Source organism: Marinomonas sp. TW1, assembly GCF_001625355.1.
Lineage (GTDB): Bacteria > Pseudomonadota > Gammaproteobacteria > Pseudomonadales > Marinomonadaceae > Marinomonas.
Window position 1 is genome coordinate 1 of the sequence record NZ_JSEE01000020.1, and the last position, 56,433, is coordinate 56,433.

The 56,433-nt window shown below is 44.0% G+C and carries 62 protein-coding genes (1 of these 62 only partly in view); 47 read left to right on the forward strand and 15 right to left on the reverse strand.

The features are described from left to right. A partial coding sequence (locus OA79_RS18135) for an IS3 family transposase (RefSeq protein WP_156486281.1) occupies positions 1-87 on the forward strand: 87 nt, incomplete at its 5' end. A gap of 100 nt (positions 88-187) precedes the next feature. Here OA79_RS18135 and OA79_RS16275 read toward each other — a convergent pair. Next, complete coding sequence (locus OA79_RS16275) at positions 188-2,989, reverse strand: bifunctional aconitate hydratase 2/2-methylisocitrate dehydratase (protein WP_082825510.1); 2,802 nt, start codon at positions 2,987-2,989, stop codon at positions 188-190. A 199-nt stretch (positions 2,990-3,188) separates the two neighbouring features. Continuing rightward, a complete protein-coding gene (locus OA79_RS16280) occupies positions 3,189-4,919 on the reverse strand; it encodes a formylglycine-generating enzyme family protein (RefSeq protein WP_063334274.1) in 1,731 nt (576 codons plus the stop codon). An 88-nt stretch (positions 4,920-5,007) separates the two neighbouring features. Here OA79_RS16280 and OA79_RS16285 point away from each other — a divergent pair, with 88 nt between their 5' ends. Together OA79_RS16285 and OA79_RS16290 are read left to right on the forward strand one after the other, a co-directional pair. Then, the gene (locus OA79_RS16285; RefSeq protein ID WP_063334275.1) at positions 5,008-5,619 is read left to right on the forward strand and encodes a tRNA-(ms[2]io[6]A)-hydroxylase; all 612 of its coding nucleotides are present in this window, start codon (positions 5,008-5,010) and stop codon (positions 5,617-5,619) included. A gap of 93 nt (positions 5,620-5,712) precedes the next feature. After that, positions 5,713-6,024 (forward strand): hypothetical protein, encoded by a 312-nt coding sequence (locus OA79_RS16290; RefSeq protein WP_063334276.1) that lies wholly within the window; start codon positions 5,713-5,715, stop codon positions 6,022-6,024. 57 nt (positions 6,025-6,081) lie between these two features. On the opposite strand, the gene OA79_RS16295 is transcribed toward OA79_RS16290, so the two are convergent. The 4 genes from OA79_RS16295 to queC form a co-directional block, all read right to left on the reverse strand. Further along, on the reverse strand, positions 6,082-6,861 hold the full coding sequence (locus OA79_RS16295) for a UDP-2,3-diacylglucosamine diphosphatase (RefSeq protein WP_063334277.1): 780 nt from the start codon (positions 6,859-6,861) through the stop codon (positions 6,082-6,084). Next, a complete protein-coding gene (locus OA79_RS16300) occupies positions 6,861-7,364 on the reverse strand; it encodes a peptidylprolyl isomerase (RefSeq protein ID WP_063334278.1) in 504 nt (167 codons plus the stop codon). The genes OA79_RS16295 and OA79_RS16300 overlap by 1 nt, the downstream gene beginning before the upstream one ends. Before the next feature lie 39 nt (positions 7,365-7,403). Beyond that, positions 7,404-8,054, reverse strand: a complete 651-nt coding sequence (gene queE / locus OA79_RS16305) for a 7-carboxy-7-deazaguanine synthase (RefSeq protein ID WP_063334279.1) — start codon at positions 8,052-8,054, stop codon at positions 7,404-7,406. A gap of 95 nt (positions 8,055-8,149) precedes the next feature. Further along, complete coding sequence (gene queC / locus OA79_RS16310; protein ID WP_063334280.1) at positions 8,150-8,812, reverse strand: 7-cyano-7-deazaguanine synthase QueC; 663 nt, start codon at positions 8,810-8,812, stop codon at positions 8,150-8,152. A gap of 183 nt (positions 8,813-8,995) precedes the next feature. Between queC and OA79_RS16315 the strand changes: the two genes are divergently transcribed. The 5 genes from OA79_RS16315 (at position 8,996) to cysS (ending at position 14,191) form a co-directional block, all read left to right on the forward strand. Next, on the forward strand, positions 8,996-9,952 hold the full coding sequence (locus tag OA79_RS16315) for a bifunctional helix-turn-helix transcriptional regulator/GNAT family N-acetyltransferase (RefSeq protein ID WP_063334281.1): 957 nt from the start codon (positions 8,996-8,998) through the stop codon (positions 9,950-9,952). Beyond that, a complete protein-coding gene (locus OA79_RS16320; RefSeq protein ID WP_063334282.1) occupies positions 9,949-10,680 on the forward strand; it encodes an AzlC family ABC transporter permease in 732 nt (243 codons plus the stop codon). Before OA79_RS16315 ends, OA79_RS16320 begins: the two co-directional genes overlap by 4 nt. Then, the gene (locus OA79_RS16325) at positions 10,677-11,000 is read left to right on the forward strand and encodes an AzlD domain-containing protein (RefSeq protein WP_063334283.1); all 324 of its coding nucleotides are present in this window, start codon (positions 10,677-10,679) and stop codon (positions 10,998-11,000) included. Before OA79_RS16320 ends, OA79_RS16325 begins: the two co-directional genes overlap by 4 nt. A 129-nt stretch (positions 11,001-11,129) precedes the next feature. Then, entirely contained in the window at positions 11,130-12,803 is a 1,674-nt protein-coding gene (locus OA79_RS16330; protein ID WP_063334284.1) for a glutamine--tRNA ligase/YqeY domain fusion protein, read from the forward strand. A 5-nt stretch (positions 12,804-12,808) separates the two neighbouring features. Beyond that, positions 12,809-14,191, forward strand: a complete 1,383-nt coding sequence (cysS, locus tag OA79_RS16335) for a cysteine--tRNA ligase (RefSeq protein ID WP_063334337.1) — start codon at positions 12,809-12,811, stop codon at positions 14,189-14,191. Positions 14,192-14,265: 74 nt separating this feature from the next. Here the strand turns inward: cysS and OA79_RS16340 are convergent, their stop codons facing one another. After that, positions 14,266-14,697, reverse strand: a complete 432-nt coding sequence (locus OA79_RS16340) for a universal stress protein (RefSeq protein ID WP_063334285.1) — start codon at positions 14,695-14,697, stop codon at positions 14,266-14,268. Positions 14,698-14,760: 63 nt separating this feature from the next. Between OA79_RS16340 and OA79_RS16345 the strand changes: the two genes are divergently transcribed. After that, positions 14,761-15,243 carry a hypothetical protein gene (locus tag OA79_RS16345; protein WP_063334286.1) on the forward strand — a complete coding sequence of 161 codons (483 nt, stop codon included), beginning with the start codon at positions 14,761-14,763 and terminating at the stop codon, positions 15,241-15,243. 46 nt (positions 15,244-15,289) lie between these two features. On the opposite strand, the gene OA79_RS16350 is transcribed toward OA79_RS16345, so the two are convergent. Next, positions 15,290-16,054, reverse strand: coding sequence for a hypothetical protein (locus OA79_RS16350; protein WP_063334287.1), 765 nt, complete (start codon positions 16,052-16,054; stop codon positions 15,290-15,292). A gap of 188 nt (positions 16,055-16,242) precedes the next feature. On the opposite strand from OA79_RS16350, the gene topA reads away from it, so the two are divergent. The 3 genes from topA to OA79_RS16365 are packed head-to-tail and all read left to right on the forward strand — an operon-like array spanning position 16,243 to position 19,599. Next, entirely contained in the window at positions 16,243-18,870 is a 2,628-nt protein-coding gene (gene topA / locus OA79_RS16355) for a type I DNA topoisomerase (RefSeq protein ID WP_063334288.1), read from the forward strand. Then, entirely contained in the window at positions 18,867-19,334 is a 468-nt protein-coding gene (locus tag OA79_RS16360) for a DUF6586 family protein (protein WP_063334289.1), read from the forward strand. The genes topA and OA79_RS16360 overlap by 4 nt, the downstream gene beginning before the upstream one ends. 1 nt (position 19,335) lies before the next feature. Further along, positions 19,336-19,599: a hypothetical protein gene (locus tag OA79_RS16365; protein WP_063334290.1), complete on the forward strand. Its 264-nt coding sequence runs from the start codon at positions 19,336-19,338 to the stop codon at positions 19,597-19,599. Positions 19,600-19,663: 64 nt separating this feature from the next. On the opposite strand, the gene lexA is transcribed toward OA79_RS16365, so the two are convergent. Continuing rightward, the gene (gene lexA, locus OA79_RS16370) at positions 19,664-20,287 is read right to left on the reverse strand and encodes a transcriptional repressor LexA (RefSeq protein ID WP_063334291.1); all 624 of its coding nucleotides are present in this window, start codon (positions 20,285-20,287) and stop codon (positions 19,664-19,666) included. Positions 20,288-20,357: 70 nt separating this feature from the next. Between lexA and dinG the strand changes: the two genes are divergently transcribed. The 9 genes from dinG to OA79_RS16415 all read left to right on the forward strand — a co-directional run bounded on the left by dinG (position 20,358) and on the right by OA79_RS16415 (position 29,866). Next, positions 20,358-22,481, forward strand: a complete 2,124-nt coding sequence (dinG, locus tag OA79_RS16375) for an ATP-dependent DNA helicase DinG (protein WP_063334292.1) — start codon at positions 20,358-20,360, stop codon at positions 22,479-22,481. A 135-nt stretch (positions 22,482-22,616) separates the two neighbouring features. Further along, positions 22,617-23,948 carry a DEAD/DEAH box helicase gene (locus tag OA79_RS16380; RefSeq protein WP_063334293.1) on the forward strand — a complete coding sequence of 444 codons (1,332 nt, stop codon included), beginning with the start codon at positions 22,617-22,619 and terminating at the stop codon, positions 23,946-23,948. Between the two features lie 23 nt (positions 23,949-23,971). Beyond that, a complete protein-coding gene (locus OA79_RS16385) occupies positions 23,972-25,393 on the forward strand; it encodes a protein adenylyltransferase SelO (RefSeq protein ID WP_063334294.1) in 1,422 nt (473 codons plus the stop codon). Between the two features lie 28 nt (positions 25,394-25,421). Beyond that, positions 25,422-26,453, forward strand: coding sequence for an NAD(P)H-dependent glycerol-3-phosphate dehydrogenase (locus OA79_RS16390; RefSeq protein WP_063334295.1), 1,032 nt, complete (start codon positions 25,422-25,424; stop codon positions 26,451-26,453). Next, positions 26,446-26,730: a DUF4389 domain-containing protein gene (locus OA79_RS16395; RefSeq protein WP_063334296.1), complete on the forward strand. Its 285-nt coding sequence runs from the start codon at positions 26,446-26,448 to the stop codon at positions 26,728-26,730. Before OA79_RS16390 ends, OA79_RS16395 begins: the two co-directional genes overlap by 8 nt. Beyond that, a complete protein-coding gene (sixA, locus tag OA79_RS16400) occupies positions 26,717-27,196 on the forward strand; it encodes a phosphohistidine phosphatase SixA (protein WP_231908898.1) in 480 nt (159 codons plus the stop codon). The genes OA79_RS16395 and sixA overlap by 14 nt, the downstream gene beginning before the upstream one ends. Before the next feature lie 34 nt (positions 27,197-27,230). Continuing rightward, the gene (locus OA79_RS16405) at positions 27,231-28,094 is read left to right on the forward strand and encodes an alpha/beta fold hydrolase (protein WP_063334297.1); all 864 of its coding nucleotides are present in this window, start codon (positions 27,231-27,233) and stop codon (positions 28,092-28,094) included. 36 nt (positions 28,095-28,130) lie between these two features. Further along, positions 28,131-28,925: a DUF4892 domain-containing protein gene (locus tag OA79_RS16410; protein ID WP_063334298.1), complete on the forward strand. Its 795-nt coding sequence runs from the start codon at positions 28,131-28,133 to the stop codon at positions 28,923-28,925. 14 nt (positions 28,926-28,939) lie between these two features. After that, the gene (locus OA79_RS16415; protein ID WP_063334299.1) at positions 28,940-29,866 is read left to right on the forward strand and encodes a patatin-like phospholipase family protein; all 927 of its coding nucleotides are present in this window, start codon (positions 28,940-28,942) and stop codon (positions 29,864-29,866) included. Here OA79_RS16415 and OA79_RS16420 read toward each other — a convergent pair. Next, positions 29,829-30,461 carry a Maf family protein gene (locus tag OA79_RS16420; protein WP_063334300.1) on the reverse strand — a complete coding sequence of 211 codons (633 nt, stop codon included), beginning with the start codon at positions 30,459-30,461 and terminating at the stop codon, positions 29,829-29,831. The two genes, OA79_RS16415 and OA79_RS16420, sit on opposite strands and share 38 nt — an antisense overlap. A gap of 117 nt (positions 30,462-30,578) precedes the next feature. Between OA79_RS16420 and OA79_RS16425 the strand changes: the two genes are divergently transcribed. The 7 genes from OA79_RS16425 to fabF all read left to right on the forward strand — a co-directional run bounded on the left by OA79_RS16425 (position 30,579) and on the right by fabF (position 35,677). Continuing rightward, entirely contained in the window at positions 30,579-31,121 is a 543-nt protein-coding gene (locus OA79_RS16425) for a YceD family protein (RefSeq protein ID WP_231908899.1), read from the forward strand. A 17-nt stretch (positions 31,122-31,138) separates the two neighbouring features. After that, positions 31,139-31,318: a 50S ribosomal protein L32 gene (gene rpmF, locus OA79_RS16430; RefSeq protein WP_013796371.1), complete on the forward strand. Its 180-nt coding sequence runs from the start codon at positions 31,139-31,141 to the stop codon at positions 31,316-31,318. An 11-nt stretch (positions 31,319-31,329) separates the two neighbouring features. Continuing rightward, complete coding sequence (locus OA79_RS16435; protein ID WP_063334302.1) at positions 31,330-32,274, forward strand: fatty acid synthesis protein; 945 nt, start codon at positions 31,330-31,332, stop codon at positions 32,272-32,274. Continuing rightward, a complete protein-coding gene (fabD, locus tag OA79_RS16440; protein WP_063334303.1) occupies positions 32,274-33,197 on the forward strand; it encodes an ACP S-malonyltransferase in 924 nt (307 codons plus the stop codon). The genes OA79_RS16435 and fabD overlap by 1 nt, the downstream gene beginning before the upstream one ends. A gap of 36 nt (positions 33,198-33,233) precedes the next feature. Beyond that, positions 33,234-33,968 (forward strand): 3-oxoacyl-ACP reductase FabG, encoded by a 735-nt coding sequence (fabG, locus tag OA79_RS16445; protein WP_063334304.1) that lies wholly within the window; start codon positions 33,234-33,236, stop codon positions 33,966-33,968. Positions 33,969-34,098: 130 nt separating this feature from the next. Beyond that, positions 34,099-34,332, forward strand: a complete 234-nt coding sequence (gene acpP, locus OA79_RS16450; protein WP_013796367.1) for an acyl carrier protein — start codon at positions 34,099-34,101, stop codon at positions 34,330-34,332. A 106-nt stretch (positions 34,333-34,438) separates the two neighbouring features. After that, positions 34,439-35,677 (forward strand): beta-ketoacyl-ACP synthase II, encoded by a 1,239-nt coding sequence (fabF, locus tag OA79_RS16455; protein ID WP_063334305.1) that lies wholly within the window; start codon positions 34,439-34,441, stop codon positions 35,675-35,677. A gap of 35 nt (positions 35,678-35,712) precedes the next feature. Here fabF and OA79_RS16460 read toward each other — a convergent pair whose 3' ends face one another. After that, positions 35,713-36,120 (reverse strand): PA2817 family protein, encoded by a 408-nt coding sequence (locus tag OA79_RS16460; RefSeq protein ID WP_063334306.1) that lies wholly within the window; start codon positions 36,118-36,120, stop codon positions 35,713-35,715. Between the two features lie 60 nt (positions 36,121-36,180). Between OA79_RS16460 and OA79_RS16465 the strand changes: the two genes are divergently transcribed. The 3 genes from OA79_RS16465 to queF are packed head-to-tail and all read left to right on the forward strand — an operon-like array spanning position 36,181 to position 38,700. Continuing rightward, positions 36,181-37,095, forward strand: a complete 915-nt coding sequence (locus OA79_RS16465) for an ABC transporter ATP-binding protein (protein ID WP_063334307.1) — start codon at positions 36,181-36,183, stop codon at positions 37,093-37,095. Between the two features lie 4 nt (positions 37,096-37,099). Next, complete coding sequence (locus tag OA79_RS16470) at positions 37,100-37,873, forward strand: ABC transporter permease (RefSeq protein WP_013796363.1); 774 nt, start codon at positions 37,100-37,102, stop codon at positions 37,871-37,873. A gap of 8 nt (positions 37,874-37,881) precedes the next feature. Then, on the forward strand, positions 37,882-38,700 hold the full coding sequence (gene queF / locus OA79_RS16475; protein WP_063334308.1) for an NADPH-dependent 7-cyano-7-deazaguanine reductase QueF: 819 nt from the start codon (positions 37,882-37,884) through the stop codon (positions 38,698-38,700). 60 nt (positions 38,701-38,760) lie between these two features. Here queF and OA79_RS16480 read toward each other — a convergent pair whose 3' ends face one another. Further along, positions 38,761-39,654, reverse strand: coding sequence for an AEC family transporter (locus OA79_RS16480; protein ID WP_063334309.1), 894 nt, complete (start codon positions 39,652-39,654; stop codon positions 38,761-38,763). Positions 39,655-39,701: 47 nt separating this feature from the next. On the opposite strand from OA79_RS16480, the gene OA79_RS16485 reads away from it, so the two are divergent. Continuing rightward, entirely contained in the window at positions 39,702-40,682 is a 981-nt protein-coding gene (locus OA79_RS16485; protein ID WP_063334310.1) for an aldo/keto reductase, read from the forward strand. 57 nt (positions 40,683-40,739) lie between these two features. Here OA79_RS16485 and bcp read toward each other — a convergent pair whose 3' ends face one another. After that, the gene (gene bcp / locus OA79_RS16490; RefSeq protein ID WP_063334311.1) at positions 40,740-41,189 is read right to left on the reverse strand and encodes a thioredoxin-dependent thiol peroxidase; all 450 of its coding nucleotides are present in this window, start codon (positions 41,187-41,189) and stop codon (positions 40,740-40,742) included. Between the two features lie 183 nt (positions 41,190-41,372). Between bcp and dapA the strand changes: the two genes are divergently transcribed. The 6 genes from dapA (at position 41,373) to OA79_RS16520 (ending at position 47,394) form a co-directional block, all read left to right on the forward strand. After that, positions 41,373-42,254, forward strand: a complete 882-nt coding sequence (dapA, locus tag OA79_RS16495) for a 4-hydroxy-tetrahydrodipicolinate synthase (protein WP_063334312.1) — start codon at positions 41,373-41,375, stop codon at positions 42,252-42,254. Continuing rightward, positions 42,251-43,333 carry a hypothetical protein gene (locus OA79_RS16500; protein ID WP_063334313.1) on the forward strand — a complete coding sequence of 361 codons (1,083 nt, stop codon included), beginning with the start codon at positions 42,251-42,253 and terminating at the stop codon, positions 43,331-43,333. The genes dapA and OA79_RS16500 overlap by 4 nt, the downstream gene beginning before the upstream one ends. Positions 43,334-43,372: 39 nt before the next feature. Further along, entirely contained in the window at positions 43,373-44,089 is a 717-nt protein-coding gene (gene purC, locus OA79_RS16505) for a phosphoribosylaminoimidazolesuccinocarboxamide synthase (protein ID WP_063334314.1), read from the forward strand. 63 nt (positions 44,090-44,152) lie between these two features. Then, positions 44,153-45,397 (forward strand): lipoprotein-releasing ABC transporter permease subunit, encoded by a 1,245-nt coding sequence (locus OA79_RS16510; protein ID WP_063334315.1) that lies wholly within the window; start codon positions 44,153-44,155, stop codon positions 45,395-45,397. Next, on the forward strand, positions 45,390-46,082 hold the full coding sequence (locus OA79_RS16515; RefSeq protein ID WP_063334316.1) for an ABC transporter ATP-binding protein: 693 nt from the start codon (positions 45,390-45,392) through the stop codon (positions 46,080-46,082). The genes OA79_RS16510 and OA79_RS16515 overlap by 8 nt, the downstream gene beginning before the upstream one ends. A 328-nt stretch (positions 46,083-46,410) precedes the next feature. Beyond that, positions 46,411-47,394, forward strand: a complete 984-nt coding sequence (locus OA79_RS16520; RefSeq protein ID WP_063334317.1) for a sugar phosphate isomerase/epimerase family protein — start codon at positions 46,411-46,413, stop codon at positions 47,392-47,394. Between the two features lie 159 nt (positions 47,395-47,553). On the opposite strand, the gene OA79_RS16525 is transcribed toward OA79_RS16520, so the two are convergent. Next, complete coding sequence (locus tag OA79_RS16525; RefSeq protein WP_063334318.1) at positions 47,554-48,063, reverse strand: DUF2062 domain-containing protein; 510 nt, start codon at positions 48,061-48,063, stop codon at positions 47,554-47,556. 43 nt (positions 48,064-48,106) lie between these two features. On the opposite strand from OA79_RS16525, the gene OA79_RS16530 reads away from it, so the two are divergent. From OA79_RS16530 to murI, 8 genes are read left to right on the forward strand one after another with little or no spacing between them, the layout of a single operon-like run. Beyond that, a complete protein-coding gene (locus OA79_RS16530; protein ID WP_063334319.1) occupies positions 48,107-50,023 on the forward strand; it encodes a ComEC/Rec2 family competence protein in 1,917 nt (638 codons plus the stop codon). Between the two features lie 26 nt (positions 50,024-50,049). Then, on the forward strand, positions 50,050-50,676 hold the full coding sequence (locus OA79_RS16535) for a MotA/TolQ/ExbB proton channel family protein (RefSeq protein WP_063334339.1): 627 nt from the start codon (positions 50,050-50,052) through the stop codon (positions 50,674-50,676). After that, complete coding sequence (locus OA79_RS16540; RefSeq protein WP_063334320.1) at positions 50,673-51,095, forward strand: ExbD/TolR family protein; 423 nt, start codon at positions 50,673-50,675, stop codon at positions 51,093-51,095. Before OA79_RS16535 ends, OA79_RS16540 begins: the two co-directional genes overlap by 4 nt. Further along, complete coding sequence (gene lpxK / locus OA79_RS16545) at positions 51,092-52,129, forward strand: tetraacyldisaccharide 4'-kinase (RefSeq protein WP_063334321.1); 1,038 nt, start codon at positions 51,092-51,094, stop codon at positions 52,127-52,129. Before OA79_RS16540 ends, lpxK begins: the two co-directional genes overlap by 4 nt. Continuing rightward, positions 52,122-52,319, forward strand: coding sequence for a Trm112 family protein (locus tag OA79_RS16550; protein ID WP_063334322.1), 198 nt, complete (start codon positions 52,122-52,124; stop codon positions 52,317-52,319). Before lpxK ends, OA79_RS16550 begins: the two co-directional genes overlap by 8 nt. Then, positions 52,316-52,783: a low molecular weight protein-tyrosine-phosphatase gene (locus OA79_RS16555; RefSeq protein WP_063334323.1), complete on the forward strand. Its 468-nt coding sequence runs from the start codon at positions 52,316-52,318 to the stop codon at positions 52,781-52,783. The genes OA79_RS16550 and OA79_RS16555 overlap by 4 nt, the downstream gene beginning before the upstream one ends. Positions 52,784-52,806: 23 nt before the next feature. Next, positions 52,807-53,904, forward strand: coding sequence for a UDP-N-acetylmuramate dehydrogenase (murB, locus tag OA79_RS16560; protein WP_063334324.1), 1,098 nt, complete (start codon positions 52,807-52,809; stop codon positions 53,902-53,904). Further along, positions 53,901-54,704, forward strand: coding sequence for a glutamate racemase (gene murI / locus OA79_RS16565; protein WP_063334325.1), 804 nt, complete (start codon positions 53,901-53,903; stop codon positions 54,702-54,704). The genes murB and murI overlap by 4 nt, the downstream gene beginning before the upstream one ends. Here the strand turns inward: murI and OA79_RS16570 are convergent. Further along, positions 54,701-55,843 (reverse strand): patatin-like phospholipase family protein, encoded by a 1,143-nt coding sequence (locus OA79_RS16570; protein ID WP_063334340.1) that lies wholly within the window; start codon positions 55,841-55,843, stop codon positions 54,701-54,703. The genes murI and OA79_RS16570 overlap by 4 nt on opposite strands. Before the next feature lie 206 nt (positions 55,844-56,049). On the opposite strand from OA79_RS16570, the gene OA79_RS16575 reads away from it, so the two are divergent. After that, a protein-coding gene (locus tag OA79_RS16575) for a beta-ketoacyl-ACP synthase III (RefSeq protein WP_063334326.1) crosses the window boundary here: on the forward strand, positions 56,050-56,433 show its start. It continues 741 nt past the right edge of the window; only the first 384 of its 1,125 coding nucleotides appear in the window; the start codon lies at positions 56,050-56,052; its stop codon lies beyond the right edge, outside the window.

Here is a 56,433-nt window from a genome sequence, read left to right on the forward strand (position 1 = left end):
GAATACATCGAGTATTACAACAACGATCGAATTAAGCAGAAACTAAAAGGCCTGAGTCCGATAGCGTATCGGAATCAGGCCTTGTAAAGCCGCTTAGAACAGAGTCCAACTTTATGGGGTCAGTTCATACTGGTGAACAGTATCGGCTTTTTGATTTGTTCATATTGAACAAATGTTGAAGATTGACCTAGTTGCTGCTAACAGCAATTAATTCCGCAGGAGCGGTGGTCATCTCTTCTAATGGTGGCGCAAAATCCGTCAGATTGATTCCGTCCACGGCAGATAGGTACTCATCCATTGATGGGAAGCGACCCAACACAGTTGACAGTACTACCAATGGAGTAGAGCCTAGTAGGGATTCACCTTTTTTCTCGTTAGAGTCAGCGACAACACGACCTTGGAACAAGCGAGTAGAAGTGGCAATAACGGTATCGCCTGGTTCTGCTTTCTCTTGGTTACCCATACACAAGTTACATCCAGGGCGCTCTAGGTACAAAATGTTTTCATACTTAGTACGGGCAACGGATTTGGGTTTGCTATCATCAAACTCAAAGCCAGCATATTTTTTAAGAATATCCCAATCGCCTTCTGCTTTTAACTCATCAACGATGTTGTAGGTAGGTGGAGCAACGACAAGCGGCGCTTTAAACGAGACACTGCCTTGCTTCGCTTCAATGTTACGAAGCATTTGAGCGATGATTTGCATGTCACCTTTATGAACCATACACGAACCAACGAAGCCTAAGTCGACAGACTTGTCTTTGTAGAAAGACACAGGACGAATAACGTCGTGTGTATAGCGTTTAGACACATCATCGTTGTTTACATCTGGGTCAGCGATCATTGGCTCAGAGATTTCGTCTAGGTCCACTACTACTTCTGCAAAGTATTTTGCATTGTTGTCAGGGGCTAGGGCAGGTTGCTCGCCAGACTTGATGCCTGCGATACGTTTGTCAGCCAAAGCAATCAAACCGTGTAACGTTTTGGCTTCGTTTTCCATGCCTTTGTTGATCATGATCTGAATGCGGCTCTTAGCCAACTCTAGAGATTCGATCAAGGTATCATCAGTGGAAATACAGATAGACGCTTTCGCTTTCATCTCTGCTGTCCAGTCTGTGAAGGTGAAGGCTTGGTCAGCGAGTAGCGTACCAATGTGTACTTCGATGATACGACCTTGGAATACGTTTTCGCCGCTAAATTGCTTAAGCATTTGTGCTTGAGTGGCGTGTACTACATCACGGAAGTCCATGTGACTCTTCATGTGACCTTTGAAGGTCACTTTTACGGAGTCAGGAATTGGCATGGCAGCTTCACCCGTTGCTAGTGCAAGAGCAACCGTACCAGAGTCAGCACCGAACGCCACACCTTTAGACATACGGGTGTGAGAGTCACCGCCGATGATGATGGCACGATCATCTACAGTGATGTCATTCAATACTTTATGGATTACGTCGGTCATTGGTGGGTAAACACCTTTAGGGTCACGTGCTGTGATCAAACCGAAGTTGCTCATGAAGCTCATTAGCTTAGGAATGTTTGCTTGCGCTTTACTGTCCCAAACCGATGCGGTGTGACAACCAGATTGGTAAGCACCGTCCACGATAGGAGAGATAACAGACGCCGCCATAGATTCCAGCTCTTGGGCTGTCATTGGGCCTGTTGTGTCCTGAGAACCAACAATGTTGACTTTAACGCGAACGTCAGAGCCGGCATGTAGTGGCGTTTCTGAGTTAACACCAACAGCGTTATTGTTGAAGATTTTCTCAACCGCGGTTAAGCCTTGGCCTTCAACGGAAATTTCTTTAGAAGGTGCATAAACCTGTGGCGCTTCAATGCCTAGGGTTTCAGCTGCAAACGTTTGTAGTTTCTTGCCGAAGACAACAGCGTAAGAGCCGCCAGCACGCATAAATTCAACTTTTTGAGGGCTGAAAGAATCCGAGATGTCTACTAGCTCTTTGTCGCCGTTGTACAACTTCTTCTTCTTCGTATCGATCGTAAGAACGGTACCAGTTGCAACAGAGTAAGCTTCTTCTAAAATCGGGTCGCCATTGGCATCAACAACAGTCTTGCCATTCTCGTCTACTTTCTTAACCCAGTTTTTAAGATCGATACCGATACCACCGGTCACACCAACGGTTGTTAAGAAAATGGGAGATATGCCATTGGTGCCGGCAACAACAGGAGCAAAGTTAACGAATGGGACATAAGGACTAGCTTGTTCACCGGCCCATAGCGCGACGTTGTTAACGCCAGACATACGAGAAGAACCAACGCCCATGGTGCCTTTTTCGGCGATTAACATAACTTTAGCATTCGGATGCTTCTCTTTTAGGGCAACAATTTCTTGTTGGCCTTCTGGAGAGATCATGCATTTACCGTGTAATTCACGATCGGCACGAGAGTGAGCTTGGTTGCCCGGAGACAATAGATCGGTAGAGATATCGCCTTCACCTGCAATGTAGGTGACGACTTCGATTTTCTCTTCGATTTCAGGCAATTTAGTAAAGAATTCAGCTTTCGCGTAACTTTCTAAGATCTCTTTAGCGATGCTGTTGCCAGCTTTATAAGCCGTTTCTAGTCGTTCCATGTCTGCTTCGTACAAGAAAACTTGAGTCTTTAATACTTCAGCAGATGCCGTCGCTATTTCAGCATCATCGGCAAGAGCAAGGTCGATCAGTACTTCAACAGATGGTCCGCCTTTCATGTGTGAAAGGAATTCAAATGCTTGTTCTACAGAGATTTCTGCAACAGACTCTTCACCTAGAATGATTTCTTTTAGGAATTTGGCTTTCACAACAGCGGCGCTGGTGGTGCCTGGTAAGGTATTGTAAATAAAGAAGTTGAGAGAGTCTTCTCGGTGTTCGTTTTTAGTATCTTTGATTTGAGCGATGATTTCAGATAATAATTCACCGCCGTCGATTGGTTTTGGGTGTAACCCTTCACCCTTACGGTCTTCAATTTCTTGCAAGTATTCTTGATACAGGCTCATATAACACCTCTGGACTTTAATTCGCGAAAATATTACGTATTTATAAATGGCCCGCTGCCAGACCATGAAGTAAAACAACTCTATACGTTTAACCCTACTTATATTATAGGAAAAACCCTGAGAAGAGTGCGGCGGGGCCATAACAATTTCGAATAGGTGACATTTAGTGGAATTATTCTGATTTAGCAAACATTGGTTTTTAGAGGGTTCGAATCACTCTCACCACCCGAAATCCCCAGTTGCTGGCCTTTAAATCTGGTTGTGCGCGATAGCGTGTTGCGCTTCTACCAACTCTTGGAATGTCGAACCATGAGCCGCCACGTAAGACGCGATTATCACATTGATTGTCTAACCAGACTTGATTACTCGTAGGTGCGCCTTCATAAGAATCGTGGTAACAGTCTTCGATCCATTCAGCGACATTGCCATGCATGTCAAACAAGCCCAGAGGGTTGCTTGCTTGGCTACCTACTGGGCCAGTGGAAACGGCATCCCATTGACTGCCACAGCTATCGCAAACACTATAACCCGGTTTCACCTCATTGCCGTACCAGAAGGCTGTATTGGAATCGGCACGAGCTGAATACTCCCACTCGATTTCAGTAGGCAGTCGATACTCTTGTCCCGTTTGTTCGGACAGCCATGCTGTATAGGCTTTTGCATCGTACCAGCTGACATTAATCACGGGTCTTGTGCCTCGCCCCCAGCCATTATCAAGGGGTTGAGTGCGGCCTGTGGATTGAGCAAATTTATCATATTGATCGAAGGTGACTTCGTATTTGCTAATGTAAAAACCGTTAGGGATATCCACTTCGTGGACTGGTTTTTCATTATCATCACCAAAACGGTTTTGATCGCCCATTAAAAAAGTTGCCGGTGGGATTTTTTCCACTTTAGGGGCGGTGCCACCAGTTGCCAGTGGTTCTTCGAGTACTTTCGGTAGTTTTTCAAAAGGAGTTTGTTGTTTTACTACTTTAACCGGAAGCGCTTGGATTTGGTTTGCTTCTTCGTTTGTTTCAGGCCAAAAAATCAACGCTAATAATAGGCTGGCAAGAGCGGAGCTACTTATCGCAATCAGTTTTTTATTGACCTTTTTGGCCTGACGTCGGATGAAGGTGTTGAAGGCTGATTCACCTTGATCGTCTGGTTTGTAGAGGTTTGCACGAATCAAACGGATGACTTCGGTGAGATTTTTAGGCCTAGTTTGTTCACTATCGCGAGTCCATTTGAGTAGCTTTCGCCAAGTGTTATCACTTAGGTAGGGGTGAGATTCCGGCAGGTCGGATGGGAGGTTTTTATCCAGAGTGGACTCTCCCAACAATGCCGCCATTAAGAGGCGCATAAAGCCGTAGCGATCCGCCGCAGACGATTTCTTTTGGTCTTGTTTATGGTATTCCGGTGGCATGAAGCGAGCATCCATGTCTTTATCATCGATTTGCTGCATCCAATTGTGCGCACCAAACCCCGTCATAATGCCAATGCCATTGACGACTTGAACAGACGACAGGTCAAGATGACCATGAAACAAGTTATTGTTGTGAGCTTGATCTAATGCTTTTGCGATGCCATCTAAAAGACCAATTACCACATTGAGCGGTGCGCCATCTGGGTACTTGCCTAGAAAACTGTAAAGATTTTCACCGCCACAGACAGCTGAGCAAGAAAATACCCACAAATTTGAATAAAAAGGAGGGTAGTTTGGCGTAATCGCCGGATGCTTGATGCTGGTGTATTTGCGAGCATTTTGTAAGAAGTCTTCTACCTTGCCTTTGTCCGATTGATAAAAGCGCAGAACAAATGGACGGCCACCCTGATCTGCCACCCAAGTGGTTTTTTGGTTGTCCATAGGGTAGTTCAAAATGTAAGGGTCTAGCTCAACGCCAACATGTTGGCCGATTTTTAATTTTGTAGGTTGATAAAATTCATTCATTACGAAATTGATTTCCAAATCAAGACGTTGCTGCCTAAATGGCGAATACCTAGTATAATCTCGTTTTTTAACATAAAAAGGTAGACTAATGTTATCCGCGTACCCTGAGCTTGTCGCGTTTCTTCCATGCCAATCCCCTGAAGCTTGGGTGAACTGGGCCTTAGAGAACCAAAGCTTACTTTTAAATGATCACGCTCACTGTGAGAAAAAAGCGGCTTCAACGGCCATGAGCTTAATGTATCGCTATGTGGATCGCGATAACCTTTTGCACAAAATGTCTCGATTGGCGCGTGAAGAGCTATTGCATTTTGAACAGGTTCATAAATTGATGCGAAGTCGCGATGTGGCCTATGAACATCTTACCGCCTCTCGTTACGCTGATGGTTTACGTAAGCATATTCGTACTCACGAGCCAGCTCGTTTGGTTGATACGTTAATCATAGGCGCCTTCGTGGAAGCCCGCTCTTGTGAGCGTTTCGCGGCGCTGGCTCCTCACCTAGATGAAGAGTTGTCTAAATTCTATGTTTCTTTGTTGAAATCTGAAGCACGTCATTTTGAAGATTACCTTGCCTTGGCTGAAGAATACGCGAATGAATCCATTGATGAGCGAGTCGCATTTTTCCGCGAATTGGAGCATAAATTGATTATCGAACCCGACGTTGAGTTTCGTGTGCACAGTGGTCCGCCGAGCGCGGCATAAGTTACAAATAAGCACAAAGCCATTTCGGTTCTTAACATTGGTAAGGAAGTGAGCTGCTAAACTCATAAAGTCATCTCATTAGGAGAACGGCTTATGAGCTCGCAAAAAAGTGAAACCTTACCTGACGTAACCTATTGGTTAGCGCTGGAAATCGCGAAAGTCGATCCGGTTGTTAATCTGGATGTAATGTACCGGGGCTCAATGGAGTTGGATTATTTATATCAAGTGTTAACCAGTAAGGCACAGCATTATTGGTGGCAAGAGCATGGTGTTAAGTTGTCGCCAGTGATGGTAAATAACGCCTTCTTCAGAGCGATTGCCATGTTACATCATCGCCATCTAGAGTTTGATCGTTCGCGTCAAACCGAAGAGACGGCTTGGGTAAAAGAGTTGTTAGGACGGTGAATCAAAATAGATGCAATTTAAAAAACCAGTAAGCACACTTACTGGTTTTTTTGTGACCTAATGAAATAGGTTTTTTTGATGAACCGTTTGCAGAGCCTCTAGACCTTGTTTTAAAAAGGCTTCAACACTTGCATTGGACTGTTTAAATTGACCTTGCTCAAGCTCTGCAAACCAGACGTGCTTGTCCCAATCACCAAGTACGCAGCGCACATATTGACCATTATGATGAATGTCTGGTCGGTGTGTGTGGCCATGAATAATGGCCGTGCACTTATGCTGTTGCAATGAATCAATCACAGCTTGTTCCGTGACATCCATAATGCTCATGGTTTTTTCTGTCGCCATGGCTTGGCTGTCATTGCGCAATTGTGCCGCCAAAGCAATACGCTGCTCAATCGGTAAGCTTAGAATTTGTTCTTGCCAAGCGGTTGAGCGAACGGTGCGACGAAAGGCTTGATATTCCGTGTCGGCTAAACAGTATTCATCCCCGTGAGCTAGGAGCAGATTGCCTTCTTCGAGGGTGAGTTCACTTTGCTCATCAAGCAGCGTTGCGCCAATTCGTGTTAACCAGGCCTGGCCAATTAAAAAATCGCGATTGCCGTGTAGAAAGTAAATCTGCCAACCCGCTTGAGATAACTTAGCTAAGGCAAGTTCAATAGGGTGATTCCATTCTGGTTGGTAGTCATCGCCAATCCAAGCCTCATAAAAATCCCCCAGAAGGTATAACTCAGAAGGTGTTCTCTGTGTTTTAAGTTCATCCATCATTTGAACAAACGCCCGGATAAGGTCCGGGCGTTTGTCACTCAGATGTAAATCTGAAATAAAGAATCGAGTCATTAGCCTTCGCTTTTTACCAGCTCAGCGGACTCAATGATTACATCGTCAGTTGGCACGTCTTGGTGGCCAGCTTTAACGGTTGTGCTCACTTCTTTAATTTTGTTTACCACGTCCATGCCAGCCGCTACTTTACCAAAAACAGCGTAACCCCAGCCATCAGGTGTTTTGCTGCGGTGATTTAGGAAGCTGTTATCCGCAACATTGATAAAGAACTGAGCGGAAGCAGAATGTGGGTCCATTGTACGAGCCATTGCCAGTGTGCCGACTTCGTTCGTCAGGCCATTGTCGGCTTCGTTTTCAATCGGAGCACGAGTTTCTTTCTGAGTCATGCCAGGCTCAAAACCACCGCCCTGTACCATGAAGCCATTAATAACACGGTGGAAAATGACACCGTCATAAAAACCTGAAGTTACGTACTCTTCAAAGTTTTTTGCTGTCTTAGGCGCTTTTTCGTAATCAAGTTCAATCTGAATGTCGCCGTGGTTGGTGTGTAAAATAATCATGTTTCATTCCTTATTTTATATCAGTCTAAAATTGGACAGCTAATCAATGTTGAGCATTTTATGTGTTTGTAGGCTTAGACGCCACCTTGGATGTGCTAAACAATAATTTAAAGTGGCTGCTTGTGTATCTTGTAACGGAATTTGATCCTTTGTTAAGTGACTTTGATCCATGGGTTGAAGGTAAAAATGATCAAAAGCCAGAGTTTCAAATTGACTTGGCGGTAAGTGGTGTTGCGGATACACCAGTTTCAACTCATTGCCGCTAGTCACCACAAGAGGCTTGTTGGTTTTAGGGCTAACACAAACCCAATCAATTCCTTGGGGTAAAGGCAAAGTACCATTGGTTTCAATGGCGATCGTATAGCCCGCTAACTTCATTGTGCTAATTAATGTTTCGTCTAATTGAAGCGCGGGTTCACCGCCAGTAAAGACCACGTATTTGTATGCTTGTTGGGCGGGCCATAATAAGTCGAGGTGTTTGAGTAACAATTCGGCAGAACGAAATTTACCACCATTTTGGCCATCGGTGCCGATGAAGTCGGTATCACAAAATTGGCAATCGGATTTGGCGCGTGTTTTTTCTAGGCCTGACCATAGATTACAGCCCGTAAAACGGCAGAATAATGCTGGACGTCCGGCATGTGCGCCTTCTCCTTGCAAGGAGTAAAAGGCTTCTTTTATAGAGTACATGTGTTTACCTTGTGCACCTCGAAAAACAGTCGAGGTAGGGTTATCACCTAATGACTTGGACGTTTGTGGAACAAAAGCCAAGTGTTAGAGCAAGTTTAGCTTAATTCGTATTCTAGTGGGTCGGTTTGACCTTGTTCAGTAAAGGCTTCTAAGCGTTCATGACAAGCACCGCATTTACCGCAAGATTTTTCGCGACCATTATAACAAGTCCAAGTGTTGCCGTAGTTCAATCCCATGTCTAAACCGGCTTTCAAAATCTCACCTTTAGATGATTGTAAGAAAGGCGTAACAATGTCGACTGCCTGATAATTGGCGATTTTCGCCACGGCATTCATCGCGTCGACAAACTCGGGTCGGCAATCTGGGTAAATGTGGTGGTCGCCGGAATGGGCACCGTAATATACCTTACCTGCCTCCAAAGATACGGCATAAGCAATGGCCATAGACAGCAGCACCATGTTGCGATTTGGTACCACAGTGGACTTCATGCTGTCACTTTCGTAATGGCCTTCAGGGATGTCTTCGCCACTGGTAAGTGATGAGTTGGCCATTAAGCTATTAATGGCGGTGATGTCCACGATTTTGTGTGGGATGGCTAGGCTTTGACAAACCTGAGCCGCGACCTCGAGTTCTTTATTATGCTTTTGGCCATAGTTAAAGGATATAGCATAGACCTCTAGACCTTGTTTTATGGCAGTGTTTAGCACAGTAAATGAGTCCATTCCGCCTGAATATACCACGACGGCTTTTTCTGACATTTCGCATCTCCAGTGTGAGTAAATTGGTGGCGGAGTATAGCAGAGGTTGCTGGCTTCAAACGAGTGCTTATGAGGCTTTCAATAAATCTTTCGTATGAAATATATGTAACCGGTTACGTAAAATAAAAAAGATTGTTATGATCTTGTTTTGTAGAGACTGTTTTGGTTTTTGGGGAAGTGGATATGGAGCAGTTTGGTGTACTGACATTGGGCAGTCGATTAAAGCGTTTAAGTGATTACCTATTTGCGCAAGTGCAAGAGATCTATGGTTATTGTGAGATTCCTATTTCATCGACTTATTTTCCCATATTGCGTTTATTGCAAGTGGAAGGGGCGTTGTCTGTCACTGAGATGGCGGATCGCCTTCATTTAAGTCATCCTGCGGTAAGCAAACAGATCAGTAAAATGCTGGCTGAATCTTTATTGGAAAAGATTCAGGATCAGCATGATCAACGTCGAACTATGTTGACCTTGTCACCAGTCGGGAAACAAGCGATGCATAAAGTCGAACCTATCTTGTTAGAGATGCAGCAGGTATTAGAGCGCATGTTGTCCTTTTCAAGCGACGATTTTATGACCGCGTTAGTGACATTGGAACAGCAGGTATTGAGCGACAGTGTAGCGAAGAAGGTATTGGATCGATTGTCCGATATCAAATTGGTGGAATTGCAATCTAAAAGGCATCAGTTAGCTTTCTGTGATTTAAATATGCGTTGGCTACAGCGCTATTTTCCAGAGCAAATCAATCAGCATGATCTTGCTTTATTACAATCGCCTATGCAGTGGATGGCTGAACATAACGGACGAATATGGTTGGCTGTGTGTGAGCGAGAGGGAGAAGAGTCTGTGTTAGGTTGTCTTGCTTTCAGACCACATTCAGGCAATGTTGGTGAGATTTTAAAACTTGCCGTTGCTGATCATTGTCAGGGCATGGGTATTGCTCAGCGCTTGCTAAGTCACTGTCTGCAAACCGCTCATGCACAAGGCATTAAGGTCCTGTGTTTGGAAACGGCCAGTTGCTTGTTGGCGGCCAAGTCGTTGTATGAAAAAAATGGCTTTGTGGTAAAGCCTGTTCCCTTTACCTCTTTATACGAAAGAGCGGATTTATATATGGAAAAAACACTGGGAGAGAACCGTTGAACACATTCGCATCCATCAAGACAGGTATTGTCGCGTCCATTCCTATGATTGTTGGCGGTATACCTTTTGGGATTTTATTTGGTTCCTTGGCGTCAAGTTATGGTTTAAGTCCTTGGTTCGCCATTGCCATGTCTGCCATTGTGTTTGCTGGCTCTGCGCAGTTTGTCGCATTAGGGTTAATTGCGCTTAATGCGCCGATATGGGTGATTGTTTCTACTACTTTTATCGTCAACTTGCGCCACCTTTTGTATGCCGCCGACATGGTGAAATACGTTAAACATTTGCCTTTTTCGACTCGGCTAATAATGGGTTTTGGATTAATTGATGAAACGTACGCGGCCGTAAGACCGCTTTATACGACAGGTGCCTTAAATGATAAAACAGGGCACAAGGCGTATCTTGGGTCGTTTATAGCCTTCTATGTTATGTGGAATATCACTACGGTATTGGGCGTATTGTCTGGTGAATTAATCCCTGGTATGAGTGAGTGGGGGCTAGAGTTTGCTATGGTGGCAACCTTTATCGGGATCATTACGCCTTACTTAAAAAATCAGCCTTTTTGGCTGTGTCTTTTCAGTGCAGGGGCATCTTCTATTTTATTAGTGGATTTGCCCAATAATTTAGGTCTATTGAGCTCAGCGGTCATAGGGGTGTTGGTTGGCTTTTTCGCCGAGCAGAAGAAAAAACGTCACGAGAATGTGACTCAGTTTGAGGGAGTAGACTCATGAGCGTTTTGCAATCTGTCATGATTATTTTGGGCATGTTTGTTGTGACTTTTGGTGTTCGCTTTGTGCTACTAGCTCGCGCACATAAGGTGACCATGCCGAGTTATGTCGAACAGGGGTTAAAATATGTGCCTGTGGCTGTGCTGACGGCCATTATTACTCCCATGGTATTAATGCCGAGTGGGGAAATGGATGTGTCGTTTGACAACCCTTGGTTACTTGGGGCTTTGGCGGCATTTTTAGTGGGTATTTTTCGACAGCAACAGTTGTTGACCATCGTTACTGGGGTTTTGGTGTTTTTTGTCGCTCGATATGCTTTGTGAGCGCAGAAATCAGCATGACACAAAAAGAAATTTGCTGAGCCATCTCCCATACAAACTTAAATACTATATACTTGCACGTTGAAAAATTTTTCTCAGTTAGACGAATATTTATCGGGACTTACATCAAACATGTCAGAAACGTCAAAACCAGGTAATTTTATTACCCAAATCATTGATAAAGATAATGAAACAGGCAAGCACGGCGGCAAAGTGCTGACTCGTTTTCCACCTGAACCAAATGGCTACCTTCACATAGGGCATGCAAAGTCCATTTGCTTGAATTTTGGTTTGGCCCAGCGTTACCAAGGTCAGTGTAACTTGCGTTTTGACGATACGAACCCTGAAAAGGAAAGTGTTGAGTATATTGAGTCTATAAAGCGTGATGTCGAATGGCTTGGTTATGAGTGGCAGGGCGAGCCTAAGTTTGCCTCTAATTATTTTGGTCAGCTTTACGATTTTGCTGTACAGCTAATCAAAGCCGGTAAAGCATATGTTTGCGAGTTAAATGCTGAGCAAATGCGTGAATATCGCGGTACGTTGAAAGCGCCGGGCAAAAACAGTCCATATCGTGACCGTTCTGTTGAAGAGAATTTGGCGATTTTTGACGACATGAAAAACGGCAAATACGCTGATGGAGAAGTGGTACTGCGCGCGAAGATTGATATGGCGAGCCCCAATATCAATTTACGTGACCCTATTATTTATCGCGTTCGCCATGTTCATCACCATCAAACCGGTGATCAATGGTGTGTCTATCCAATGTATGACTTTACCCATTGTTTGTCAGATGCGATTGAAGGCGTTACTCACTCTGTTTGTACTTTGGAGTTTCAGGATCACCGCCCACTGTATGATTGGGTATTGGAAACCTTGGGTACCGTTCATCCGCAGCAAATAGAATTTGCGCGTTTAAACCTGAATTACACGGTGACCAGCAAGCGTAAACTAAAACAACTGGTAGATGAACAGCATGTTTCTGGTTGGGATGATCCTCGTATGCCGACTATTTCGGGCTTACGTCGTCGTGGTTACACTTCCTTGTCTATCCGAAATTTTTGTGAACGCATTGGCGTGACCAAATCGGACAGTGTGGTGGATGTTGGTATGCTGGAGCATGCGATCCGTGAAGATCTTGATGCAAACGCTAATCGTGCAATGGCGGTTCTTAATCCTATCAAGGTGGTATTAACTAATTACCCTGAAGACAAAGAAGAGATCTTCACGGTGAGTAATCACCCAAAAAATGAAGAGGCAGGTCAGCGCCAAGTGCCATTTAGTCGTGAGCTGTATATTGATGCCGCTGACTTTGCTGAAGTGCCACCTCGCAAGTGGAAACGACTCACATTGGAAGGCGCTGTTCGTCTTCGTGGTGGTTACGTGATTACTTGTGATGAAGCGATTAAAAACGAAGCTGGCGAGGTGGTTGAGCTACGTTGTCGTTATGATGAAAATACGCTCGGCGTGAATCCAGAGGGCTATAAACCGAAAGGGGTTATTCATTGGGTGAGTGCGAAGCATGCTGTTGATGCGAGTGTGAATCTTTATGATCGTTTGTTTGATAACGAAGCGCCAGATGCAAATTACGAAGATAAGACTTTCTTAGACTTTATCAACCCAGAATCTCTCACTGTATTAAGCGGTGCGAAAGTAGAACCTTCTTTGTTAGAGTCAGAGAAAGGGCAGGGTTTCCAGTTTGAACGTGAAGGTTATTTCTGCCGTGATTTAAAAGAAGACGGTTTGGTGTTCAATCGCACGGTGACCTTGCGTGATTCGTGGGCGAAAATTGAAGCAAAAGGAAAATAATGGCGATGTTGAAGATTTACAACACCCTAAGTGGGAAGAAAGAAATTTTCAAACCAATTGAAGAAGGCAAAGTGGGAATGTACGTGTGTGGTAACACAGTATATGACTTTTGCCATATTGGTCATGCTCGTGCCATGATTTCTTTTGATGTGATTTCACGTTTCATTCGTCATCTCGGTTACGAATTGAATTATGTCCGAAATATCACGGATGTAGATGACAAGATCATTAAGCGTGCAGAAGAGAATAACGAAAGCACCCAGGCTCTAACAGAGCGTATGATTGCCGCTCAGCGTGAAGACGAATTACGTTTAGGTAATAAAATGCCTGATCGTGAGCCGAAAGCGACAGAGTTCATGCAAGAAATCATTGATATGGTGCAAATCCTAATTGATAAAGGGTTTGCGTATCAAGGTTCGTCTGGTGATGTGTATTATCGCGCTACTGCCTTTAAAGAGTATGGCAAGCTTAATAATCGCAAGCTGGAAGACATGCTGGCGGGTGCTCGCATTGATGTGGAAACGGCGAAAGAGCATCCTGCTGATTTTGTTTTGTGGAAACAGGCAAAAGTCGGTGAGGTGGCTTGGCAGTCGCCTTGGGGGTTAGGTCGCCCAGGTTGGCACATTGAGTGTTCAGCGATGTCAACTAATTGCCTAGGCAGTCATTTTGATATTCATGGCGGTGGCCCTGACCTTAAGTTTCCGCATCATGAAAACGAAATTGCGCAGTCTGAAGCGGCGACGGGCAAAGAGTATGTGAATTATTGGATGCACTGTGGCGCCGTTCGCGTTAATAATGAAAAAATGTCTAAATCATTGGGCAATTTTTTCACAGTGCGCGACGTATTGGAAAAGTACAATGCTGAAGTGATTCGTTACTTGATGGTGTCTAGTCAATATCGCAGCCCGATTGATTATTCAGACCAAAGCTTGAATGAAGCGAAGGTTGGCTTGGAGCGTTTGTATACGGCTTTGCGTCAACAATCTGTTGCTGAGTCTTACCAAGCGACAGCGTACACACAGCGTTTCGAAGAGGCCATGAGTGATGATTTCAATACGCCTGTTGCTGTGTCTGTGTTGTTTGAGTTGGTCCGTGAGTTAAATAAAGCGAAAACAGATGCACCAGCTAAAGCGGAAACCTTAGCAGCGGAGCTAAAAGATTTGGCGGCGTTGCTGGGTCTTCTTAATCAAGAGCCAGAGTTCTTTTTGCAGAACAGTACGCTAAGTGATGGTTTAGATGAGAAAGCAATTCAAGTATTAATTGATGAGCGAACTCAAGCGCGTAAGGATAAAAACTTTGCTCGCAGTGATGAAATTCGTGATGAGTTGGCGGCTCAAGGAATTGAGCTTTTAGACAGTCGCGAAGGTACTACCTGGACAAGAAACTGATTCATTGTCTGTGATAGTGTGGAATTGAGAAAGGCGATGGATGCATCGCCTTTCTTGTTCTGGTTGCAAGCAGCTTAGTCTTTGACGACTTTTACCGCGAGCACATCACAAGGTGCGCCATGAAGGACACCATTTGCCGTAGAGCCAAGTAAAAGGGCTAATCCGTGACGGCAATGGCTGCCAACGACGATCAAGTCAACTTGCTTCTCTTCTGCGATGCGGTGAATTTCACTTTCGATGCCACCTTGAGTGATACAGCATTCATCAACGGGTACATCTATTTGATCTTCAAGGATAGCAATGCGTTCTTTTGCTGTGTCTTGAAGTTGTGCTTGGATGTCAGTGATATCAATAGGGACATCACCACCATAAGCGTAGTTGAGTGACTCAATAACATGCAGGACGGTTAACTTGGCGCCAGTTGCTTTGCATAAACCAACTGCTTTATTGGCCACCTTGATACTTTCATCCGTTAGATCAACAGCGAGTAGAATTCTGTTATACATCTAGAATACCTCCAGAGTTGGCTTGATATATTTATTGTAGTTTAAAATCAAAGAGACACGAATATGACTGCTCTTATTGTTATTTGTATTGTTCTATCTTTAATGGGATCTGCGTTGTGGATCATGCCACCCAAAAAAGAGCGTCAGCGTATGGCTCTGCGTATGCAGGCGCGACAGCTAAATCTCACTGTCCAGCTTACATCAATTGACCTTCCTGACAAGTGGGATAAGTCAATGATACGTAAAAAAGTGGTTAGTTATTCTTTATATCGTGCCAAGCCATTGACCTCGCTCAGTCATCCGGTGTGGATTTTGCCTTATGAAGTGTGGAAATTTGATTCAGTTTCGCCAATGTGGTGGGTCAGTCAGTTAATCACTCTGAGTGAGCGCGATAAGGCTATTTTGGCTGAGTTTGAAGGCCGACTTGAAGGCATTAAGGTACAAGCCGCCAGCATCGATTTTTATTGGCAGGAGCAGGGGGATGAAGCGAGTGTCGAGGCGATTGCTGAGGTGCTAAAAAGTTTGAGTGTGTGGCGGCCAGTATAAGTCATTTCGGGTGTGTTTTAAGGTGTTGGCGAATGAGCTTATTGGGCTATTTAGGCTTCAATGGTGCATCTGGAGACTCGACACTTTGCATCAGTTTGGCCAGTACCTCTTCAGGGTTTTCACTGTCTTTCATGGCTTCAATTTGTGGTGATAAAATTTCTTTCATACGGTCTGTAACAAAGTTCTTTAAGGTGTTTTTCTCTGGTCTTTCAATGGCGTCAGACTTAAGGTGTGACAAGATAACACCATAGAGTGTTTGTGCGACACGATTATCACCGCTATCAAAGTTTTTGTTGGCTTGGACGATTTGACGATTAAGTTGGATCCATAAATTCAACCAGCGCAAATAATCATAACAGGCTTGATAGTGTGCGTTACTAATACGACCTTTACGACGTAAAAAAAGTAACATTTTGGCCAATTTGGTGAGCCTTTCTTTATAATTGCTTTTTTCTTGAAAGCTAAACAGTTCTGGTTCTGGGCTAAATTCAATGGGATCGGTGTTGCGACCTTCTTCAGCGGTGGCGATGCGAATTTCAATTTTTTCTGGATCTTCAGAATATTGCAGAAGCTCTCGAAGTGTGTCTAGATAGAAGTCGTATAGAACATCTGAGGCAATGGTGTCAGTATTGATGTCCTTTAAGCCACGGATATGTTGTTCAACACGGTCTGCGCGATTAGACAATTGAAGTTGCTTAACTCGACGCTCAGTAATCTCTTTTTCTTTTTGATGGGCGCGTGATCCAATGATGACTGATAACAGTACTATGATAATTAAAAACGCGATGGTTAAAATTTGCAGCGTAGCCATGATTGTCCTTTAGCAATGAATTCAGTATGTTAAATAAGAAATACCAAGTTCAGCAAGAATTATTATTGAAACAATACAGGGATCGCTTGTCATATAAAAGGTGTTTGCTTAATATCAGCGCCCCGAGAGATTAAACTTCGTGCAATTAGTATTTGCAGATCGACTTTATAAAAGGCTTACACAGTTCAATGGGAAAATCACTGGTAATCGTGGAATCGCCAGCCAAGGCGAAAACTATTAATAAATACTTAGGCAATGACTTTGTTGTTAAGTCGAGTGTTGGTCATATTCGTGACCTTCCATCGGGTAAAACCGCGACGTCGACGCCTCAGGAGCGAGCAAAGCAAGCGGCTTTGACGCGTAAGATGAGTCCTGAGGAAAAGCTTGAGTATAAAAGCCGTAAGTCTCGTAAGCAGTTGATTGCGCGTATGGGTGTGGACCCTGAAAACAATTGGCAGGCTAATTATGAGGTTCTACCGGGCAAAGAGAAAGTCGTTGATGAACTTAAGCGATTAGCCAAAAATGCTGACACCATCTATCTCGCGACCGATTTGGATAGAGAAGGGGAAGCGATAGCGTGGCACTTGCGCGAAGCCATTGGCGGTGATGACAGCCGTTATAAGCGTGTGGTGTTTAACGAAATTACCAAAAAAGCCATTCAATCCGCTTTTGAAACGCCATCTGAACTGGATTTAAATCGTGTCAATGCTCAACAGGCGCGTCGTTTTCTTGATCGCGTAGTGGGCTTCATGGTATCGCCTTTGTTGTGGGCGAAAGTAGCGCGAGGTTTGTCTGCTGGGCGAGTTCAATCAGTAGCAGTGCGTTTGATTGTTGAGCGTGAAAAAGAGATTCGTGCGTTTGTTCCCGAAGAGTTCTGGGAGTTGGACGCGATGTTGTCAACCGCTAGTGACACCATTAAATTTGAGGCGGCAAAATATCAGGGTAAAGAATACCGACCAGTCAATCAGCAGCAGTCGGATGAACATGTGGCTCGCTTACAGGTGGCTAAATACCTTGTTCAAAGTCGTGAAGACAAACCGACTAAGAGTAAGCCTTCTGCGCCTTTTATTACCTCAACCTTGCAACAGGCAGCCAGTACACGCTTAGGTTATGGTGTTAAGAAGACCATGATGTTGGCTCAGCGTTTGTACGAAGCGGGTTACATCACCTATATGCGTACCGATTCGACTAACTTGAGTGCGGAAGCGGTAGAGTCTTTACGTCAATATATTCTCAGTTCATTCGGTGAGACCTATTTGCCAGCTGATCCCATTCGATACTCAAGCAAAGAAGGTGCGCAAGAGGCTCACGAAGCCATCCGTCCCTCTGATGTGAATGTGCGAGTGGATGATTTGTTAGGCATGGAAAAGGATGCTCATCGTCTTTATGACTTGATTCGTAGCCAGTTTATGGCCTGCCAAATGACCCCCGCTGAATACACTTCTACCACCATTACGGTTGCGGCAGATGAGTATGAGTTTAAAGCGAAAGGTCGTATTTTACGTTTTGATGGTTACACCAGGGCCATGCAAACGGTTGTCAAGAAAGGGGAAGATAACATCTTGCCTGATGTTGCTCAGGGTGAGTTTTTAGAGCTTAAAGAGCTATTGCCTGAACAACATTTTACTAAGCCTGTGGCTCGATTTAGTGAAGCCAGCTTAGTCAAAGAGTTGGAAAAACGTGGTATTGGTCGACCTTCTACTTATGCATCGATTATTTCCACCATTCAAGACCGTGGTTATGTTCGAGTTGAAAATCGCCGTTTTTATGCAGAAAAAATGGGCGATATTGTGACTGACCGTTTGGTTGGTAGCTTTTCATCTTTGATGGACTTTAGTTTTACCGCGCAAATGGAAGAGCGATTGGATGAGATTGCGGAAGGTGATAAAGATTGGATTCAGACCTTGAATGCTTTCTATCGTGATTTCAGTAATGTGCTGGCAAAAGCGGAATCACCGGATGACGGCATGATGCCAAATGAGCCGACACCGACCGATGTTGAATGCCCAACCTGTGGCCGACCGATGCAGATTCGTACGGCCAGTACAGGGGTCTTCATGTCTTGCTCTGGTTATGCTTTGCCGCCGAAAGAACGTTGTAAGGCCACTATTAATCTTATTCGTGGTGATGAAGCCGTTGCTGTTGACGACGAAGAAGGTGAGTCTAAAGCACTGATCAATAAACATCGTTGTAAGATCTGTGGCTCAGCCATGGACAGTTACTTGATGGATGAGCACCGCAAATTACACGTATGTGGTAATAATCCTTCTTGCCCAGGCTATGAAGTAGAGGCTGGGAGTTTCAAAATCAAAGGCTATGATGGGCCAGTTATCGAATGTGATAAATGTTCATCTGAGATGCAGCTTAAAACAGGACGATTTGGTAAGTATTTCGGCTGTACCAATGAAGAGTGTAAGAATACTCGTAAACTGCTGAAAAGTGGTGAGGTGGCACCGCCGAAAATGGACCCTGTGCCAATGCCTGATTTGGCTTGCCAGAAAGTGGAAGATCATTACGTGTTGCGTGATGGCGCGACGGGCTTGTTCTTAGCCGCTAGTCAATTTCCTCGTAAGCGCGAAACACGTGCGCCATACGTGAAGGAGTTGTTGCCCTACATGGATCAAATTGATCCTAAGTATCACTTTTTTGCAGATGCGCCAGTGGCGGACTCTGAAGGGCGTCCTACATTGATTCGTTATAGTCGTAAAACGAAAGAACAATACATTATGACGGAAAATGAAGGCAAACCAACGGGATGGAAGGCTTTTTACGATGGCGGAAAATGGCTCATCGAAGAAGGTAAAAAGAAAAAATGATCAGCGTGAGTTACGCCAGTGCGACCAATCAAAGGCTTGATGCGGCAAAGCGGCTGCTTGCACTTGCTCAATCTAGCGAAGAGACTTGGTTGGTTAGCAGTCTTGAAGGTTCGGCTTTGTTTCAGTTGCGAAGCGCCTTTAATGGTTTGTTGCAAGAAGTGGCACAATCTTATGCTTTGTCTGATTGTTTGGATGTGATTGCCTTGGCGTCTGAAGCAGAAGCCAAGCAATCTATTATCCCTGTGCTGTCAGAGCTGAAGGATTTAATGGCTCAGCCAAGGTCTTGGTGTTGCCTGCTTTTGAAAGCTTATCAGCAACAACTGGAGTGTCATTTGGTTCAATCATCTTTTGACCGAGCGGATCTTATTGGTTCTGGTGGGGATGATGGGGCTGCGATGCAATTGTATTTGGCCAAGCTAACTGACTTGGTGTTACGTTTTAGAGAAGAGTCATCTGAGTATTAATATGAAAGAGTCATACCTTGAAATTGTTGAGCTGGAAAACGGCGATATTGTATTGCGCCCAGCCAGTGACAGTGGCGAGGAAACTGAGCCGTTAGCGACCCTGAAAATATCAGACACAACACGTTCCTATCTACAGGATCGTTACTTTGAATTGGCAAAATGCATGTTTCATGCAGGCATTGATTTTGTGTATTCGGATGAGTCTTTGGCTGACGATGGGTTGGATTATATGGACGATGATTTCCGTCCAAAAATTCTTCATTAAAGATTCACAAGAAGTGTTTTTTTTTAAAAGGTGGCTTAGGCCACCTTTTTTGGATTGGTATTATTTACAGGCCTTGCCGGATGACGCCAACAGACAGGCCTTCGATAGCAAACTCTTCGCTTTCAAGATCGACCACAATGTCTTGATAGTCTTCGTTCTCCGGAATTAGACGAACAATGCGTCCCTTCTGCTCGAAGCGTTTAACAGTGACTTCGTCACCAATGCGCGCAACGACAATTTGCCCATTACGAACCGTATTGGTTTTATGAACGGCCAGTAGATCACCTTCCATAATGCCAATGTTTTTCATGCTGGTGCCTGAGACCGACAGGAAATAGTCTGCTTTTGGTGAGAACATATTGCCAGGTACGGTGACGTGAGTATCTATGTTCTCTTGGGCTAATATAGGGTATCCTGCGGCCACTTTACCAATAACAGGCAAACCTAAATCGTCTTCTGGAGCATTGTTTTCGGAAGACTCAACCAAGCGAATGCCGCGAGAGGCGCCAGAAAGCATTTCAATCGCACCTTTTTTGCACAGGGCTTTTAAGTGCTCTTCTGCTGCATTTGGGGATTTAAAGCCAAGGCGTTTTGCTATTTCCGCACGAGTAGGTGGGAATCCGGTTTCACTAATAAACTCGCGAATGGTATCGAGTACATCAGATTGTCTTTTAGTTAATTTAATCATGGCACTATCTGGTTGTTTATACAGTAACTGTTATTATATACAGCATTCTTAACGATTCTCAATAAAATAAATGCTTTCAGACGAATTAAAAAATAAAATCCAATCAGCCTATCGCGATATGCTGGATGCCAAATCCCATAAGCCAAGAGTTGGTCAGCGCCAAATGATAGGCGCGATCGCTCGTACTTTGGGGAATATTAAACAAGGCTCCGAGGGCGAGCGGCTCGAGGAAAAACATGTGGCGGTCATTGAAGCAGGGACGGGTACAGGTAAAACCTTGTCCTATTGTCTTGCCGTTATTCCTATCGCTAAGGCGAGAGGACTAAAACTTGTTATCTCGACGGCTACCGTAGCGCTGCAAGAGCAAATTCTCCATAAAGACTTGCCTGATATCTTGTCTAATACCGAGGTTAATTTTAAATACACCTTAGCCAAAGGTCGTGGTCGCTATCTCTGTCTTAATAATCTGGAAGCCTTTCTAGGGGCGGAAGAACAAGCCATGGACGATATGTTTGCCGGCCTGTTTGAGCAACACTTGCAATCAGATGATGTTAATACAGTGCTTTATCAGGAAATGGATGACGCGCTGAGTAAAGGCAAATGGGATGGTGATAAAGATAATTGGGAGGGTATTGTTCGAGAGCAAGATTGGCGTCGATTGACCACTGACCATCAGCAATGTACGAATCGTAATTGTGCCAATTATTCGGCTTGTCCATTTTTTAAAGCCCGTGCAGAGATAGAGGTGGCCGATGTCATTGTCGCCAATCATGATCTTGTGCTTGCAGATTTATCCTTGGGTGGTGGTGCGATTCTGACGGCGCCAAAGGAAACCATTTATGTGTTTGATGAGGGCCATCACCTGCCAGATAAAGCGATTGGGCACTTTCGTCATGAAGTCCGTTTGCAACAAAGCATTAGTTGGCTTCGGCAGTTAGAGAAAAACTTGGTGAATTTGAAGCAGGAACTGACTGATGAGGTGAGTTTGACAGGGCAATTGCTTCTTAAAATACCACAACAAATTCAGACTATTGTGAACTTCATTCAATACGCTCAGCAGGGCTTGTCTCCCTACATTAATGGCTTAGGATTGGATCAAGATAATAATCAACATCGTTTTGAATTTGGTGTTGTGCCGGATGAGTTGAAGCAGTTGGCATACAGTTTGTCGACCAGTTACCAAAAATTATGTAACAGCATTGCAAGCATTCAGGATGAATGCAAAAAGGCCAAGCAAAATGAGGGCATGGGTGTAACGCCTGAAATGGCTGAAACATGGCAGCCCATTCTGGGAGCAATACTAGGCCGTATCGAACAAAGTGTTGGCTTATGGCAGTTGTATTCGACCACGGATGATCAACAGTATCCCCCCAATGCTCGTTGGCTAATTTTATCTGGTCAAGGTCTGGAGCAAGATATTGAGTTGGGGGCATCCCCCATTCTTGCGGCCAATACGCTACGACAGCAATTATGGGATAAATGTTTTGGGGCGGTGGTCACCTCTGCCACTCTCACTGCGTTGAATCAATTTCATCGTTTTAATATGCGTTCGGGCGTGCCAAGAGAAAGTGAATACTTGCGGGTATTAAGTCCTTTTGATTTTCAGAATAACGGTGTGTTAGTGATTCCTGAGATGAAGTCTGAACCGAATCAGGTTGAGCTTCATACGGCTGAAATTGTCGACTACCTGAATGAAACGGTGGATCAAGATAAAGCCAGTTTGGTGTTGTTCTCATCTCGTCGTCAAATGGAAGACGTGGCGCAATCTATAAAAGCGTCGTTAAAAGACATTCTGCTAATACAGGGTGAGCAGTCAAAGCGCATTATTTTGGAGTCTCATAGAGCTCGAATTGATGAGGGCAAAGGCAGTTTATTGTTTGGCTTGGCCAGTTTTGCTGAAGGCGTGGATTTGCCGGGTGATTACCTAACCTCGGTGTTTATAGCCAAAATTCCGTTTGCTGTGCCTGATGACCCTGTGGATGCGACTTTAGCGGAATGGATTCAAAAGCGAGGTGGTAATCCCTTTATGGAAATAACCATTCCAGATGCTTCTTTACGTTTGGTACAGGCCACCGGCCGCTTGCTGAGAAGTGAAAAAGATTCAGGGGCTATTCACATACTGGATAAACGGCTTAAAACGAAGCGTTATGGGAATCAATTGATACAAAGTTTACCTCCATATCGATTAGGGTAATGGTCGAAAACAGCCCTTGATAATCCTTTCCGGTTTAAGGCTGTTTTAAAGGAAAAGATGATAAAGCTGGATCAATTAGGTACACTCCATGCTCAGATAATTAACCTCTAACCGAAGAAGTGTATAGATTCCGATATGGAAAACCAAAATCAAGACGTAGCACCAGAAAATAGCCCGAAACCGAAACGAACTCGTCGTCAGAATAAACGACCTAGAAAAGCCCAAGGTAAGACGAGTGAAGCAAAGATGGATGAAGCGACGTCGAATAAAGGTGTTTGGTCTATTGATGATTTTCAGGTGCCAGAAGTGGAAGGCAAACTGCGCTTTCATGATCTGAATTTGCCGGATCGAGTGTTAAAATCCATTGCTGAAATGGGATTTGAATACTGCAGTGAGATACAAGCAGAAACCTTGCCAACCACATTGCAAGGTTATGACATCATTGGTCAGGCTCAAACGGGTACGGGTAAAACCGCGGCTTTTTTGATTGCCATGATCACAGATTTTTTAGATTACCCATTGGAAGAAGAGCGAGTCAATAATCTTGCTCGTGGTTTGATTATTGCGCCAACCCGTGAATTGGCATTACAAATAGCAGATGAAGCGGTAAAACTCACCGCAAATTGTCATTTGAATGTCGTGGCTTTGGTTGGTGGGTTAAGCTATGAAAAGCAAAAGCAAGCTTTGCAAACTGAAAATGTGGACATTCTTGTGGCTACACCGGGTCGATTGTTGGATTTTGCGCGCAGTCGTAAAGTTCTACTAAATAAAGTCGAATGTTTGGTGTTGGATGAAGCAGATCGTATGTTGTCTATGGGCTTTATTCCAGATGTGAAGAGCATCATTCGTATGACGCCACACAAAGAAACACGTCAAACCATGCTGTTCAGTGCGACTTTCCCGAAAGACATTCAAGCTTTGGCTAAGCAGTGGACGTATTTTCCGAAAGAAGTGTCCGTTGTGCCAAAAGAAGCAACTAACCAAAACATTGAGCAAGTGATTTATACCGTTGAAGCCGATCAGAAATGGCCTGTGTTAAAACAGTTGATCGAAGAAAATGGCAGTCAACGAACCATTATTTTCGCCAACCGTCGCGATGAAACCCGTGACTTGTATGAGCGTTTGAAAATGGAAAAAATTAATTGTGCTATTTTGTCGGGCGAAGTGGCACAAGACAAGCGAGTAAAAACCCTGAAAAATTTCAAGGAAGGTAGCATCCAAGTGTTGGTCGCGACGGATGTTGCTGGTCGCGGTATTCACGTTGATAATGTTGAGCTAGTGGTGAACTACGCTTTGCCTGAAGACCCTGAGGATTATGTACACCGTATTGGTCGTACTGGTCGAGGTGGCGAAAGCGGAAAATCTGTTAGTTTTGCCAGTGAAGATGATGCGTTTATGATTCCTGAAATTGAAAAAACGGTAGGGGAAAGCATTCGTTGTGAGTACATGGTAGACATGTCTAAATAAGTAACGCTAACGAGTAGGCTAGGATGAACTTAGAACATCATTATGCAACTCTGGGTGACGCTTTTTACACGCATGTGGCGATTCAGCCACTTCATGAGCAGCGTTTGGTTGAATTTAACCAAGCGCTCGCCACTTCTTTATCTATTAATATTAAATCACCTCACACTAAAGCCTTACTGATGGGCGAAGATCCTTTGCCGCAAAGTTTAAGTATGGTTTACGCAGGCCATCAATTTGGTGGATTTTCGCCTCAGCTTGGTGATGGGCGGGGAGTGTTGCTGGGTGAAGTTCGTGGTCAGGATGGTCTTTTATACGATTTACATATGAAAGGGGCAGGGCCGACACCTTATTCTCGACGAGGGGATGGTCGTGCGGTATTAAGATCCTGTATTCGTGAATATTTGGCCAGTGAAGCCATGTCGGCGTTGTCTATTCCAAGTTCCCGAGCGTTGGCGCTATTTGACAGTCGAGAAGCCGTTTATCGAGAAAGGCCAGAGCCAGGTGCCATGTTGTTACGTACAGCAAACGGGCACATTCGTTTCGGCCATTTTGAATTTTTCTTTTATCAAGGTAAGCAGGCTGAATTAGATCAGCTGATTGAGCATTGTTTAACGTTTTACTATCCTGAGTGTCGTCAAGCGGAGCAGCCTATCGTCGCTATGTTGTTGGCGGTGGTAAAGCGAACGGCGCAGATGATTGCTAAGTGGCAAGCCGTCGGCTTTCAACATGGTGTTATGAATACGGATAACTTCTCCGTTACCGGTGAAACCATAGATTATGGTCCATATGGCTTTATGGAAGATTATGACGACTCATGGGTGTGTAATCATTCGGACCACGAAGGGCGTTATGCCTTCTCTCGTCAGCCGGGTGTCGGATTGTGGAATTTAAATTGTTTGATGCGTTGCTTTTCAAAGCATTTAGAGCGAGATCAATTAGTATCGATTTTACAAACCTATGAAGCCGAATTGCAGCAACATTACGATGACCTGATGCGAGTAAAAATGGGGCTGGAAAAAACGGCAGACCTCCATGCGCTATTGCCGCCTTTGTTTCGCCTGCTGGCAAAAGAAAAAATGGATTACAGTGTGTTCTTTCGCTTGTTGGCACAGTTTGAAGAGAGTGAATTTGATTTGTTGTTGGATGAGGTGGTTGATCGTCAGGCTTTATTAGAATGGCTGCAGCGGTATCAGGCCGCTCGACAATTGAATGCTCTGTCTTGGGCTGATATGTCAGAGAGAATGCTAGGTGTAAATCCCAAATTTGTACTGCGAAATTATTTGGCGCACAGCGCCATTCAAGCGGCTGAGCAGGGGGATTATTTGCCCTTCAGGCGTTTGCTAAATGTTTTAAGTTCTCCATTCGAAGAGCATCCGGAATCCGATGAGCTTGCTCAGAGGTCGCCGGAGTGGGGCAAATCCTTAGAAGTCAGTTGTTCATCCTAATGTTAAGATGACAAGAAAGGAACAGATCATGATTAAGCATTCAGTATGTGTTTTAGGTGGCGGAAGTTTTGGTACTGCATTGGCCAATATTATGGCAACGAATGGTCACCAAGTCAGTCAGTGGATGCGTAACGAGCAGCAAGTAGAAGAAATTAATTTAACTGGGCTGAACAGCCGTTATCTTCCTAATGCTCCTTTGCATCAAGAGTTGTTGGCTACCAGTAATTTAGAGCAAGCGATACGTGACAGTGATACCGTATTTGTGTCCATTCCCTCTAAATCCTTTGAGCAAGTGGTGGAGCGCATAGAGCCTCTGCTGACGTCAGATAAGATACTGATTAGTACGACTAAGGGATTCAATCCCAATCGCTTTGAGTTAATGAGTGATGTACTAAAGCGTAATGCCGTGACGCAAAAAATTGGGGTGTTAAGTGGTCCTAATTTAGCCAAAGAGATTGCGGCTGGTCAGATGACGGGCTCGGTTATTGCGAGTTCTGATGACTTAGTTCGTCATCGAGTGATAGAGTTACTTAAATCGCCAACCTTTCGTGTATACGAAAATGCTGACAGCAAGGGTGTGGAATTAGCCGGTGCATTAAAAAACATCTATGCGATTGTTTGTGGTTTGGCAAAAGCCCTTAAAGTGGGCGAAAATACCATGTCGATGATCATGACGCGTAGTTTGGCTGAAATGAGTCGCTTCGCTGTGCACTTTGGTGCTAATCCGATGACTTTTTTAGGTTTGGCTGGCATGGGCGATTTGATCGCGACTTGTACCTCTCCATTAAGTCGTAACTATCGAGTTGGTTTTGCGATTGGGTCTGGCCAAAACTTAGAAGAAGCGATTGGCTCGATTGGTGAAGTGGCGGAAGGGGTTAATACACTGAAAATGGTGGTAGAAGAAGCTCATAAACATGGTCTTTATATGCCGCTTGCAGAAGGTTTGTTTAAATTGATTTTTGACGGTGCTACTTTGGACTCTCTTATCGGTTCTATGATGACAGGTGAGCAGAAGTGGGATGTTGAATTTGCGACGAATGAGGAGAATAAGCATGTCTAAACCAGGTTATGCTAAACAAGACTTTTGGTTTCGTTTGATCTTTATGGTGTTTTATTGGTTTGTTCTAAACTTGGCGCTAACTGTGTTTGGTATCTTAGTGGTGTTGGTTAGTTTGGTAAAGTTAGGTTCAAAGCATGAGCCTGTTACTTTGGCTTATTGGTTAACAAATGTCTCTGCCTTTATCGGTCAAATATTTGCTTATTTGTCTTATGCGGATGAGGAAAAGCCGTTTCCTTTTCAGCCTTGGCCGCCAGTAAACTCTGATGATGAAGCCTAAGCGTCTTTATGTTTTGCGTCATGGTAACGCTGCGCCTTATTGCCAAGGTGGAGATGAGTTAAGAGAGTTAACGGATCTTGGGGTGGCAGAGGTGAAATCTGCGGCTCAAGCATTCATGGCAAAGTCTGAGGTGTTTGATCGCGTGTTTGTTAGTCCGTATGTTCGGGCTCAACAGACGGCGAAAATATTTTTGGCTCAGTTAGATGCAAGCGTGTCTTTTGATACGGCGCCGAAGATAACGCCGTCCGGCCATCCGGCTGATGTGGTGGACTGGTTGCAACAGCAGGATGGAGAGTCTATTTTGTTGGTGACACACCAGCCTTTTGCGCAACAGCTTGTGGAATATTTAAGTGACGAGCCATTACCGCTTCAATTTGCTATGACAACGGCCACCATGGCCGCTTTAGAAGGGGGCTTTTTAGCGCCAGCGTGCTGTCAATTTCGTTGGTATGCTTCCCCTAGGTAATGATAATAACGCTCATAGATTGGTAGTACGTATTATGGGGCATGACATCGTATATAAGCTGGCGCATACCGAGCTAGCAGCCATCCAATGGCTATCCAAAGATACTTCTGATATTAAAATTTTATCCCTCCATGGCTGGCTAGATAACGCTGCCAGTTTTAGTCAACTTGCTCCTTATTTGTCTGATTATTCTCATACAGCATTAGATTTGGCGGGGCATGGATTATCGAGTCATCGTCCGGCGGGCAGCTTTTATCATTTATGGGATTATGTTCTGGATGTGGTGTCGGTATTAAATCAATCTAAACACAGTGTGTGGTTGATAGGGCATAGCATGGGGGGCGCCGTTGCTATGTTGGTGGCCGCAATCGCTCCTGACAAAGTTCGCGGGTTGATTGTCTTGGATAATGTTGGGCCAATGAGTGGAACGGCTTCTGAGCGAGTCGGCCATTTGCAGCGAGCTGTAAATAAAATGGCCAAGCTAAAGCAAGGCAGAGAAACTGGCTATCCATCAGAAGAAGCAATGGTGCTGGCGAGAATGGAAGGGTTTACTAAACTTTCTAAATCCGCTTCGCAAAGTTTGGTGGATCGAGGGGCTAGATTGGCGGCATCACAACGCTGGGTTTGGCGTCACGATATAAAACTGACGTTTCCGTCACCGTTTCGTATGGATGAAGCCGGTGTTGAAGCGTTTATTCAAGAAATTAAGTGCCCAACCTTGGTCTTGTTGGCAAAAGACGGCATATATCAAAACCATCCAGAAGCGGTCGATCAGCGTATAAAACAGTTTCCTTGGGTGAAAATGAAGTGGCTTGATGGGAATCATCATTTCCATTTGGAGCCTGAAAGTAGTTTTGAGGTGGCCGCTGAAATTAAGCAATTTATTGATCAAAATTAATTTGCCACAGGCTAGCTTGTGTAAGGGTAAAAAATTATGGTTAAGCTCAGTCTTTTTGCATTGTTAGGTCTTTCATGGGCGAGCTTTACGTTTGCTGATTCATTAGGGGTTGAGAGTTACCGAGACGCGCAGTTGGTCAAAAGCCGTTCTGAACAAGCCGTATCAGTGGAAGTGCCACTGGCAAAAATTCAACGTTCTGGTCGTGGTTGGGAGCCTGAGAGAGTTGAACGCTTAACTGGAAATCTCGTGACTTCATTGTATAAAATTGATCGTAATGCACTTTTAACGGATGTCTATCAGCATTATTACGCCGAATTAACGAAATCTGATCATCAAATTTTGTTTGAATGTCAGAGTCGAAGTTGTGGTAGCAGTAATGCTTGGGCAAACAATTTCTTTGGCGATTATTTATTGTACGGTTCTGATCAAAGTCAGTCTTTGCTGGTGGTGAAAACGGCCGACAGTTTGTATCAGATATTGTATGTGAATCGCCGTGGTGCCGGTGATGTTATGGTGCGTTTAGATCAGGTTGCTTTGCCTAACGAAGGTGTTTCTGCAGCCAGCATCATGGCACAACTGGACGTTCAAGACATACCGCGCATTCGTCGTTTTTTGACTGACTTACCTGCGGGGCAATCAGTGATTGGTTTTGTCACCAGTCAGCGACAAGATAGAGAATCTGCAGTGAGTGTTGGCGATCGTTATATTGAAAGTTTGGTCTCTGGTCTAGGTGGGCGTTTGGCGGAAAAGGTGCGTTTTATTAATTTAGCCGATATGGGGCGAGCATCCCTCAGTGTAAACCGAGTGAGTTTTGTGATGGCTAGACCATAGTTTTAGGAAGTAACATGGAAAAAGTTGAAAGCAAAAAGACGGTTTCGTTGGTGTTGGGAAGTGGTGCCGCGCGTGGGCATGCTCATATTGGTGTGATTCAAGCCATTGAAGAGCAGGGTTATGACATTGTGAGTATTTCAGGTTGCTCTATTGGCGCTATCGTTGGTGGCGCCTATGCCACGGGGTGCTTTGATGAATACAAAGAATGGGCCTTGTCACTGGATAAAGTGAGTGTGCTCAGGCTTCTTGATATGTCCATTTTTAATGGTGGCTATATTAAAGGGGATAAATTTTTTGAGAAAATTGAAGAGATTCTCGGTGCCCCTCGAATTGAAGAGTTGGCTATTGATTATACAGCGGTTGCAGTTGATCTGCTTTACCAAAAGGAATTTTGGTTTCAGCGAGGTGATTTGATTAGCGCAATGCGTGCATCCTCAGCGATTCCGTCTATTGTGTCTCCTGTGTCCATAAATGGTCGAAAGTACGTTGATGGTGGTGTGTTAAATCCACTGCCAATTATTCCGTCTGTGCCGGTTGGGGCTGATTATATTATTGCCGTGGATTTGAACGGCCCAGCTGATAATCTTGCTCGTATGGCGGAAAAAGAGGATGGAGATGATGGTCCTGCTTGGTGGAATAGTGCCAAGAGCTTGTTTTCTAAAAATAAGCAGGACGAAGTGGAGGCAAGTTATGACGTTGAAAGTTGGGGGCGCTTGCAAACCATTAACATGATGTTTGAAACCATGCAGGAGTCGCTAACACAGTACAAACTGGCAGGCTATCCGCCAGATTTGTTAATCTCCATACCGAAAGACATTTCAGGTTTCTATGAATTTTGGCGTGCCGAAGAGTTGGTTGAATTCGGTTATCAAGTTGCTTGTAAGGCGATTTCAGGTTTAGAGTCTAAGCAATCTGTATATCACTCTTTTCCAAAGGGTTGATGCCTTGGTTTCTGAGTAGTCGACACAACTCAATTAATGGTAGTCCGATCAATGAATTTGGGTCTTTGCCTGCCATTTTTTCAAACAGGGTGACCCCCAATCCTTCGCATTTGAAGCTGCCTGCGCAATCGAGTGGTTGTTCAATCTCAATATAGTGCTTTATTTCCATGTCACTTAAAGAGCGAAAATACACATCATATTGACTCAAGCTGTATTCGTAAGTGTTGCTGGCGGTATTGTAAACACACAAGCCGGTCAAAAAACTCACTTTGCGCCCACTGAATTCTTTAAGTTGTTGAATGGCTCTGTGGCTGGTGTGTGGTTTGCCAAGAATAGCGTCGTCTAAAACAGCGACTTGATCTGATGCAATGATGATGTGACAAGCGTCATCTTTTGATGCTTTTTGTTGTGTTAGTTGTTTGGCAACGGCTTTGGCTTTTTCGATACTGAGTCGTGCTACTAGTTGTTGAGGTGTCTCTTCCGGGTGGACTTGTTCGTCTATGTCTGGTGATAGACATTCAAATGTGAGTTGTAAGCGTTCTAGTAACGCCTTTCGATATGGAGAGGACGAGCCTAGAATGATGTTGTTTTGCATGTTAATTCAACCAGATTGTAGTGGAGTGAATGAATTTTACTTTTTTTTGCCTATCTGTTTCAAAATAAAGTGAAAAAAAGCGTTTAAAGCGTACTTAGACTTTGACAATAGCGCGCCTTGGCAATATCATTTGCCGCCATGTTAAATGACACATTACCTAAATATTTTGACCCTCGTAAATATGCTAACAATGAGTTGGCATTTGAAGGGAACATGCCCCTTAATCAATTTAAGGAGCTGTGTGCTATTTTAGCCTCTGATGAGGGTAATGCATTTATACATTTAGACTTTAGAGTTGATGAGGATAGGCGATATATTGCTACCGGATCATTAACTGCAAATGTACAGGTTGTTTGTCAGCGTTGTATGGGTGCGGTTGACCATGATTTGGAGGTTGATCTTGCATTGGGGTTCGTCTATGACGAAGACCATGCGAAAAATCTACCAGCGAGTTACGATCCTGTTGTCATGACCGATGGTGAAGTAATTCTGGCAGACATGGTTGAGCAAGAAATTATACTCGCTTTACCTATAGTCGCTTATCACGAAGAAAGTGGTTGCAACCCAACAACTCAAAAGTATGCATCGTCTACCGATGACGCAGCGGATGACGAAAAACCGAATCCATTTAGTATATTGGCCCAATTAAAGGCTAAGTAAAGTTAGGAGCTCCAAAAATGGCAGTACAAAAAAGTAAAGTAACTCGTTCACGTCGCGGCCAGCGTCGTTCACACGATGCTTTGACTAGCGCAACACTATCTGTAGAAAAGACAACTGGTGAACTTCACCGTCGTCACCACATTTCTGCAGACGGCTTTTACCGTGGCCGTCAAGTTATCGCCCCTAAAGGTGAGTAACTAAGATACCCATGATCAGGGTAGCTTTAGACGCTATGGGCGGGGACTTAGGTCCCCGCATTGCTTTTGAGGGTGCGGTCTCGATATTGGCTCAATATCCGGATGTCGTCATCACTCTTTACTACACTCCAGTTGATGGGCTTGATCTGCCTGCACATCATGATCGCTTAACATTGATCGCTTGCCGCGATGTGGTTAAAGCGGATGAAGAAATTGTTTTATCCTTATTTCGTCGACACGACACTTCCCTCTATCAATCCATTAACGCTTTGTCATCGGGCGCAGCTGATGTTGTCGTAACGCTGGGGAATACTGGTGTCATGGTGGCTTTGGCGAGGCATTTATTGGGTGTTATTCGTCCTAAATTGTATCCGGCCTTGATTCGTGAGTTGTATTCAAATCCGCTTAGATGTTTGGTGGACTTGGGTGCCAATGTGCATTGTCCTGCGTCTATGTTGGTTGGCTTTGCTGAGTTAGGGGCTGCGTACGTCGAGGCGTTAAGTGATGAGGTTCCCAACGTAGGTTTACTCAACGTTGGTGTGGAGAGTTCAAAGGGCAGTGTGGTAATAAAACAGGCGGATGGCCTTTTAATTGATAAGAGTTGGCCTAATTATTTAGGGTATGCTGAAGGTACAGATTTATTTGAAGGTGAAAAAAATGTCATTGTTTGTGATGGCATGGTGGGCAATGCTGTCCTAAAAGCTTCGGAAGGTCTGTTGTCTTTTTTAATGAATAAATTTGGTGATTCAAAGCAAGCGGCGCCTGTTTTTGAGACTTTTTACCAAACTGAACGTCGCCATGGTGCTTGCTTAGTGGGTGTGCGTGGCAATTTGGTAAAAGGTCATGGTCGCTCTGATCTGCCTGCTATGATTGGGGCGATTGAATATGGAATGGATATTGCGCGGGCTAATTTAAGTAAAGCCATTGAGTCGCGACTTAGTAAAGAGGAGATATGATGAGCACAACAACTGCGTTTGTTTTTCCGGGTCAAGGTTCTCAACAGTTGGGGATGTTGGCTGATTTGGCTGAAAAACACGATATTATTCAGCAAACTTTTGCTGAAGCGTCTGAAGTACTTGGTTATGATTTGTGGGATCTGGTGCAAAATGACGCCGAGAAACTCAGTCAAACCGATAAAACTCAACCTGCACTTCTTACAGCAAGTGTTGCGTTGTGGCGTTTATGGGAACAGCAGGGTGGTGAAAAGCCAGCTTATGTCGCAGGTCATAGCTTAGGCGAATATTCTGCTTTGGTGTGTTCTGGTGTGATGGCTTTTGCTGACGCTGTGGCGTTGGTTAAGTTGCGTGGTGAGTACATGCAGCAAGCGGTACCGGCTGGTGAAGGTGCAATGGCAGCGATCATTGGTCTAGATGATGATAAAGTCGTTGCAGCATGCGAAGCGGCAGAAGGTATTGTTAGTGCGGTAAACTTTAATTCTCCAGGTCAAGTTGTCATTGCGGGCCATGTTGCAGCCGTTGAAACGGCAATGGAAAACGCAAAAGAGGCTGGCGCTAAACGAGCTTTGCCTTTACCTGTTAGCGTACCGTCGCACTGTGAATTAATGATTCCGGCTGGTGAAAAATTGGCCGTTAAGTTAAATTCAATTGATTTCAACGAGCCGACCTGTACTTTAGTGCAAAACGTGACTGGTCAGGCCGTTTCCGATCCACAAGTAATTAAAGCAAACTTGGTCGCGCAACTTAGTGAGCCAGTGCTATGGACTCAGTCTGTCTTGTTGCTGTCTGAGTTAGGTGTGACGGCTACAGTTGAGTGTGGTCCTGGCAAGGTGTTAAGTGGATTGAACAAACGAATTGTCAAAGGTTTAGCGTCGTCTTCTATTGGGGACTTGGCTGGCTTTGAATCAACTTTGGCTGGATAACTATTCGGTTTAATTTGTAAAATATTGGAGACAGGCATGAGTCTTGAAGGAAAAATTGCCCTAGTGACAGGAGCGACACGCGGCATAGGCAAAGCCATTGCAACGGTTCTTGCTGAGCAGGGTGCAACGGTAATCGGAACGGCCACTAGTGAATCTGGTGCGCAAAGTATTAGCGAATACCTGGGTGAAAATGGTAAAGGTTGGGTTTTGGATGTGTCATCCAGTGATTCAGTCGATGCGGTTGTCAAAGAAATTACGGCTGAGTTCGGTGCGCCAACGATTTTGGTGAATAACGCTGGTATTACTCGCGATAACTTAATGATGCGCATGAAGGAAGATGAGTGGGAGCAAGTGGTAAACACCAATCTAACATCCGTCTTCCGTGTGACAAAAGCATGTTTGCGCGGCATGACTAAGGCAAAATTTGGTCGTGTGATTAGCATCAGTTCAGTGGTAGGCTCTATGGGGAATGGTGGTCAAACCAACTATTCTGCAGCGAAAGCGGGTCTAGAAGGGTTTAGCCGCTCTTTGGCGGCTGAAATAGCGTCTCGTGGCATTACGATTAACTGTGTTGCTCCAGGCTTTATTGAAACAGATATGACGAAGGTGTTGCCAGAAGAGCACAAAGCCAAATTGGTTGAAAAAGTGCCTTCCGCTCGTCTTGGTCAACCTGAAGAAATTGCGGCAGCTGTCGCATTTTTGGCGTCGCAAGGCGCTGCTTACATCACCGGTGAGACCTTACATGTCAACGGTGGCATGTATATGTCGTAATTTGAGTTGAATTTTAGTTTTAATTCAACGAAAATACGTCTCCGGTTCATGTTGAGAATCATGCCGTAAGGCGATCGAATATTATAATATGCTCACAATGAGCTGTTAATGAGTAGAGTAGGAACTTCTAATGAGTAGCATTGAAGAACGCGTTAAAAAAATTGTTTGTGAACAACTAGGTGTTAAAGAGGAAGAGGTTGTCGCTTCAGCATCTTTTGTTGATGACCTAGGTGCAGATTCCCTAGACACAGTTGAGTTGGTTATGGCTCTTGAAGAGGAATTTGATACTGAAATTCCTGATGAAGAAGCTGAAAAAATCACTACAGTACAAGCAGCGAACGACTACATCAACGCTAACTTGTAATCTATTGGTGAACTGAGTTTCCCGAAAAGCCGCTTGTATTCGTTACAGCGGCTTTTCTTATTAATAGCCATCTCAAGTAGTGGTGGTGGATTTCTGGAGGAATCTTATGTCTCGTCGTCGGGTTGTAGTCACTGGTATGGGAATGGTGACACCCCTTGGCAATAATGTGAAAGATACGTGGGATAATATATTAGAAGGCAAAAGTGGTGTGTCAGACATTACCTCTTTCGATACTAATCAATTCTCCACGCGTTTTGCGGCTCAAGTAAGTGACTTTGATGCGACTCAATATATGAGCGTTAAAGAAGCACGCAAAATGGATCTTTTTATTCAATATGGTATCGCCGCTGCTGTTCAAGCACTGGAGGATGCTGACATTCGTGATGAGACAGTGGATCTGGCTCGCGTTGGTTGTGCAATAGGTTCGGGCATTGGTGGTTTACCAATGATTGAAAAAAATCTAGAGCTATTGAATGAATCCGGCCCTAAACGTATTTCGCCTTTTTTTGTTCCAGGCGCGATTATAAATATGATTTCTGGCCACGTAGCGATACGTTTTGGCTTTAAAGGACCGAATATTTCAATTGTGACGGCTTGTACCACGGGGACTCATAACATCGGCATGGCCGGTCGAATGATTGCCTATGGGGATGCTGATGTCATGATTGCGGGAGGCGCTGAAATGGCGATCACCCCATTAGGAATCGGGGGCTTCGGGGCAGCGAGAGCCTTATCAACTCGTAATGATGATCCTAAAACCGCGAGTCGTCCTTGGGACAAAGACCGCGATGGTTTTGTTATGGGAGACGGTTCCGGCATTCTTGTGTTAGAAGAATATGACCACGCTGTTGCGCGTGGTGCGACCATTTATGCGGAACTGGCAGGGTTTGGTATGAGTGATGATGCGCATCATATGACAGCGCCACCGGAAGGTGGTGAAGGGGCCGCGGCTGCGATGACTGCCGCTCTGAACGACGCTGGTGTGGCGGCAATGGACATTGATTATATCAATGCTCATGGCACCTCTACTTTGGCGGGAGATTTGGCTGAAACTCAAGCGGTGAAATCTGTGATGGGGGAAGACGCTTCTGACGTGGCGATTAGCTCAACCAAGTCTATGATTGGGCATTTGTTAGGCGCATCTGGCGCGGTTGAATCCATTTTCTCTATTTTGGCGATTCGCGATCAAGTCGCGCCACCAACCATTAACTTGGAAGAAGTGGGTGAGGGCTGTGACTTGAATTACGTGCCGATTACGCCGCAGAAACGCAAAATTGATGTGGTATTAAATAATTCGTTTGGCTTTGGTGGGACCAACGGCACGTTAGTGTTTAAAAAACTCTAGGCTAAGTTGGGCGGTTGACGCCGCCCAACATTTTTCTAGTGCAAATTTTTTGACGTATCTCTCAGCTTGTTGATTTCATCCTGCAAATTATAGTCAATTTGTTTATGGTCTAATTCGTATAAATGATCTTCAAGCTGTTGGTAGAAGTTGATTTCTTCATCGCCTAAGAAGTGCAAGCATTCACCACCCATAAACCAAAGTAACTCGCGTTTAATCAAGGGTACTAGGTTTGGATAGCAGCGAATAAAGCGAGACAATACTTCTTGGGCATCAAATGTGTAATCAGGTGCATTTGATTCAATGCGAGCGATTAGTTGATCCCACTTTTCAAGAAAATCAATTTCTTCTTCTGCCAGATCTGTTGTGTTAAAAGGATCATGTTCGGCAATTCGCTGACGTAAGTCTGCAAAGGCGCTCAGTATGTATTGTGTGCGTGATTCCACGTAAAACCCTATTTAATTAGTAACTATTGAGTCGGCTGATGCCGTACGAGAGCGGTAATTATGACATATGCGATCGAAATTAGTGACCTCAAAAAGCGTTATGAAAGTGGTTTTGAGGCATTAAAAGGCGTAAACCTCACGGTAGAGAAAGGAGATTTCTTCGCTCTACTTGGACCTAATGGCGCCGGTAAGTCTACCACTATTGGCATTCTTTGTTCTTTGGTCAATAAATCTTCAGGTAAAGTGGCCATTTTCGGGGAAGACATTGATAAAAACTTTGCCAAAGCAAAGCAATATTTAGGGGTCGTACCACAAGAATTTAATTTTAATGTGTTTGAGACAGTCTTTAATGTTGTTGTGACTCAAGCCGGCTTCTATGGCATTGATAAAGAGGTGGCTGCTGAGCGTGCTGAAAAATATCTTAAAGAATTAGACCTATGGGATAAAAAAGACGTTCAGTCTCGTATGTTGTCGGGTGGAATGAAGCGACGTTTGATGATTGCCAGAGCGTTAATTCATGAGCCTGAAGTATTGATTTTAGATGAACCTACGGCTGGCGTAGACATCGAACTACGTCGTTCTATGTGGGAATTCATTAAAGGGTTAAACGAAAATGGCACAACCATTATTTTGACGACTCATTATCTTGAAGAGGCTGAACAACTCTGCCGTAATATTGCCATTATCAACGCCGGTGAAATTGTTGAAAACACCAGTGTTAAAGCGTTATTAAAGACCCTTAATCAAGAAACCTTCATCCTGGATTTGGATCAAACCTTACCGCTAGACTGGTCGGTAGATGACTTTAGTGTCGTGTTGAATAATGATGGCAGCAGTTTGGAAGTGGAAGTCGTAAAAGGGCAATCGATAAACCGTATATTCAGTGCTTTGGATCAGGTGAATGTGAATGTGGTTAGCATGCGCAATAAGTCGAATCGATTAGAAGAACTGTTTGTTAAATTGATTAAAGGCTAAATAGATGAAAAACTCAGAAATATGGATTGCATTCTATACCATTTTGGTGAGAGAAATTCGCCGTTTTACACGTATTTGGCCGCAAACTCTATTACCTCCAGCCATTACTATGACCTTGTATTTTGCTATTTTCGGTAATTTGATTGGTGATCGTATTGGTGAAATGGGTGGCTTTAGTTACATGCAGTACATTGTGCCAGGTTTGATTATGATGTCGGTGATTACCAACTCTTATTCAAACGTATCGTCTTCCTTTTTTTCGGCGAAATTTCAGCTCAGCATTCAAGAGTTGCTTGTTTCACCAACGCCTAATTGGGTTATTTTATTAGGTTATGTTTTAGGCGGTGTGGCACGTGGCTTGTTCGTGGGCTTTATTGTAACCATCTTGTCGCTTTTCTTTACTCACTTGGCACTAGAAAACTTATTTCTAACGGTGTTGGTGGTTTGTTTAACTGCTGTTATGTTCTCGCTTGGCGGCTTTGTGAATGCAATCTATGCTCGAAGTTTTGATGATGTTTCCATTGTCCCGACTTTTATTTTGACACCATTAACCTATTTAGGTGGGGTGTTCTATTCGATCGATTTACTGTCTGACTTTTGGCAGTCAGTGTCTTTGTTGAATCCGGTGCTTTATATGGTGAACGCATTCCGTTATGGAATTTTAGGTGTTTCTGATATCAATATATATTGGGCCCTAGTGATGGTGAGTGTGTTTATTGTGGTTTTGTTTTGGTACGGTTTGCGTTTGCTCAATCAGGGCAAAGGCATTCGAAATTGAGGTAGGTTATGGGCTTTTTACCCTTAGGTCAGCAAACGGAATATGTTTCTGAGTACGATGCAGGGTTGCTTTATCCCATTGCACGGGTTGATAAATGGACGGATATGGGGATTGCGTCTGAACGCTTGCCCTTTTATGGGGAAGACATCTGGAATGCATATGAGTTGTCTTGGTTGGATACGAATGGCAAGCCAGTGGTTGCTATGGCTGAATTTCGTTTACCATGTGAGTCCCCCAATATTATTGAGTCAAAGTCGTTTAAGTTGTATCTTAACTCGTTAAATCAAATGCGTTATGAGAGCCGTGATCAGGTTCAGGGTCTTTTGGAAAACGACTTGTCTATTGCGGCTGGTGCGAGTGTCAGTGTCGTCATTCGAGATCTTGATGCAATGGCTTCATTGGTTGTGTTAACGCCGGACTATTGTATTGACGATTTAGATGTAACCATTGAAGACTATCACCCTAACAGTGACTTGTTACGAGTTGATCAAGAGGCTGGACAGGTAGAAGAACGCTTAGTGAGTCATTTGCTCAAATCAAATTGCCCAGTGACCAATCAACCTGATTGGGGTTCGGTTTTTATTGATTATCGCGGTCCGAAAATTCACCATGAAAGCTTGTTGAAGTACATTGTCTCTTTCCGTGAACATACCGATTTTCATGAGCAGTGTGTTGAGCGCATTTTTATCGATATTATGCGTCATTGTCAGCCTGAGTTTTTGACTGTGTATGCAAGGTATGTGCGTCGAGGTGGTTTGGACATCAATCCATACCGTTCCACTGAGCAAGGCTTAGTCTTAGGCAATGATCGACTCAGTAGGCAATAAGATTAGAGCGATAAAAAAAACCACACAAAGTGTGGTTTTTTTTATCGCTAATTTAAGTCGTTAAAGAGTCTGTAATGACAACCAGCTAAGTATTCCACTGATACCTAATGAAATCGGTAAGGACATTAAAATCATCAGTGCCATTTCTTCTTTTGGGCCCTTGTATTTCGTCGCCAGCATATAGCTGATAACAGCCACAGGCATGGCGTTCAAAATGATCAATACACTTTTTTCTAATGGGGTCAAAGGCAATAGGCTGGTTATGCCTAGGGCAACCAAAGCGCCCATAATGGGTCGATAGAAAGAGAAAAGGACGGCGTGTTTCAATTTTTCAGTGTCTTTGAGCGTCAATTTGCTTAAAGAATGCCCCAGCAGCAAGAGCATCATTGGCAAGGTGATTTGGCTGACCATGGTTAACGTGCTCATGATGGCTTCAGGCAATTTAATGGACAGGGATAGAGCGATAACACCAAGTAACAGTGCCATCACAGGCCCATTTTTTAATAATTGTTTGGGGTGGTATTGTCCTGACATTACCCCCACTCCAAGCGTAAAATGACTAATTTGCACGACTGACGACACCACGACGGCAATGGCTAACCCAGAGTCTCCAAATAGAGCATAAGCAATAGGAATACCTAGATTTCCAGCATTTGGGTTAACCAATGGGGATAGGTATAAGCGAATGGATTGACCTGTTAGCTTAAGGAAAGCTAGAGTGATAAGTGTCATGGCGAACAATATCAGTATGCTGGCCATCAGGATTTTTGCCATGGAGTAGATTTCCATCTCCATTGACAGAACAGAGGTCAATAAAAGAGCTGGTATGCCAATATTGGCTATTAGGTTACCGATTTGCGGGGCATCTAAGTAATCGGTACGTTTCCCTAACAAAAACCCTAGACCTGCAATCAGTATGATGGGGGTTAAAGTGAGGGTGATCGAGGAAAGCACAAATATCTCTTAACTAATTGTTTAAAATCGAAAAATAAGGATAACAGATGAAAACAAGAATACTAGGTAAAACTGGCTGGACAATTTCAGAAATCGGTTTGGGTTGTTGGCAATTAGGCAATGATTTTGGACCAGTAGAAGAAAAACAGGCACTCGCTGTGCTCGAGAGTGCGGCTGAACAAGGCATTAACTTTTTTGATACTGCCGATGTGTACGGTGCAGGGTTGAGTGAAGAGCGCATTGGTCGTTGGTTGGCCTCATCATCAAATAAACCAAAGATAGCGACAAAGGTCGGTCGGGATGTGGCTCTTTATCCAGATGGCTATACCAAAGAAAAAGTGAAACAAAGTCTACAAGCCTCTGCGAAACGCCTTGGGGTGGATGTCATTAATCTCGCTCAGCTGCATTGTGTGCCGAGAGAGGTTTTATTTGCGGGCGACATATTGGCTTGGATGGAAGACTTGCAAAAGGAGGGTGTCATTGAGCATTTTGGTGCCAGTGTTGAAATGCTTGATGAGGCGAAGTTCTGTTGCCAAAGTGACAAGATTGCTAGCCTGCAAATGCTGTTTAATGTATTTCGTCAAGACGCCGTTGAAGAAGTCTTTCCATTAGTTGAGCAGCAAAATATAGGGGTGATTGTGCGTTTGCCACTCGCCAGTGGTTTGCTTACAGGAAAAATGCACCATGGTTATCAATTTAGTGAGCAAGATCACCGTTCCTACAATAAAGATGGTGCTGCGTTTCACGTCGGTGAAACCTTTAACGGTATTCCATTTGATACCGGAGTGGATTTGGTTGAAGAGTTAAACGCGACGTTAGCGCCTAAGCACAATGTGTTAGATGTGGCCTTGCGTTGGATACTAGATCAACCACAGGTTTCAACCATCATTGCGGGGGCCAGTCAGTCCAGTCAGGTTATTCGCAATGCGCAGGCGTCAGAGTTGCCTGCTTTAGATGGCGAACTTCATACTATGCTAAAAGGTTTTTATCAGGCCAAGGTGCGCCAACATATTCGTGGTGGTATTTAAATAATAAACAATGCTCCTAGCCAGCTGGCTTAGGAGCATTGTTTAATTGTGATGGGGTTATTTTAAGATTTGTTCTGCGTGGGCTTTGGTTTTTACCTTGGCAATAATCTCTTCAATAACACCACTTTCATCAATGATAAAGGTGGTGCGTACCGTGCCCATGTACTCTTTCCCCATGAATTTTTTAAGTTGCCAAGTGCCGTACAATTCGTGCACTTCTTTCTCTGTGTCAGCAATCAGAGGGAAAGGCAGTTGGTATTTCTCAATGAAGTTTTGGTGTTTTTTCTCTGTGTCTGGGCTAATGCCTAACACAACATAACCTTGGTCTAATAAGGTTTGATAATTGTCGCGTAAATCACAAGCTTGGGCTGTACAGCCAGGAGTGTTGTCTTTTGGGTAGAAGTACAACACAACTTTTTTACCTTTGAATTGGCTTAGGGTAATGGTTTCACCATTTTGATCTTTGGCTGAAAAATCAGGTGCGACTTGTCCTACTTCAATGGTCATAAAATCTCTCTAAATTGTATGAAAAATGATAGATATATTATTAGCTTAACAATTCAAAGCAAAAAAATCTTCTGCAAACCTCGTTAAGCGAAAATTACACAGGCTTTACAGCGGTCAATTATTGTTAAACCTGTGGCTGAGCGTTACTATAGGCGCGCTTATAATTTTATCGGAGACTCAAAAATGATCACAGGTAGTTTAGTTGCGCTTATCACTCCCATGTTACCCGATGGCGCTGTAGACACTGAGAAGTTGGATGATCTTATTGAGTTTCATATCAATGAAGGAACTCACGGTATTGTCGCTGTTGGTACGACAGGTGAGTCGTCTACCTTAACTCATGAAGAGCATGCCAATGTCGTTCGCCAGGTAGTGAAAAAAGTGAATGGACGAGTTCACGTCATTGCTGGTACTGGGGCGAACTCAACTCATGAGGCCATTGATCTTACCGCGAGTGCAAAAGAGGCTGGCGCGGACGCTTGTTTGTTAGTAACACCTTATTACAATAAGCCAACCCAAGAAGGTCTGTATCAACATTTCAAAGCCATTGCTGACGCGGTTGATATTCCTCAAATTCTTTATAATGTTCCTGGGCGTACTGGTTGTGACATGCAGAATGATACCGTGCTGCGTCTAGCCAGTGTGACGAACATTGTTGGTGTTAAAGACGCGACCGGTGATTTGGAACGTGGACAAGCTTTGCTAGAAGCAGCTCCGGCGGATTTCGCTGTGTATTCAGGGGACGATCCAACGGCTGTTGCACTGATGTTGTTGGGTGGCAAAGGTAATATCTCTGTGACCGCCAATGTGGCACCTAAAGTGGTTGCTCAAGCCGCTGAGTTTGCCATTGCTGGCAATGCTGAAAAAGCCCACAGTTTAGATACGTCAATTTCGTCCTTACATAAAAACTTATTTTTAGAGTCCAACCCAATTCCTGTAAAATGGGCTGCTAGTCAGCTTGGGTTGTGTCATGACGGTATTCGTTTGCCCTTGACGCCATTGTCAGAGCAATATCATGCAGCAGTTAGGCAAGCCATGGTTGAAGCAGGAGTGTTATTAGTATGAGTAAGCGTTTGATTCAAGTTGTTGGTACAACAAGCGTGGCATTAACATTAACGGCTTGTAGTAGTTTTTTTCCTGATCATTCAAATGACTACCAGCAGGAAGCTGGCGCTCATCATACTCTAGAGGTGCCGGCAGGTTCGATGGAGTCTAAAGATGCTTTGGTCATTCCTAATGAAAATGACATAGCGGATTTAAATAATCCCAAACCGTTTGAAATACCTCGCGCTCCATTTGTTTATTACCCTATGGATCAAGTCGCATTTGCTGAGCAAGAGACATCCGTTACTTATACTCTGAATACAAAAGCAGCAGACGCAAAGCAAATCGTAGAGGATTTTCTAACTGCACTGCATGGTGCGGGGCAATCTGTTGAATCTCAAACTGAAGACAGGATCATATCGATTCCGTTTGATTTTCATCCGCAGGGCTGGTGGGCGTCATTGTGGAGCGATATAACTCGCTTGCACCCTGCCAAGACGGCGTTTTCCTTTCAATTTAATGAGTCAGATGGTGTCACCACCGTTACCTTGCAATACCAAGACGTTCAGCAAGGTGATGAGCAAACGATTAATTGGCAATCTCCGATGGCTAACCCTGACGCAGAATCTGTTGCAGTTCGTCTTTGGGGCACGTTTGGACGTCAGTTAAATCAGTCCTCGGCCTATCTTTCAAATAGCAAAGACGGTGTCGCTGCTTTCCCGGTTTGGGTTGACCATCAAGGCATGTATGCAATTTATTTAGGTAAAAACCTTTCTGAAGCTGAGTTTGAGGCAAAACTGAAGGCATCAGGAATTTACTTAATGCCAGGTGAAGAAAAACTATTGGCACCTGTACCCGCTGATAAAGTGGCACGTGTTGGTGACATTATTGATTTCAATTTGCCATTGGGTGCAGATGGTAAAAAACAGAAATTATTCAATGTGTATCGTCGTGACCTAGATGACGTTAGCTGGCAAGAAAGAGAATACCCTTATCAGATCACTCAGCAAAAAGCAGGTAATTTTTTAGTGGTCGATGTGTCTGCACTTGAAAAGCCAGAAATTGCTTCCTTTAGAATTGCACAGAGATTTGTAAAATAACTAAGACTAACCCCTCGTAATTAAACCGGAGACTCTCCAATGGAAAAACGACAAGAGCTATATGCAGGTAAGGCAAAATCTGTATTTCGTACAGATGATCCTGACAAAATGGTTCTAGTATTTCGTGATGATACCTCAGCTTTTGATGGTAAAAAAATTGAACAGTTAGACCGCAAAGGCATGGTCAATAACAAGTTTAATGCTTTCATCATGACTAAGTTACAAGAAGCAGGCATTCCGACTCACTTTGAAAAATTACTTAGCGACACAGAGAGTTTGGTAAAGTGCCTTGATATGATGCCTGTAGAATGTGTGGTTCGTAATGTGGCTGCGGGTAGCTTGTGCCGCCGTTTAGGTGTTGAAGAGGGGACGACATTAACACCGCCAACATTTGAACTGTTTTTGAAAAACGATGAACTTGGTGATCCGATGATCAATGAGTCTCATGTAGAGTCTTTTGGCTGGGCTAAAGCGGATGATTTGGCCAAAGCGAAAGACTTAACCTATAAAGTGAACCATGTTCTAAAAGAGCTATTTGCTCAAGGCGGCATGATCCTAGTAGATTACAAGTTGGAATTTGGTCTTTTCAAAGGTGAGGTTGTGTTAGGCGACGAATTCTCACCAGATGGTTGTCGTTTGTGGGACGCTGAAACCAAAGAAAAACTGGATAAAGACCGTTTCCGTCAGGGTTTAGGTAACGTGATTGAGTCATACGAAGACATTGGTCGTCGTATTGGCATCGACTTCGACGCTTAATTCGTCTTGGCAATGTGTACTAATGGAGGCTTTGTCCTCCATTTTGCCATGTAAGGGTATATTTTGATTAACTTCCTTCCGGTTACCATTGGGCTACGCTACGCTAGAGCAAAGCGTTCCAATCATTTCATTTCATTTATCAGCTTTTCATCGATTGCCGGTTTGGCGCTTGGTGTCATGGTGCTAATTACCGTTCTTTCTGTGATGAATGGCTTTGATCGTGAGCTCAGAGAGCGAATATTAGGGATGGTGCCTCATGCAACGCTATGGGGAAATCCAATATTGGATGATTGGCAGGAAACGGCGAAGTTAGTTGAAACAATGCCAAATGTGGTCGCTGTCGCCCCTCATATTCAAGCACAAGTAATGTTTCAATCGGGGGACAGTGTCCACGGTGCCATTCTGAATGGTATTGACCCTGATATGGAAAAAAAGGTGTCTATTATCGATGATAATATGGCATCTGGTTCTCTTGATGCCCTCAAAGATCAGCGTTTTGGCATTGTTTTAGGGGCTCAGTTGGCAAGGCAATTACGGGTTTCTATTGGTGATAAAGTCACCGCTATTTTGCCTAAAGCGAGTGTCTCTATTGCCGGTGTTGCGCCAGTTTTAAAGCGTTTTACCCTGGTAGGAACCTTTGAAGTTGGGGCGGAATTAGACAGCAGTTTGGCGTACATCAATATAACGGATGCGGCAAAACTAAAGCGCTATCAACCTGGTAAGGTCGAAGCATTGCGAATTTCTTTTAATGATCTCTTTGTGGCACCAACCGAGATATGGGACATTGCCAGGGCGGTGCCAGGTCAGAACCGTGTGAGTGATTGGACGCGTACTCATGGCAATCTGTTCCAAGCGATTAAGATGGAAAAAACCATGATAGGTTTGTTGCTGCTGCTGATCGTGGCGGTCGCCGCCTTTAATATTGTCTCTACCTTAGTCATGGTGGTGACTGATAAACGCAATGACATTGCTATCTTAAGAACAATGGGGCTGACTTCTACTCAAGTTATGTGGGTGTTTATTGTTCAAGGCATGTTTATTGGCATGTTAGGAACGCTTATTGGTGTCATTCTTGGTGTCAGTTTGGCGTTGAACGTAAGCGATATTATTGCTGGTATACAAACTTTGTTGGGGGTTCAATTCCTCAGTGCCGATGTGTATTTTATTAATTATTTGCCTTCGAAATTAGAGTGGTCTGATGTGGAATTAATCGTCACATCAGCCTTTATTATGACGGTGGTCGCGACGATATACCCAGCGTGGCGAGCTTCGAAAGTGGAGCCAGCGGAGGCATTAAGATATGAGTGATCTAGTATTAGAGTGCCAGGCACTGTCAAAGCAATATCAAGACGGAAAGCAAACCGTAGATGTGTTTCAGGCTATTGATTTTACACTTAATAAAGGTCAAGCCTGTGCCATTGTTGGTGCATCAGGCTCGGGTAAAACAACGCTTTTGAATCTACTGGCTGGGCTGGATTTAGCGAGCTCAGGTGATGTAAAGCTGACGCAAGTGTCTTGGTCCAGTCTCAGTGATGCCAAGCGTGCCAAAATCCGTAATCAAGAAATGGGGTTTGTGTACCAGTTTCACCATTTATTGCCTGAGTTCTCAGCCTTGGAAAATGTGTTGATGCCAATGTGGATTGCTGGTCTGAATAAACCCCAAGCCATTACAAGAGGGACGGAATTATTAACGCAAGTTGGGCTTGGTGAGCGATTGAATCACAAACCATCACAGCTATCCGGTGGTGAGCGTCAACGTGTTGCCATCGCTCGCGCTTTGGCCAACCGTCCGGCTTGTGTGTTAATGGATGAGCCAACCGGCAACCTCGACGAAACCACCTCTTTGGAAGTGCAAAACCTGATCAATGAGCTGAAAGTGAAATACGATATGGCGTTTCTCATCGTGACTCACGATGAGAAAATGCTGAGTTGGATGGATTCGGCTTATCGGTTGTCACAAGGTAAACTGAGTCTGATTAAAGGCAATAGTTGATCCAATATCCTTGCACTAATCTAAATTAGATTAGTGCAATCTCTTCTTCTAGATTCAAAGCACACTCACCATCCTTTAGTGTTAAATGACAGTAAGTTCAACAGCTCAGCCTGAGCCATGTTCCTTTTTAATGCGGTAATGTCATCTACTAAGTCATGGTTTTGACAGTGTGTGAATAAATATTCTAGATTGACAATATATTCTATGCACTTTATAAATAGACGAGTTTCCATGGTTATTATCTGTTCGAGGTAGCAATAAATCTTGGTAACAAGTTTCTTTTACTCAATTTGTAAAAAATAAAATTAATAAAGCAATGAGGTAGGATATGTCTAGCAATCTAAAGTTTGGTGCTGGTATTTGGCACTTTGCAACTTACGTAGATCGTTACGCAACGGATGGTTATGGACCGAAACGATCTTTACTGGAAATGATTGATTTGGCGGGTCAAGTGGATGATCTCTCAGTAGTCGATATTAATTACCCCTTTCCCGGTGGGAACGTGTCTGTCGCAGAAGTAAAAGCGGCGCTTGCGAAAAATAACCTAAGTGTGATTGGTATCACGCCAGAGATTTATACTCGTCAATTTTCCAAAGGCGCTTTTACCAATCCTGATCCTGAAATTCGTAAATTGGCTGAGGATCTGATTAATGAAGCGGCCGAGATGGTAAGGGAGTTAGGTGCAGAGTATGTGAAACTTTGGCCGGGTCAAGATGGTTGGGATTACCCATTCCAAGTCGATCATCACGAATTGTGGAACCTTTCAATGGAAGGTCTCACAAATGTTGCTAAGAAAAATGCGGATTTAAAGTTTGTTGTTGAATACAAACCTCGCGAACCAAGAAATCACATGAGTTATGACAGTATGACTCGTACACTGCTAGCATTGGAGAAAATCAACTTACCCAATATTGGCGTATTGTTGGATTTCGGTCATGCACTTTATGGCGGTGAATCACCAGCGGACTCAGCGCAACTCGCGATTGATTACGGGCGTCTATTTGGTATGGATGTGAATGATAATCTGAGAAATTGGGATGACGATATGATCGCGGGTTCAGTTCATCCGATTGAGCTGATGGAATTCTTTTACGTTTTGAGGAAAAATAATTGGCAAGGTGTCTGGCAGCTTGATCAATTTCCTTTCAGAGAAGATTGTGTCGCGGCAGCCAATAGTGCGATTTCTTTTCTAAAACACATTGATAGTGCCTTGGATCGAATGGATTGGGAAGCGCTAAAAGAAGCGCAGCAAAAACAAGATGCTGTGACGGCTTTAAACGTGGCGCGAGAGGCGTTGTTTGGCTTCAAATAAGTGGCGTTTTGGCCCTTAAAAGAGCAATTAGAGGCACCTTGCTCAATAAACCGCTGTTTGACTGACGCCAAGTAGCGGTTTTTTTTGGTTAAATCATCCTAGGGAAGTGTGATTCAGTACAGAGTGTTTATCTTGTTTAAGATAACGAGCTAAGCAAGTTTATTTGCGCTGTTTGCGTTCTTTCCAGCGTTTGACGACATGTAACCGCCATAAGATGGTGATGGCGATGTAGCTGATTACACCAACCGCTAACCCTGTCACGACCGAGCCAGTATACAAGGGGAGCCAGATATGCTCCATCTTGTCCCAGATCCATTCAACAGAGAGTTTGAATTCTTTAGTATGATGTGTGCCCAGGATAAGCGTGCCGACCTTGTAATTAAAGTAAAATACAAACGGCATGGTAATGGGGTTAGTAATCCAAACAAGTGCAATGGAAAGGGGGATGTTGGCTCTTAAAGGAACAGACAATAAAGCCGCAGCCAACATCTGAAATGGCATGGGAATGAAGGCCCAGAACAAACCATTTAAAAAAGCACGGGCAACGGATCGACGGTTAAGATGCCATAAGTTTGCTTCATAAATTTGTGATCCAAGAATCGCGAGAGCTTTATTTTTTCTTAACTTCTCTGGATCTGGGATGAACTTCTTTAGATAATTCTTAGGCATAATCAAATAAAAGTCATTTAGCAATCTAAGACACGGAGGTCTTATGTTACTAAGTAATTTGTCCACTTTGATGGGCGCCATTCTGGTGCCGAGTGATTATTCGTGGCTGTATTCTACGCATATCACCTTTCTCTGTCTCTACCTAATCTACACAAAGCGTGTATTAGTTTTGTTTTTAACCTTTATTTCACTTTTGTCCGTCTTACTTTCTGAAACAGAAGACAAACTGACCATCTCGCTAAGTCAAGAGGATACGTATTTTATTAGCGTTGAGGACAAGCAAATCTTACTGCTGAGTGATATGGCTTTGCCTAAAGATGACCCTGTAAGCCTAGCTAAACAGGTGAAAGTGATCTTTCAGCGGTTACCAGATCAACAATCAAAGCGTTCAAATTTTATCGAATTTAATAACTTTCGGTTGTTGCAAGCCAGTCAAATCCCCCCTCATTTTAACGAAGTTGAGTTAATCCGATATGCATTGGCGGATAAAGAGGGACCTTGGTGGTTGAAAAATTTATACATTCAAAGGCAAGCTGCTCAGCTGGTATTTAAAGTTCAAGGTGAATGGCTACAGCAACTGCCAATGGGGGGTAGACACGAAGTATTGAAGCGGCTGGATGAACGCTTTAATTCATTTGAGTCCTGGCGTTTTTCAAAAGCCTTGTTACTCGGATCGGATGATTTGTGGAGTCAAAGAGATACTTGGGTAGTGAGGACGTTGGGGCTCGCACACTTATTCGTGGTATCGGGTTTGCACACGGGGTTTATGGCGGTGATCGGCTTCGTTCTTGCTCGTGTGATCTGGTGGTTGTTACCCGCTAACCTTTTATTAGTCGGTTTAACTCGTTGGCAGTTAGAGTGTGTTTTGGTGGTGCCCCTATTAACGCTTTATGGCTTTATGACGGATTGGGGGGAGCCGGTTGTTAGGGCGTCCATTATGCTCAGTGTGTATTTAATTAGCCGAGTAATGATGATAAAGCTAAGTGCTTTTCAGGTAATTGGTTTTACCTTGTGGTTGGTGCTGTTTGTTAACCCAAGAAGCATATTAAGTCCTGGGCTATGGCTGTCGTTTAGTATGGTGTATTTGTTAATTGGTTTTTATCCAATAACACAATGGCAATGGCGTCGAATGATCTCCACTCAAGTGATGTTGAGTACTGCGTCTATGGTGTTGATTTTGGGGTGGCAAGACGCTATATCCATTGTAACCATTGCGGTTAATTTATTAATAATACCTTTTGCCGCCAGTCTGTGGTTTCCAATCGGTATGATCGCTTGTCTTGAATCCCTAATCTTTCAAACTGAGTTTGTATATTGTTTTTTAGACTGGGGGCTGGTCCATGTTATTGGTCTGCTGGAGTGGGTTGCGTTTGAGTGTTCACTACTGACCTTTAATGTCATTACGTCTAGCGTACCTAAGTTGCTTTTATTGTTGTGGCTGTTGTTTTGGGTCTTTCAAACGCCTTTGAAGCGTGGCGGAATAGCACTTGGTATTATCTGGATGTCGCTGTTTTCAAATTCTCTGTTCATTGGGTCTAAGGCTGATATGGTGTTGAGAAATCATCAAGGTAAGTTAGTATTGGAAAAAGGCGAAGAGCAATGGGTAAATGAATGGTTTCAGTCTTCTGCTGGTTTGGAACTAAACACCTTATTAACCAGCAATGCCAACAAGGTCTCTATTAGGTTGGTGCCAGATAAACTCGATAGGCTTTCACCATCAACCTTGTTAAAGATGAATCCCGATTGGCTTATCCTTACCCACAGCGACGAGTATTTGGATAACGTGACCCTCTCGGCACTGTCGATTGATTGGTTGAATATCGATCAATCTGAGACGTTATCTTTTTATTTTCGTGATGACGGCATTAGCCTTAAGCACAGCCAATGTCGATATTCATTTTTTCTCTTTAAATCTGACACTTGCAAGCGTGCAGAAAAGTTAGAGAGTGTGTTAAATTAGCATCAAACTTTAAATGGAGAATGCCCTTGCTAAGCTTTATTCAAACTGGTGGTGTTTTTATGTGGCCATTATTGGCTTGTTCAATTTTAACATTGGCCATCATTCTTGAACGATTTTGGACATTGCGAAAAAATAGTGTGGCGCCAAAAGGTTTACTGGGCGATGTAATGATGCGTCTGCGAGACGATAAAATGACGCTAGATTACATTCGTGGTATGCAGTCTAAAACGGGTTTAGCTTCTATCTTTGCCGCCGGTTTAGTGTCTTCTAAGCATGGTCGTGGTGCGATGAAAGAGAGTGTGCAAGAGGCAGCAAGCCATGTTATTCATGAGCTAGAGCGTTTTATGAATACCTTAGGGACCATCGCCGCTATCTCGCCTTTATTGGGCTTGTTGGGTACCGTGGTTGGTATGATTAAGGTCTTTTCCGTACTAATGGAGAACGGCGCGGGCAATACCGCTTTATTGGCCGGCGGCATTTCAGAAGCGTTGCTGACCACGGCAGCAGGCTTAGGGGTTGCCATTCCAGCATTAATCTTCCATCGCTTCTTTAGTCGCCGTATTGATGAGCTTGTTGTGACCATGGAACAACAATCCACTAAGTTAGTTGATGCGATTCATGGTGATAGAGAAAAATCGGGAGTGGCCCAGTGAAATTTCGTCGTCAAAAAATAGATGACGTACAAATTAACCTGACGCCGTTAATCGATGTGGTTTTTTTGTTGTTAATCTTTTTTATGGTCAGCACTACGTTTAACCAAAGTACGGAACTGACTATTGATCTACCAACGGCGACTTCCGATGCACCAGCGAGTGATCGAGATAAAACGGTTGAGTTAGTCATTACCGCAGATGGTCAATATGTGATTAATGGACAGACGCTGATCAATGAAAAAGTCGCAACCTTGGTGCAAGGTTTAAGCGAAGTCACGCAAGGAGATCATACTCGCCCTTTGATTATCACAGCTGATGCGCAGTCATCTTATGAAATGGTGTTAAGAGTGTATGATGCGGCGGCTAAATTGGGTATTACTAAGCTGGCTCACACCGCGCAAAAAGAGTCTAATCCGTGACCATCGAGTCTTGCTTTACACGTGCTTGGTATCGAAAATTCGGTTGGACTCATGTCTTTCAACCCATTCAACCTGTGGTGCGTTATCTTGTTGCCAAAAAACGCCAAAATTTTTTATTAGGGAAAACGACCAGTTATCGTGCGCCGGTACCTGTCGTGGTGGTGGGTAACATTAGCGTTGGTGGCACGGGTAAGTCACCTATGGTGATCGCTCTATGTGAATTACTCACAGCAAGTGGTTTGAAGGTCGGCATTATTTCACGTGGTCATGGGGCCTCATTATCCAAACCGGAGAGGGTTGATGCCGAGAGCTTAGCAGAGGTGGTTGGCGACGAACCCGTTATGCTGGCTCGTCGAACTCAGTGCCCAATGGTAGTCTTTCCTGATCGAAAAAAAGCCATTGAACTGCTATTAGAAGAGCATGTATTGGATGTCATTATCAGTGATGACGGCATGCAGCATTATGCTTTAGATCGTGATATTGAAATTGCCATGATAGATGCTCAGCGAGGGTTAGGTAATGAGCAATTGTTGCCGGTTGGACCATTAAGAGAGCCACAGGCTCGCCTCAATGACGTGGATTTTGTGGTGAGTATTGCGCCGCAGCAAACTGATTCTTTAAAGGCTTTAAATCACCCCGTGCGTTTGATGGCGATAACCTCTGATTATTTATATTCTTTGGATGGTAAACATCAGCTTGCTTGTGAGACGGCTTTTTTAGAGCACCGTCAGTGGCATGTGATGGCTGGTATTGGAAATCCCGAGCGGTTTAAGCGAACCTTAAAGGATAAAGGCTTAAACGAAGCAGCTTGCACTTATCAATGGTTTTCTGACCATCATGGGTTTAAAGCGTCAGACATTCCTAAGGATAAAGCCGTTATTATGACGGAAAAAGACGCTGTAAAGTGTCAGGCTTTAACCCTTAACAACTCAGATATTTGGTATCTTCCTATTTCGTTAGCTTTACCAGATGACTTTAAAGAGGCTTTTATAGCCAAACTTAATTCGATAAAAGTAGAAGTGACTCATGAATAAATCCTTATTAGATATATTAGTCTGCCCAGTGACCAAGTCAGGTTTAACCTTGAGTAAAGATGGCACTGAGTTGATCAGTAAAATGGGCGGTATGGCTTACCCGATTCGTGATGGCATTCCGGTTCTATTAGAGACAGAAGCCCGCACGTTAAGCACAGATGAACGCTTGGAATCTGGTTCATCAAAATGACACCAATACGTGTGCTTACCGTTTGCTTGGGAAACATCTGTCGCTCACCTGCAGCGCAAGGTATTTTACAGCGTGAGGCTGAGCTTAAAGGTCTTAATCTTTCTTTGGATTCGGCTGGAACGGCGGCTTACCATATTGGCAAACTTCCTGATTCCCGCTCCATCGAAACCTTAAAACAAGCGGGCATCGACATCACCGAACAACGTGCACGACAAGTAACAGAAGACGATTTCTACGTGTTTGATTGGATCTTAGCAATGGATCGAGCGAATTATCAGAACCTAAAGCAGCTTCAGCCAAGTCAATCTCGTGCTAAGTTAGTGATGTTTGGTGAATTTGCAGATTATGTGTCATTAGGTGAAGTGGACGATCCTTACTATGGTGGTGAAGAAGGCTTTATTGAAATGCGTCATCACCTCACTGAAATCGCTAAGCGCTTTTTAGATCATATCGCTTCCCATTAACGTACAACCATAAGCATGGACTCATGGACTCGACTCAACATATTAGTGATGCGACGATTTTGCCACCAAGGGTAGAAAAAAACGTTTCTCTGCAGCAATACAATACATTTCGATTTGACTATCAGGCGGAGTTTTTTGCCCTGGTAGAGGATTTAATGACCCTTAAATCACTAGTAGGTTGGGCCAAACAACACAATATCTGCGTCACCATGCTAGGGGGTGGCAGCAATCTTCTAATCAGTGCAGACATTCCTGGTCTGGTGATCATCAATCGCCTTAGAGGCTGTCACGCCAAGGAAGAAAGCGGCAATCGTATTAGTTTGATTGTGGGCGCTGGTGAAAATTGGCATGAAATGGTTGAATTTACCGTACAAAACCATTGGTTTGGTGTTGAGAATTTGGCGTTAATTCCGGGCACAGCAGGGGCCGCACCAGTACAAAATATTGGCGCTTATGGCGTTGAAGTCAAGGACTCATTGGCTCGTGTGCAGGTGTTGGATCGACAGACTTTGGATGTCTATTGGGTGAATGCGCAAGACTGTGGTTTTGCGTACCGAGACAGTCATTTCAAAGGCCTGTGGAAAGATAAATATTTCATTACTGCCATCGAACTGAGTTTGAAGAAACGCGCTGATTTATTGCTTAGCTATGGCGGTCTAGCCAATCAAATTGAGGGTGAGCCAAGTCTGAAAAAAGTGTTTCAGGCGGTTTGTCAGGTTCGCAGTAGTAAACTGCCAGATCCAAACGTATTAGCCAATGCCGGTAGCTTTTTCAAAAACCCAATGGTCAGTACTACACAGCATAATCAGCTCAAGGAATCCTTTCCATCATTGGTGTCTTTCCCACATGGAAACGAATTTAAACTGGCCGCAGGTTGGTTAATTGATCAGGCTGGTTGGAAAGGTAAAACGCAGCAAGGCGTAGGGGTTTATGAAAAGCAGGCTTTGGTATTGGTGAATCATCAAGCCATAAAAGCCGAGCCATTATTGGAGCTTGAGGCCAATATAAAAGCCAATGTGTTCAACTTATATGGTGTTGAGCTAGAGCGTGAGCCGGTTCAGTTACCAGTACTTAGTCAGAAAGAACTGAGTGGTATGTTGAGTGAGGAGTCGCAGACTTGAAAATTGGCGTAATGGATTCTGGGGCCGGAGGCCTAACCATCTTAAATGCGATTCAAAAAAAACACGCGTATTTGGATTTACTGTATTTAGCGGATGATGGTTTTGCTCCTTATGGTGACAAGACGACAGAACAACTTCAGCGACGCTTGGTGGCCATTGGTCAATTTTTTGAGCGCGAACAAGTTGCTGCAATTGTGGTGGCGTGTAATACCGCAACGGTCGCGGCGATTGATACTCTACGAGCCAATACTTATTTGCCTGTAATTGGCGTTGAGCCAGCGGTAAAACCCGCTTTTCGTTTAGGTAAACAACGTAGGGTAGCCGTGTTAGCCACACCAGTGACAGCGAAAAGTCGTCGTTTAAACCAATTAATCGAGTTATGGCAAGCAGACAGTCAGGTGCACATTATGTCGAGTGCTAGCTTGGCCTACGATATTGATGCTTGGCCAGAAAGTCAGGCGCGAGTTCGCCAGACCATTGAGTCATTGTGTGAACAAATGAAGCGGGATGAGGTGGATACCTTAGTACTTGCCTGTACGCATTATCCTTTAGTGAAGTCATATTTCGTTGAGTATCTGGGTGACGCGTGTGACATTGTTGAACCCAGTGAAGGCGTGTCTGCACAATTAAAAAGACGTTTAGAAGCCACTTATCCAGAGCAAATGAGTTTGGCAATCCGCTCTTCTAAATCTGGCCTGATTGAGCTATGCACGAGTTCCTCAGAGAGCCGTCTAAAGCCGCTTTTGAATTGGGTGTGTCAGCCTGATCGTGTGAGCGAAACGCGTATCGTCTCTCTTTAGCTTGGATTGATAAACGCCAAAATTTTATCCTTTTCCCACATGGCGTCTTGGTAGCCTAATTCCATTAACGCGCGGCAATATTGTGGTGTAAATAGCAGATAACTGGCGGCTGAGCTGACCTTTTCAGCGGATGACCCACCAGCCGATTTTAATAACACTCGAATGTTCTTCGGTAGGGTATGCAGATAATGGTTGGCAATTTCATTTAATTCTTCTGAAGGAGAAATAATCAGAGTTTCCGTTGGTAATTGAGGGTATTTTTGTCGCTTCTCAGCGGGTAAATCTCGTATTAACGAGTTCATCAATTCTAACTGATTAATGTCATCTTCTAAGTTATCAATAAACGCACTGTTTAATAGCTGGCCTAGAATCTGCGCCATGCTTGGCGCACTGACTTCATTTTTATCTTCTGACTGTGACCATTTCTTTGGGCTTCGATTACCACTTACTCCGATAATAAATAATTTCTCAGCGCCTAATTGCAGAGCAGGGTAGATGGCGGATTTTTGACGAATCGCACCGTCTCCGTAATAATGTTGATTGATTTTATGGGCCGGGAAAATCGCAGGGATGGCACTGGATGCAAGTAAATGATCGACCCCTAGCTTAGTCTTCATACCTTTACGGCGTTTACCTTGCCAGTTTTGAAATGAGTCTCGTCCTTCAAAAAACGTCGTTGACTCCCCTGTGCTGTAACTCATCGCCGTCACAGCGAGGGCTGATAGTTGTTGATTATCGATGGCTTGCTGAATTTTTGTGAAATCCAAATGATTGCTGAGTAATTCCCGTAAGGGGTCATTGTTCATGATGGCAATGGCTTCAGCATGATTGTGAAGGTGAAAAAGTGATAGTAGGGTCTTGGTCACAGAGGTGGCTAACGGCCATCTTCCTAATGTATAAATTTGATCCGGGCTTAAATGCCGCCAGACAAACGCCAGAGTGGAAGCCGCTTTAGAAAAATTATCCGCATAGGATGCCAGCATAGTGGCATTTAATGCGCCTGCCGATGTGCCACATAATATCGGAAAGGGTAACGCGGTTTTTTTCGGTAACATTTTCCCCATTGCAGATAAAACGCCGACTTGATAGGCCGCTCTTGCACCACCACCCGATAAAATCAAAGCATTATTGTTTTTCATAACATCCAAGCCAGCTGATTGTTTCATATAAACAATTTATCACTGCCATTGAGTATGGTGAAGAAAGATCAAAAAATCCAATTCTGTTATGCGTTTGAATAATGTATACGGATTTCTGATATTACATTTTTGTGGACGAAGACGGATTTGTCGTTCACAATCTCATCTATACTTAACACAGCAAAACAATAATAAGGACGAATGAAATGAATTCTTCTGTTGTCATTAGCGGAGTCGGTTTATGGACTCCTGCACATTCCATTACGAATGAAGAACTCGTCGATAGCTATAACGCATGGGCGGAACAATACAATGCGCTTCATGCCGATGCGATTGAACAAGGTGAATTAGAGGCTAAGCCTTTATCCAGCGCGGCGTTTATTGAAAAAGCGTCTGGTATTAAAAGTCGTTACATTTATTCGAAAGAGGGCGCGTTAGACATTGATCGAATGCGGCCTTTGCTATCCCCTCGCGGGGATGATGAAGTCTCTCATCAGGCCGAAATGGCGATTGCCGCAGCAAACAAGGCATTGGCAGCAGCCAATAAAACCCCTGCCGACATCGATATGGTCATTGTCTCTTGCGCTTAT

Excerpts from the sequence above, each read along its gene's own strand:
- OA79_RS16275 (WP_082825510.1), bottom strand. The coding sequence starts at position 2,989 with ATGAGCCTGTATCAAGAATACTTGCAAGAAATTGAAGACCGTAAGGGT.
- OA79_RS16280 (WP_063334274.1), bottom strand. The coding sequence starts at position 4,919 with ATGAATGAATTTTATCAACCTACAAAATTAAAAATCGGCCAACATGTT.
- OA79_RS16285 (WP_063334275.1), top strand. The coding sequence starts at position 5,008 with ATGTTATCCGCGTACCCTGAGCTTGTCGCGTTTCTTCCATGCCAATCC.
- OA79_RS16290 (WP_063334276.1), top strand. The coding sequence starts at position 5,713 with ATGAGCTCGCAAAAAAGTGAAACCTTACCTGACGTAACCTATTGGTTA.
- OA79_RS16295 (WP_063334277.1), bottom strand. The coding sequence starts at position 6,861 with ATGACTCGATTCTTTATTTCAGATTTACATCTGAGTGACAAACGCCCG.
- OA79_RS16300 (WP_063334278.1), bottom strand. The coding sequence starts at position 7,364 with ATGATTATTTTACACACCAACCACGGCGACATTCAGATTGAACTTGAT.
- queE (WP_063334279.1), bottom strand. The coding sequence starts at position 8,054 with ATGTACTCTATAAAAGAAGCCTTTTACTCCTTGCAAGGAGAAGGCGCA.
- queC (WP_063334280.1), bottom strand. The coding sequence starts at position 8,812 with ATGTCAGAAAAAGCCGTCGTGGTATATTCAGGCGGAATGGACTCATTT.
- OA79_RS16315 (WP_063334281.1), top strand. The coding sequence starts at position 8,996 with ATGGAGCAGTTTGGTGTACTGACATTGGGCAGTCGATTAAAGCGTTTA.
- OA79_RS16325 (WP_063334283.1), top strand. The coding sequence starts at position 10,677 with ATGAGCGTTTTGCAATCTGTCATGATTATTTTGGGCATGTTTGTTGTG.
- OA79_RS16330 (WP_063334284.1), top strand. The coding sequence starts at position 11,130 with ATGTCAGAAACGTCAAAACCAGGTAATTTTATTACCCAAATCATTGAT.
- cysS (WP_063334337.1), top strand. The coding sequence starts at position 12,809 with ATGTTGAAGATTTACAACACCCTAAGTGGGAAGAAAGAAATTTTCAAA.
- OA79_RS16340 (WP_063334285.1), bottom strand. The coding sequence starts at position 14,697 with ATGTATAACAGAATTCTACTCGCTGTTGATCTAACGGATGAAAGTATC.
- OA79_RS16345 (WP_063334286.1), top strand. The coding sequence starts at position 14,761 with ATGACTGCTCTTATTGTTATTTGTATTGTTCTATCTTTAATGGGATCT.
- OA79_RS16350 (WP_063334287.1), bottom strand. The coding sequence starts at position 16,054 with ATGGCTACGCTGCAAATTTTAACCATCGCGTTTTTAATTATCATAGTA.
- topA (WP_063334288.1), top strand. The coding sequence starts at position 16,243 with ATGGGAAAATCACTGGTAATCGTGGAATCGCCAGCCAAGGCGAAAACT.
- OA79_RS16360 (WP_063334289.1), top strand. The coding sequence starts at position 18,867 with ATGATCAGCGTGAGTTACGCCAGTGCGACCAATCAAAGGCTTGATGCG.
- OA79_RS16365 (WP_063334290.1), top strand. The coding sequence starts at position 19,336 with ATGAAAGAGTCATACCTTGAAATTGTTGAGCTGGAAAACGGCGATATT.
- lexA (WP_063334291.1), bottom strand. The coding sequence starts at position 20,287 with ATGATTAAATTAACTAAAAGACAATCTGATGTACTCGATACCATTCGC.
- dinG (WP_063334292.1), top strand. The coding sequence starts at position 20,358 with ATGCTTTCAGACGAATTAAAAAATAAAATCCAATCAGCCTATCGCGAT.
- OA79_RS16380 (WP_063334293.1), top strand. The coding sequence starts at position 22,617 with ATGGAAAACCAAAATCAAGACGTAGCACCAGAAAATAGCCCGAAACCG.
- OA79_RS16385 (WP_063334294.1), top strand. The coding sequence starts at position 23,972 with ATGAACTTAGAACATCATTATGCAACTCTGGGTGACGCTTTTTACACG.
- OA79_RS16390 (WP_063334295.1), top strand. The coding sequence starts at position 25,422 with ATGATTAAGCATTCAGTATGTGTTTTAGGTGGCGGAAGTTTTGGTACT.
- OA79_RS16395 (WP_063334296.1), top strand. The coding sequence starts at position 26,446 with ATGTCTAAACCAGGTTATGCTAAACAAGACTTTTGGTTTCGTTTGATC.
- sixA (WP_231908898.1), top strand. The coding sequence starts at position 26,717 with ATGATGAAGCCTAAGCGTCTTTATGTTTTGCGTCATGGTAACGCTGCG.
- OA79_RS16405 (WP_063334297.1), top strand. The coding sequence starts at position 27,231 with ATGGGGCATGACATCGTATATAAGCTGGCGCATACCGAGCTAGCAGCC.
- OA79_RS16410 (WP_063334298.1), top strand. The coding sequence starts at position 28,131 with ATGGTTAAGCTCAGTCTTTTTGCATTGTTAGGTCTTTCATGGGCGAGC.
- OA79_RS16415 (WP_063334299.1), top strand. The coding sequence starts at position 28,940 with ATGGAAAAAGTTGAAAGCAAAAAGACGGTTTCGTTGGTGTTGGGAAGT.
- OA79_RS16420 (WP_063334300.1), bottom strand. The coding sequence starts at position 30,461 with ATGCAAAACAACATCATTCTAGGCTCGTCCTCTCCATATCGAAAGGCG.
- rpmF (WP_013796371.1), top strand. The coding sequence starts at position 31,139 with ATGGCAGTACAAAAAAGTAAAGTAACTCGTTCACGTCGCGGCCAGCGT.
- OA79_RS16435 (WP_063334302.1), top strand. The coding sequence starts at position 31,330 with ATGATCAGGGTAGCTTTAGACGCTATGGGCGGGGACTTAGGTCCCCGC.
- fabD (WP_063334303.1), top strand. The coding sequence starts at position 32,274 with ATGAGCACAACAACTGCGTTTGTTTTTCCGGGTCAAGGTTCTCAACAG.
- fabG (WP_063334304.1), top strand. The coding sequence starts at position 33,234 with ATGAGTCTTGAAGGAAAAATTGCCCTAGTGACAGGAGCGACACGCGGC.
- acpP (WP_013796367.1), top strand. The coding sequence starts at position 34,099 with ATGAGTAGCATTGAAGAACGCGTTAAAAAAATTGTTTGTGAACAACTA.
- fabF (WP_063334305.1), top strand. The coding sequence starts at position 34,439 with ATGTCTCGTCGTCGGGTTGTAGTCACTGGTATGGGAATGGTGACACCC.
- OA79_RS16465 (WP_063334307.1), top strand. The coding sequence starts at position 36,181 with ATGACATATGCGATCGAAATTAGTGACCTCAAAAAGCGTTATGAAAGT.
- OA79_RS16470 (WP_013796363.1), top strand. The coding sequence starts at position 37,100 with ATGAAAAACTCAGAAATATGGATTGCATTCTATACCATTTTGGTGAGA.
- queF (WP_063334308.1), top strand. The coding sequence starts at position 37,882 with ATGGGCTTTTTACCCTTAGGTCAGCAAACGGAATATGTTTCTGAGTAC.
- OA79_RS16485 (WP_063334310.1), top strand. The coding sequence starts at position 39,702 with ATGAAAACAAGAATACTAGGTAAAACTGGCTGGACAATTTCAGAAATC.
- bcp (WP_063334311.1), bottom strand. The coding sequence starts at position 41,189 with ATGACCATTGAAGTAGGACAAGTCGCACCTGATTTTTCAGCCAAAGAT.
- dapA (WP_063334312.1), top strand. The coding sequence starts at position 41,373 with ATGATCACAGGTAGTTTAGTTGCGCTTATCACTCCCATGTTACCCGAT.
- OA79_RS16500 (WP_063334313.1), top strand. The coding sequence starts at position 42,251 with ATGAGTAAGCGTTTGATTCAAGTTGTTGGTACAACAAGCGTGGCATTA.
- purC (WP_063334314.1), top strand. The coding sequence starts at position 43,373 with ATGGAAAAACGACAAGAGCTATATGCAGGTAAGGCAAAATCTGTATTT.
- OA79_RS16515 (WP_063334316.1), top strand. The coding sequence starts at position 45,390 with ATGAGTGATCTAGTATTAGAGTGCCAGGCACTGTCAAAGCAATATCAA.
- OA79_RS16520 (WP_063334317.1), top strand. The coding sequence starts at position 46,411 with ATGTCTAGCAATCTAAAGTTTGGTGCTGGTATTTGGCACTTTGCAACT.
- OA79_RS16525 (WP_063334318.1), bottom strand. The coding sequence starts at position 48,063 with ATGCCTAAGAATTATCTAAAGAAGTTCATCCCAGATCCAGAGAAGTTA.
- OA79_RS16530 (WP_063334319.1), top strand. The coding sequence starts at position 48,107 with ATGTTACTAAGTAATTTGTCCACTTTGATGGGCGCCATTCTGGTGCCG.
- OA79_RS16550 (WP_063334322.1), top strand. The coding sequence starts at position 52,122 with ATGAATAAATCCTTATTAGATATATTAGTCTGCCCAGTGACCAAGTCA.
- OA79_RS16555 (WP_063334323.1), top strand. The coding sequence starts at position 52,316 with ATGACACCAATACGTGTGCTTACCGTTTGCTTGGGAAACATCTGTCGC.
- murB (WP_063334324.1), top strand. The coding sequence starts at position 52,807 with ATGGACTCGACTCAACATATTAGTGATGCGACGATTTTGCCACCAAGG.
- OA79_RS16570 (WP_063334340.1), bottom strand. The coding sequence starts at position 55,843 with ATGAAAAACAATAATGCTTTGATTTTATCGGGTGGTGGTGCAAGAGCG.